The following is a 40,868-nucleotide window of genomic DNA, read 5'->3' on the forward strand; positions in this document are numbered from 1 at the left end:
CACCACACGACCCCCACCACCCCCACCGCCGAACGCCACCCACGGCACCACCGGGACGTGGTCGAGGCCGCCGGTGCGCACGGGCGGCGCTGCACGACGGACGTGGACAGTCGACGAAGGCACGGTCGGACGACTCCGCGACGTCGTCCCACAAGTACCCTTCCGGGCGGATCACCCGGCGACGAGGAGACCCGCCCGATGGGCGTGCTGAAGGGCTTCGAACGGCGGCTCGAAGGGGCCGTCGAGGGCATGTTCGCGCGCATCTTCAAGTCCGGGCTGCAGCCGATCGAGCTTGCCCAGGCGATCCAGCGCTACGCCACCGACCACCGTCATGTCACCAGCGTCGGGGTCGTGGTGTGCAACGACTACCGGATCTCGATCCACCCCGACGACGTCGAGCGCCTGTCGGGCTACGGCTCCTCGTTGGCCCGCGAACTGGCCAACGTGGTCACCGAGACGGCCGCCGACCACGGTTGGCGGGTCCCCGGGGACATCAGGATCACCACGGTCTCCGACGCCGACATCGACGTGGGGCGCTTCGAACTGGTCGGACGGGTGCACACGCCCGACACCGACCCCACGGCCCAGCCGGTCGCGACGCCACGGGCTCGGCAGGCCGCCGCACCCGGCCCGGGGGCCACCACGAACCGTCCCGACGCGACCGCCGCCATGCCGGCCCCGACGGCCGGCGACCCGGGAGCGCCCTCGGCCCCGCCCGTCGCCGACGTGCGGCTGGAGGTCGTGGCCACGGGCCAGGTGCTCGACCTGGTCACCGGGCGCTACACCATCGGCCGGCTCGCCACCTGCGACCTCCCGGTCGACTCCACGACGGTGTCCCGCGAGCACGCCGCACTGCTGAAGCGCAACGACACGTGGTGGGTCGTGGACCTCGGCTCCACCAACGGCACCCGCGTCAACGGCGTCCGGGCGTCCGAGCACCCGGTCCGGCCCGGCGACACGCTCAAGGTCGGCACCATCGAGATCAACGCGCGGAGCATCTAGATGGCCCCACGACGACGTCCGCGCGCCCTCCCGGGACCGGGAGGGCGCTGACATGCCCGTCGCCGTCCTCACCGTCCTCAAGCTGGTCCTGCTGGTCCTGCTGTACGTGTTCCTGCTGCGGGTGACCCGGGTCATCGCGGCCGACCTGTTCGGGCTGGGTCGTCCCAGCCGCCGCACCCAGCGCCCGGCCGTCACCACGGCCCCACCGACCCGCAAGGTGCGCCGGCATCCCCGCGAACTGGTCGTCCACCCGCCCAACGGCGAGTCCGTCGAGGTCGCCATGAACGGCGCGACCATTACGCTCGGGCGTTCGAACACCGCCAGCATCCGGGTCGACGACGTCTACGTCTCCGACGAGCACACCCAGATCGTGTCGACCGACGACGGCTGGATGGTCCGTGACCTCGGCTCGACCAACGGCACCTTCCTCAACGGAGCCAAAGTGACCCAGCCCACCCCGCTCGCCCACGGAGACCACCTCCGCCTGGGAAAGACCCGAGTCGAGGTGAAGCGCTGATGATCCGGGTGCAGGCGATCGGGCGAACGGACGTGGGACGGGTCCGCGACGCCAACGAGGACGCGTTCCTGGTCGGGGACTCGTCGTTCGCCGTCGCGGACGGGATGGGCGGCCACCTCGCCGGCGAGGTCGCCTCGGCCACGGCGCTGGGCCCGGTCAAGGACCTCGACGGTCGCGTCTTCTCCGACTCGGTCGACGCCACCGCGGCGCTGCGCGACGCGGTGCTCATGGCCAACCGGGCCGTCGCCGACAAGTCCGCCGCCGCCCCGTCCTACCGGGGCATGGGCACCACGCTGACGGCGGTGATGATCGAGGGTCGCCGCGCCCACATCGCCCACGTCGGCGACTCGCGCGCCTACCTGCTGCGCGACGGGATGTTCAGCCAGCTGACCACCGACCACACGCTGGTCCAGCGCCTGATCGACGAGGGACGGCTGAGCGAGGAGGAGGCGGCCAACCACCCCCAGCGCTCGGTCATCACCCGCGCCATCGGCGTCGAGTCCGACATCGACGTGGACGCGATGACCCTCGAACTCCTGCCCGACGACCGCCTCCTGCTGTGCTCGGACGGCCTGACCGGCCCCGTCACCGACGAGGCCATCGCCAAGCTGCTCGGCGGCAGCGACCTCGACCGGATCCCCGACGACCTGATCGACGCGGCCAACGACGCCGGCGGCCCCGACAACATCACCACGGTCGTGCTGGCCTTCGACGAGCTGCCGACGGCGCCGTCACCCCGCCGCACCACCGGCCGCGAGCCCGACCCGAACATGGTCGTGGTGCGCACGCGGGACGACGACACCGACAGCGACTGGGCCGGACGTCTCGGCCACATCGGCTCGCTCAACCCCCATCCGGAGTCCTCGGCCTCCACGGGGACCGGGCGCGCCCGGTCGATCCTGGTCTGGGCCGTGGTCGTGGCGGTGCTGCTCGCCGCGCTGGTCGTGGGTGGGCGGGCGCTGCTCGGCCGGTCCTTCTACGTCGGCGTCGACGACGCCGGCCAGGTGGGCATCCACCAGGGCGTGCCGGTGGACATCGGCCCCCTCCCGCTCCACTGGGTCTACCGCACCACCGCGTACACGATCGACGACGTCCCCACGATCGTGCGGGACGAGGTCGAGGCGGGCCTGACCGCACAGGACGCCGCCGACGCCGAACGGATCATCGCCAACTTCGACGAGCTGCGTGACGAGGACGAGACCACGGGCGCGAACTGACGTGGACCTGACGGCAGCCTCATCCGCCTCTGCCGAACGGCGCCTGCTGGTCGGTGCCGTCCTGCTGCCCGCTGCGGCCTTCGGCCTGCTGCACCTCGGACGCGACGTGACCCTGCTGGGGCGCGACACGCTGGTCCGCATGGGCGTGCTCCTGGCCGGCGCGATCGTCCTGCACCTGGTGGTGCGACGCCTGGCCCCACGTGCCGACCCGGTGCTGCTGCCGCTCGCGGTCCTGCTGAACGGGCTCGGGCTGGTCATGGTGCACCGCATCGACCTCGGCCGGACTCCCCCGACCTCGCTGGCGACCTCCCAGGCGACGTGGACCATCGTGGGCATCGTCGTGGCGGTCGCGACCCTGGTGGTCGTGCGCTCCCACCGGGACCTGACCCGCTACCACTACACCATCGGGTTCGTGACGCTGGTGCTGTTGCTGCTGCCGCTGCTGCCGGTGATCGGCCAGCGCATCAACGGCGCCCAGCTGTGGGTCGACTTCTCGCGCCTGGGCGTCCCGGTGGGGTTCCAGCCGGGCGAGCTCGCCAAGATCGGGCTGGTGATCTTCCTGGCCGGCTACCTCGAGCGCAAGCGTGCGCTGCTGTCGGTGGCGACCAACCGCATCGGCCCCCTGATGCTGCCCGAGACCCGTCACCTCGGCCCCGTGCTGCTGGCCAGTGGGCTGTCGTTGGCGATCGTGGTCTTCCAGCGCGACCTCGGGTCCGGGCTGCTCTTCTTCGGCGTGTCGGTCACGATGCTCTACATCGCCACCGGCCGCATCGCCTACGTCCTGATCGGGTCGATGACCTTCCTCCTCGGCGCGGTGCTGGCCTGGTGGCAGTTCGGCCACGTGCGTGACCGCGTGGCCATCTGGCTGGACCCGTGGAGCAGCATCAACGACGCCGGATGGCAGCTCGCGCAGGCCTCGTTCGCGCTCGGCACCGGTGGGCTGACCGGCACCGGGCTCGGGCTGGGGCGGCCCACCGACATCCCGTTCGTCGAGACCGACGCGATCTTCGCCGCGATCGGGGAGGAGCTCGGCCTGCTGGGCGCGACCGCGCTGATCGTGGTCTACGTGCTGATGGTCGCCCGCGGCTACCGGATCGCGCTCAACGCCACCGACCAGGTCGGCTCGCTGCTGGCCGCCGGGCTGACCACCGTGCTGGGCCTGCAGGTCTTCGTGATCATCGGGGGCGTGACACGACTGGTCCCGTTCACCGGGATCACCCTCCCGTTCGTGTCCTACGGCGGGTCGTCACTGGTGGCCAACTACATCCTGCTGGCCCTGTTGCTGCGGGTCTCCGACGACGCGAACACCGAGCGCGGAGCCCGGACGTGAACGGCCAGATCCGGCGGGTCGCCCTGGTCATGATGGTGGTGTTCGCCGCCCTGCTGGTGAACCTCAACATCCTGCAGCTCGTGCGTGGCCCGGACCTGGTCGACAACCCCGCGAACCGGCGGGTGCTCGTCGCCCAGTACGGGATCGAGCGGGGCCCGATGCTGGTCGACGACGCGGAGGTCGCCCGCTCGGTCGAGACCGACGACGACCTCGAGTACCAGCGCGAGTACCCCGAGCCCGAGCTGTACGCCCACGTCACGGGCTACGACTCGTTCGTGCAGGGCCGAACCGGCCTCGAGGAGACCTACAACGACGCGCTGATGGGTGCGCCCAGCGAGATGCTGGCCCAGAACCTCACCGAGCTGCTGATCGGCCGGGACGCCCGGGGCAACACGCTGCGGCTGACCGTCGACCCCCGCGTGCAGGAGGCCGCCCGGACCGCGCTGGCCGACCGCACCGGCGCCGTCGTGGCGATCGAGCCGGGCACGGGGCGGGTGCTGGCCGCCTACGCCAACCCGACCTACGACCCCAACCGCCTGTCGTCGCACGACGGCGGTGCGGTCCAGGACGCGTGGGAGGAGCTGCGCCTGGACCCGGACCTGCCCCTGCTGGACCGCTCCACGCGGGTGCTGTACCCCCCGGGGTCGGTGTTCAAGATCGTCGTCGCCGCCGCGGCGCTCGAGCAGGGCCTGCAACCCGAGACCGCCTTCGACAACATCGAGTCCTACACCCCGCCCGGCACCGAGCGCGCCATCACCAACAGCGGGGGAGGCACCTGCACCGACGACGAGACCATCACCCTGGCCCGTGCCCTCGCGGTGTCCTGCAACACGGTGTTCGCCAAGCTCGCGGTCGACCTGGGCGACGACGTCGTCATCGACACGGCCCAGCGCCTGGGGTTCAACCGGGCCATCCCCTACGACCTCCCGGTCGCCTCGTCGGCCATCCCGACCGAGATGGCCGACCCTGCACTGGCCCAGTCCGCGATCGGGCAGCGCGACGTGCGGATGACGGCCTTCCACGCCGCGATGACGGCCGCCACCATCGCCAACGCCGGTCGGGCCCAGCGCCCCTTCGTGGTCGCCGACGTGCGCAGTCCCAGCGGCCGGCTGGTGCAGGGCCCCGCCGACGGGGTGTGGCGGGAGGCGGGGTTCTCCGAGCAGGCCATCAGCGCCCGGACCGCCAGCCAGCTGCGCGACATGATGATCGGCGTGGTCGACCAGGGCACCGGTGGTCCGGCCCAGATCGGCGGCAGCGAGGTGGGGGGCAAGACCGGGACGGCCGACGACCCCAACCTCGAGGGCTCGATCGCGTGGTTCGCCGGCTTCGCGGGCAACGACATCGCGGTGGCGGTGGTGCTGCCCGACGTCGAGGGTGGCGGTGGTTCACTGGCCGCACCGGTCGCGCGGGAGGTGATGCTGGCATGGCTCGAGCAGTGAGGCGGGCACGTCCCGTCACCCAGGGCCTGCGGCCACGTCCCGACGTGTCCGTGGGGGGACGACCGTGAGCGGCGACCGGGTGCTGGCCGGCCGGTTCCACCTGCGTCGGCCGCTGGGCAAGGGTGGCATGGCCGAGGTCTGGGAGGCCTACGACGCCAACCTCGACCGGGCCGTGGCGATCAAGGTGCTGCTGGGCCGCTACCAGGAGGACGAGGAGTTCCAGGAGCGCTTCGCCGAGGAGGGTCGCCGGGCCGCCGGCCTGAACCATCCCAACATCGTGACCGTGCTGGACACCGGCACCGACCGCCAGACCGGGCTGCGCTTCATCGTGATGGAGCTGATCCGGGGTCGCTCGCTGGCCGAGGCGATCGCCGCCGGCGGGCTGACCGAGGACCGTGCCCTGGAGGTCACCGCCGACGTGGCCGCCGCGCTGGAGTACGCGCACGGCCAGGGACTGGTCCACCGCGACGTCAAGCCGGGCAACATCCTCGTGGCCGAGGACGGCACCGTCAAGGTGACCGACTTCGGCATCGCCCGGGCGATCGACTCCGACTCCAACGTCACCCAGACCGCGGCCGTCCTGGGGACCGCGGCCTACCTGTCGCCGGAGCAGGCCCAGGCCCGCGCGGTCGATGCCAGGTCCGACGTCTACTCGCTGGGCGTCGTGCTCTACGAGCTGCTGACCGGCGCCCAGCCCTTCCAGGGCGAGACCCCGGTCACGGTCGCCTACCAGCACGTCCAGGAGCCTCCGCGTCCGCCACGCGACCTCGAGACCTCGGTGTCGGCCGCTGGCGAGGCGATCGTGATGCGGGCCATGGCCAAGAACCCGGCCAACCGCTACCAGTCGGCCGCGGCGATGCGCGACGACGTGTTGCGGGCGATGGTCGGCGAGGCGATCGACGCCCCGGCCGTGCTCCGGGCCGAGGACACCGCGCTGCTGGACCCGGTCGGCGGGGCACGGCCGACCGACTCACCACAGCAACGACGCCGACGCGCCCTGGGCTACGTCCTGCTGGGACTGGGCTCGATCGCGGGTGCCGCCCTGCTCGTCTGGCTGCTGCTCCAGCTCGGCGGTGGCCAGGAGGCCGTGCAACGAACCGTGCCCAACGTCATCGGGTCCTCGGTCCCGGACGCCCAGCAGCTGCTGGCGTCCCAGGGCCTCCAGGGTGACCCGATCGACGAGGTGGCCTCCGACGAGATCGAGGCAGGGCTGGTCGCGGGCCAGATCCCGGAGGCCGGCGAGGAGGTTCCCGAGGGGGCGCTGGTACAGCTGTCGGTGTCGTCCGGACCCGAGGTGGTGGCGGTGCCCCAGATCGTCGGGGTGACCGAGCTCGATGCGCTCGAGCTGTTGCGCCGCGCGGGGTTGCGGGTCGGTGGCCGCGAGCCGATCTTCTCGGCGGAGGTGCCGGCGGGCAACGTGATCGAGTCCAACCCGGCGCCCGGGGACGAGGTGGCCGTGGGCACCGCCGTGGACCTGGTGATCAGCGAGGGCGAGCAGCTGATCCGGGTGGCCAACGTCGAACTGCAGTCGGAGGCGTCGGCTCGCCAGGTCCTCACCGGGCAGGGGCTGACGGTGCGGGTCGAGCGGGAGTTCTCCGACTCGGTCGCGCAGGGCGTCGTGATCCGTCAGGACCCGCAGGCGGGCGAGGACCTCCCGGCCGGCTCCGAGGTCCTGATCGTGGTGTCGCGCGGTGCCAGCGGGAGCACCGACGAGCCCGACGACCCCGACCCGACCCCGACCGACGGGAGCAACCCGTTCCCGTCCCCGACGCCCAGCCCGACGCCGCCGCCCCCGCCGCCGCCACCGACGCCGTCGCCCACCCCGTCACCGACGCCGTCGCCGACGCCGCCGGCCAGCCCGACACCCAGCGTGTCGCCCCGTCCCTGACCCGGTCCGATCCTGGCCCGGTCGCCGCGGTCTCAGGTCGTCCCCCGCATGGCCGCGTCGCCCGGTCCGTCCGGTCGCACCGGTCCCGCGTCGGCGACGGCCTGCTCGCCCCCACCCGGCACGAGGGGACGTGAGAAGAGATCCTTGAGCCCGGCCGCGATCGCGCCCAGCCCGGTCCCGACGGCCAGTCCGATCGCGATCCGCACGAAGGACGACGGCAGCACCGCCGGGGGCACGATCGGTGCGGTGACGGCAGCCACCTGGCTGATCCCCCACACGACCAGCGGGATCCCCGCCGCCCCGGCCACGACGCCGCCCGCCGCCGTCCGTCCCCGGACGGCCAGCCCGGCGACGGCGACCAGCAGGGCGACTCCGGTCAGGATCAGCGGGAAGGGCTGGCCCTGCACACCCGGTGGCAGCCCGACCGACCCCGCGATCCCCACCGCGCCGGTCACCACGACCCCGATGCCCACCAGCACGGCGATCGTCGTCGTGGTCGTGGTCGTGACCAGCAGCACGGCGGCCAGCGCAAGTCCGGCCAGGGCTGCCAGCACGGTGGGCAACGGACTGGCGGGCGGGACCCAGGTCAGCGTGCCCACCACCTCGACCGTCTCGCCGTCCACCACCAGGGGCACCGGCCACTCGTAGGCGACCTGCCGGTCGGTCGAGGTCGGGTCGACCTCGCCGGGCAGTGACGACGGCGACATCCAGTGGATGCGGTGGTCGTGCCAGGCGTACGTCCCGTCGTCGGACACCTGCTCCCACCGGGGCGGCTGGCCCGGCCCGGCGTCGGCCGGGACCTCGGAGTCCTGGATCGAGTAGCGGGCACTGTTCTGCCAGTGGGTCGCCGAACGGAGGTTGACCCAGACGGAGCCGTCCGGATCGAACCGCAGGTACTGCTCGCCCTCGGCGTAGCCCGGGACCCCCACCTCGTGGCCGCCGGGATTGCGCACCTGCAGGAACGCGTCACCGCCCAGCACCTGGACCTCCAGGCCGTCGACCTGAGGGGTGATGGCCACGACCTCCGAGTCGTAGTTGGTCGGGCCCGGCGGGTCCGCCGCGGCAGGTCCCGCGGTCACGACCAGCACCAGCAGGGACAGCAGCGCGATCCGACCGACCCGGGTCGGCGTGCGACGGACGGTGGGCCGACGGCTCACGAGCCGGACCCCGGGGTGGCGGGCCCGTCGGCCGGGGGATCACCGGGGCCACTCGACCCGGCGGCGTCCCCTCCACCACGGTCAACCGGACGGCCGGGTCCCCGTCCTCGCCGTCGGCGGCCGCCCAGCGGTAGGACTCGCCGTCGGCGCACTCCTGGTAGACGGCGACGTCGAGCTCCGTGCCGACGGGGGCGCCCACCTCGACCAGCGCCGGCAGCAGCAGCTCGTCGGTCGTCCCCCCGTCCACGGCCTGCCATCCGAACGCGCCGTCCTCCGCCCGGACCTCCCAGCCAGCCGTCGCGGCGGGCGCCAGCACCAGCTCGTCGGACTCCTGGACCAGGACCAGGACGGTCGGGGACGCGTCCTCCGCGCCGTCGTCTCCTCCGCAGCCGTGCGGGACCACCAGCTCGACGGCCACGGGCCCTCCGGCCGGGACCTCGGACGGGCGGAACCCGGGATGTGCGAGGGCCGTGATCGGGTCAGGACGGGTTCACCACGACCTCCACGTCGACCCGTTCCTCGGTGAACCGGTCGAGGGCGACGACCGTCGTGACCTGCCACGTGCCGGGCACGACCAGTTCCGACCCGGTCAGCACCCAGTGGCCGGGTCCGGCCGGCAGCGGCGTGCGTTCGATCGGACCGATGTCCTCGTCGACCTGGGTCAGCTCGAACCGGACCTCCTCGACCGCGTCCAGGGGTCGCCCGGTGTCGTCCAGCACGTAGGCATGGATCTCGTTCGCCCCGGCACGGTTGGGGTCCACCACCACGTTGACGTCGATGTCGTCGGTGAGCGCGACGACGGTGTCGAACGCCCCGCTGATGCCGGCGTCCTCGGCGGCGGGTCGCGTGTTGACCAGCACGGCCGTCACTCCGAGGAGCACGACGAGGAGCACGACCTCCAGGCGGACGGTGGTCCGGAGCTGGCGTCGCGCCGCGGCCTCCTCGGCGCCGGCCGCGGTCACGGCCGGCACGAGCCGGAAGCGGTTGTAGGCGGCCACGAGGACGATCAGGCCGACGACCGTCACCTTGGCGACCAGGATCCAGCCGTAGTCGGTCGTGACCAGGGCCCGGGGCTGGCGGACCAGCGCCCAGGACATGGCACTCCCCGCCACCGCCACCACCAGCATGGCCCACAGGGCACGACTCGAGAAGGTCGCGAGGAAGCGGGCGTTCTCGGCCGCGGTGTCGACCTGCTCGTCGGGCGTGGCGGCGGCGTGGTCGTGCAACGGATCCTGCTCGACCGGCGAGGTCGTGTCGGGATCGCCGTCCGTGCCGACCGGCGCGACCGGCCCGCTGCCGCCGGCGACCGGGACCACGCCACCGTCGCCCGACCGGTCCGACGGCTCGCGCATGTCGGTGCGACGATCGCGACCGGTCAGGACGCGCGCGAGGACGACGAGGCCACCGGCCCACACCGCCGCTGCTCCCACGTGCACCAGGTCGCCGACCAGCATCACCCAGGCCGGTTCGACCGTGCGCGTGTGGCCGTCCAGTGCGAGCGAGCCCAGGGCCAGCACGGCACCACCGACCAGCCCGGCGGCGGGTGGGACCGGGCGGCGCTCCGGCGGACGCTCCAGCGTCACCACGGTCGCCACGACCAGCGCCAGGCCGGCCAACCGCGTGAAGGCCGCGATCCCGACACTGGAGGTGACCGCGTCACCCATGACCGACATCGAGCCGAACACCCCCAGGCCGAGACCCGAGGTCTCCATCGCCTGCAACGGGACGGTGAGGATCGTGGCCACGACCGCGGTCCAGGCCGCGATCTCGGCCGTCTGGGTCGCCAGGCGGCGCTGTCGGACGGTCGTGGCGGCACCCAGGGCGGCCAACAGGGCGCCCACGGCCACCAGGGTCGCCCCGAGGTCGATGCCGCGGACCACCGTGGCCACGATCGGGACCGGACCCGAGCCCCCGCCGAAGAGCGCCGCCACGGTGTCGTCGTCCAGCGCAGCGCCGGCACCGACCCGGAAGGTGATCGCACCGCGGATCACGTGGCCGTCGGCGGACGTCACCCGGAAGGTCGCGACGTAGCCGCCGTCCGCCAGGTCCCCCAGCCCGACCTCCACCCGGTCCGGGGCGGGCTGGACCTGGACCCCGTCGTCGACCCGGGCGCCGGCACCGTCGAAGACCCGCAGGGCCCCCGTGGTGGCCTGGACCTCCTCGTTGAAGGTGAACGACACCCGGTCGGGCGCGGACGCCAGCGACTCGCCGTCGGACGGCGAGGACGCGCGCAGCGAGGCGTGCGACCATCCCGGCGCCTGGACCGCGACCACCAGCACGGCGACCGCGGCGAGCAGCGCCAGGACCAGCCGCACGCGGCGGTCCGGGGCCGTCCGGGTGGTCGGGACGAGGGCGGGCCTCACGCAGCACCCGGGTGCATGTGCAGCCGTCCGACCGGCGACCGGTCGAGCCACCACAGCACGGCAGCACCGATGGCGGGCACGACGTGGGAGAACTCCGCCACGAGGTTGGTGGCACCGTCCGCGACGTCGATGACGGCGGCTCCCAGCACGATGCCCGCGGCGAGCGTCACCAGCGGGAGCATCCCGTGGGCGAGGCGGTCCGGACGCCATGCCGCCATGACCAGCGCGATCCCCAGCGCGATCTCGAACGCGGCGACCTCGCGCACGGCGTGGACCGGTTGTGGGCCCATCGCTCCGGCCAGGGCCACCAGGACCTGGACCAGGCCGGCCAGCCCCAGCACCAGCCGGGCCTCGCGACGCCGGGACAGCGGTCCGGCCGGCTCGGGGACGTCGACGTTGGCCACGATCCGGTCCCGCAGGTCGGGCACCGCGGGCGCGGGGGCCACCCGCAGGCGCCGATGCAGCTCGTGGGACCGCCCGGCGAACGAGGTGCAGGCCGCGCACCCGGCGAAGTGGTCGTCGACGTCGAACGACACGACACCCTCGACCTCGCCATCGAGCCGTGCCGACACCACGTCCCGGGCCGCTCGGCACGTCTCGTCCACCTGGCGATCATGACGCCACGGGCGGTGGGGCGAGGTCACGATGGATCTCCTGGGTGAGTCAGGGGAGCGAGTCAGGGGGGCGAGTCAGGGAGCGTGTCACGGGGGAGTTCGTCGGTCGGGCGTGGCCGGATGGGCTGCCGGGCGGGCCGGTCTGCCCGACCCGTCCGTCCCAGCAGTCGTCCGACGGCCGGGTGGAGTTCCCGGCTCCACGGAATTGTACGCTGACCGCGCATCCAGCCGTCCCGCCGTGGCGACCGGTGCCTCCCGCCCGTCCCGACCACGCCACGATGCCTCGCGCCCCTCCTGATCGGTCCCCGGAATCGACGACGCCACGGCCTCGCTGCTCGCTGCCGCCCGGGGTGATCGTGCGGCGCTGGGCGAGCTCGTGGCGCAGACCCAGGCGGACGTGTGGCGGTTCTGCGCCCACCTCGTCGACGTCGCGAGCGCGGACGACCTGGCCCAGGACACCTACCTGCGGGCGATGGGCTCAATGCACCGGTTCCGCGGGGACGCCAGCGCCCGGACCTGGCTGCTGGCGATCGCACGCCACGCCTGCGCCGACGAGCTGCGCCGACGAACCCGGCGCCGACGTCGCGAGCACCGGCTCGACCCGACCGACCTCGAGGGATCGGTCGCGGACGACGCGCACCGGGAGCCGTCCTCGCTCGGGATCCCGGACGACCTGGCCGCGGCCGTGGACGCACTCGACGTCGACCGCCGCGAGGCGTTCGTGCTGACGCAGGTGCTCGGTCTGTCCTACCGCGAGGCCGCCGAGGCCGCCGAGGTCCCGCTCGGCACGATCCGTTCGCGGGTGGCACGGGCCCGTGGCGACCTGGTGGCGCGGCTGGCGCCCGAGACGGACGTGCACGATGCCGACGGTCGGGAGGCTCCGGACGTCAGCGGCGGTCACGTCACCAGCGCAGGAGCGCACCGACCCCCTGGTACGCCGCGAACTCCCGACCGGCGTCCTCGTCGTCGAGGCGCGTGACCCGACCGCCGGTCGACAACACTCGCTCGACCACGCGCTCGACCAGGAACGGCTCGGGCTCCATGGCGAGGTCGGCCTGGGCACCGGTCCCACCGACCGAGGCGTGCAGGGACCCGTCCTCGGCGACGTAGCCGTCGACCTCGGCGCCGCGGACGAAGACCAGGTGGTCGACCCGGCCGAGGTTGGACGCGGGTGTCACCCGGTGGATCCCCATGACGGCCGGCCCACCCGACATCGCGACGTCGCGGACCCGCTCGGCCAACCGCTGCTCCCGGCGGGCGTGGCCCGAGCGGAGCACCGGCCAGACCTTCTGCGCGACCTGTCCCGGGCTCGCGTCCTCCCAGGCCTCGTCGACGGTGTGGATCTCGACGCCCCCACCGTCCAACAGGTCCTCGACCCGGCCACCGATCCGGTTCGACCCCGACACCACGACCCGGTCCCACGACCGACGCCGCGCGAGGTCGCCGACGACGGCCGTGACCTCCTTGAGGAAGCGCTCCCGGTTCGCGTCCACCCGGTCGGCGAACGCCTCGCGGTGGCTCGACGACTGCTGGCCGCGGGCCGGGTTCACCGCCGCGGGACCGCCCTTCTCGCCCGCGAGGACCTCCGGGTCCAGCTCGAAGGACAGTTCCGACAGCACCCGCACGCCCCCGGCCGACCACTCCAGCACGCGCGCCCCGGCCTTCGTCGCGACCACGATGCCGGCCGGGCGGCCCTCGTCCAGGGCCGCGATGAGCGGTCGCAGGTAGGGCCGGGGCCGCAGCACCACGCGATCGGCGAACGGCGTGGCGACGTCGAAGCGGAGCAGGTCACCGGACGCGACCCCGACCACCAGCGCCCGGCCACCGGCGGGTCCACGCGGGTCGAGCAGCGACTCGATGTCGTCGTCGATCGCGGCGACCCGTTCCTCCAGGGCCTCGAGGTCGCCTCCCTCGACGGTCTTGCGGACCTCGCGGAACCGGTTCTTCCACTCGATGCGGGCGGCCTGGCCAGCGTCACCGGTGGGCGTGAAGCCGGTCGTGACGGTCAACACCCCCACCTCGTCGGTCAGGTCCAGCAGGTGGGCGATGGCGCGATCGTCGAGCTCCAAAGTGCGGCCCTTGTCGTGGGGGCCTTCAACCGTAGATGGGCCGCATGCGGCCTGTCTGCCGATCCGACGGCCCGATCGGCCACCAGCCGTGCCCGAGACCACGTGGCGATACCGTCGCGCGCGTGATTCCTCGTGACGTGACCCTCGCCCGGGTCGGCGGCGTGCCCGTCCGACTGCACGTGTCATGGCTCGTGGTGGCCGTCGCGGTCGTGTGGAGCCTGTCCACGACGATGGACCTCCCCGACGGCCCGGTCGTGCGCTGGACGGCGGCCGTTGCCGGCGCGATCGGCTTCTTCGCGTCCATCCTGGCCCATGAGGTCGGACACGCGATCGCGGCGCGCCGTCGGGGACACCACGTCCACGCCGTGACCCTGTTCGTCTTCGGCGGCGTGACCGAGATCGACGACGACGCCCGCCGGTGGCAGGACGAGTTCGCCATCGCGGCCGTGGGTCCGTGGGTGTCGCTGAACCTCGCCGCACTGCTCGGGCTGGTGACGGCCGGGCTGGACTGGTACCAGTTGCTGCCCACGGTGGCGACGGTCCTGGGCATGCTCGGCTGGCTCAACCTCGCGCTGGCGCTGTTCAACCTCGTGCCGGGCGCGCCGCTGGACGGCGGGCGGGTCCTGCGCGCGCTGCTGTGGCCGGTCCTTGGCAGCCGGCGTCGTGCCAGCCGGGTCGCCGCCGCGATGGGCATCCTGGTCGGGATCGGGTTGTGGGCGCTCGCCGGGCTGTTCGCGGTGACCCAGCAGGGCGCCCTGCTGTCCGCGCTGTGGCTGACCCTCGTGGCCGCGTTCATCGTCGCGATCGCGTTCGGTCAGTGGCGCGCTGCCCGCCCCGCCGCCGCGACCGCCGACACGTCCCGGGATCCGACCGCGGCCACGGGAGACGACGTCACCACCGATCGGGCCGCCGGCAGGGGCGTGGTCGTGGGGAGGTGGGTGCGCTCGGGGCTGTCGGTCGCGCTGGTGGTGCTCGCCCTGCTGGTCGTGCCGATGCCGCTGATCGAGGAGTCGCCGGGGCCGACCTTCGACGTCGGGCCCACGATCGAGCTGTCCGGGGACACCACGCCCCTGGACGGCGAGTTCGTGATGCTGACCGTGTTCGTCCGCCAGCCGGGGATCGCCGAGGTCGTGCGGGCCCGCTTCAGCGAGGGACGGACCCTGCGCCCGATCGGCGAGGTCGTCGCGCCCGACCAGGGCACCCGGGACTTCTTCTCCGAGCAGGGCGAGCTGTTCGCCACCTCGTTCGAGCAGGCGGCGGCCGCCGCGCTGGAGGCCGCTGGCGAGGACGTCGTCGTCGACGAGGACGTCGTGGTGGCACACGTGCTCCCGGACGGGCCGGCAGCCGACGTGCTGCGGGCCGGCGACGTCCTGGTCGAGGCGGACGGCAGCCCGGTGGGCAGCGCCGAGGACCTCGCCGCACGCACCGCCACGATGGAGGCCGGCACCAGCCTGCCGCTGGTCGTCCGGCGTGACGACCGCGAGGTCGACCTGGACGTCGTGGTGGGCGAGCTGCCCGGAGGTGAGCGGGTCGGCCTCGGCGTGACGGTCGGCATGCAGTTGGGTGACCTGGGCCTGCCCCGGGAGGTCACCCAGGGCGACCTGCGCATCGGTGGCCCCAGTGCCGGCCTCGTCACGGCCCTGACGATCTACGACCGGGTCGCCGAGGAGGACCTGTTGGCCGGTCGCACGATCGCGGTCACCGGCACGATGGGTGTCGACGGCACCGTCGGGGCGATCGGGGGCATCGACGAGAAGGTCGAGGGGGCGGTGGCCTCGGGGGCGGAGCTGCTGCTGGTCCCGCTGGCCCAAGTCGCGGAGTTCGAGGCAGCCAGTGACGGGCGCGTCCCGGTCATCGGCGTGGCCACCCTCGACGGCGCGATCAGCGCCCTGCGCGGCACCTGACCGCTCGCACCGGTCAGGCCGAGGCGGCCGCCGGCGTCGGGCTGGCCGCCCGGACCATGGCGAGGAAGTTGGCGAGCAGGTCACGCCCGGACCCGGTCAGGATCGACTCCGGGTGGAACTGCACACCGTGCACCTCGACCTCGCGGTGCGAGACCCCCATGACCACGCCGTCCGACGTCTCGGCGGTGACCCGCAGCACGCTGGGGAGGTCGTCCCGGCGGGCGACCAGCGAGTGGTAGCGCGTGGCGTCGAACGGACTCGAGATCCCGGCGAAGACGCTGCCACCACGGTGGTAGACCAGGCTGGTCTTGCCGTGCACCAGCTCGGGAGCGTGCACGACGGCGCCGCCGTAGTGGGCCACGATGCACTGGTGACCCAGGCAGACCCCCAGCAACGGGACGCGCCCCGCCGCCATGGCCAGCACGTCCATCGACTGCCCGGAGTCGTCGGGTGTCCCGGGGCCGGGCGAGATGACGACCCCGTCCGGGAGGTCGGCGTCCAGCGCGGCCAGGTCGACCTGGTCGTTGCGGACCACCTCGACGTCCGCCCCGAGCACCCCCAGCTCCTGGACCAGGTTGAAGGTGAACGAGTCGTAGTTGTCCACCACCAGCAGGCGGGGTCGGGCACCGTCGCTGCTCATCGCGACTCCTGTCGTGGCTCCGGACGTGCGGGCCCGGGCGGCTGGTCAGGCTGCCAGGTCGTGCCGATCGGGCGGTCGGCGGGCGACCCGGGTCGGGCGACGTCGCCGGTGACCACGCCCAGCGGCAGGTCGTCGTCGAGCGGCGCCCAGCCGTCGTCGGTGACCGGCGGGACCTGTGGCCCGTGGGCCCACGTCCCGTCGTCGTGGACCGCCAGCACCGTATCGACCAGGGGCACGGCGCCGGGGTCGCCGGCCAGGCGACCGTAGACCGGCTGGGCCAGCACCGGGCCGACGGTGGTGTCCGGCTGCCAGAAGTGGCGCACCCGGGCTCCCTCGGTCGCCGTGACCAGGCCGGCCGTGGCCGTGTCGTCCAGTGCCCGGGTCCCGGGCCGGACCACCACGCCGGCCAGTCGCAGCTCGGTCCCGGTGGCCTCGCCGCGTCGTCGCCGCACGATCCCCCGCCAGCCACCACCGGAGGCGAGCCCACGCCACGTGGCCGGCTCCGCGAACGCCAGGGTCGCCCCCGGGATGCTCGCCACCAGGTCGTCGGCGTCCGCGACCCGGCAGGTCCCCGCGCTGAGCGCCGCCAGCAGGAAGCCCATCACCAGGCCACCGGGGCGCCACCAGCCGGTCGACGTGGCCACGACCTCCGAGCCGGTCGCGACGTCCGGCACCCACAGCCGGACCTGGAACGTGGCCGCGACCAGCTGGCGCTGGGTCGCCGTGACCATGCCACCATCCAGGGGCAGCTCCAGGGCGGGTGCGTCGGGATCGACCGGTCGCAGGCCGGCCTGGCCCGCCTCGTCCACCAGGGTGCTGAGCACCGAGCGGTCGTGTCGGCGCAGCCGGCGACGCACGGCGTGCACGGCACGGCCCAGAGTGGACCGCCCGGTGCGTCGTCGGACCAGCCGCTCGACGTCGGCGCGGACGACGTCCGCCGCGGGCACGCCCGTCCGCGCCCGTCGCCGGTCGACGACCACGAGCACCACCTCGTCGCCGTCGGGGATCGCCGCCCCGTCGAACTCCGCGTCACGGCCGGGGATCACCTCGCCGTCGGACGTGGCGTGGTGGTCGAGGTCCCCGGTGCGCCCGACGTGCGGATCGCGGACCTCCAGCAGGACCCCGGCACGCCAGGTGGCCAGCGCGACCACGAGGGCGGCCAGGCCACCCTCGCAGTCCAGGACGACGCGATCGGGGTGGCGACTCGCCAGCCCACGCGCGACGTCGTCCACGACGGCACCCAACTGGACCCAGGTCAGCGCGTGGCGGTCGTCGACCAGCGCGATGCCCTCCGGGACGTCGCGGATGGCGTCGGTGACCAGTCGCCACGCCCCGACGGCCGGGTACTGCCAGCCGGTGGGCACGCCCGGCGGCCACGAGGCGAGCCAGGGTCGCGGCGCCGCGTCCGGCGAAAACGTCGGCGGACCGTGCCCATCGACGTCGGCCTCGGAGTTGGAGGTGGGGTCGGGGTCGGGCGTGGGGTCGGGCGTGGGGTCGGGCGTGGGGTCGGGCGTGGGAGCGTCCGCCGGCTCGACGTCCGCATCGGGCGTCGAGCGGGCGTCCCGGACGGGTGGGTCGTCCCCACCAGGTGCGGATGCGGCGGCGGCAGGCAGGACGATCTCGCTTGGACGGAACGACGCGGCGGAGTCTACCGTCGGGGGCTGACGGGCCGACCGCTGGTTGCAAGGGACCCGGCCCCCCACGCCCGGCACCGCCCGTGCCGGTGACCTCGTCGACAGGCATCGCCCGTGGCCGCTGCACCCTCGACACCGTCTTCCCGCGCCCCCCACGAACCGCCTCCCGGTGCGTCCTGGGGCGAACTGGTGGGCGACCGCCTGGACCGCGTCGAGACCTCCCTCCACCAGACCGTCGAGGAGGCTGCCGCACGCTTCGGGGCCATCGATCCGGACCTCGCGGCGGTCGCCGACGAGGTCGTGGCCTTCGTCGCGACCGGCGGCAAGCGGCTGCGTCCCCTGCTGGTGCTGCTGGGCCACGAGCTGACCGGGGCCGACGGCGACGTCGTGCCGGCGGCGGTCGCCGTCGAGCTGGTCCACACGTGGGCGCTGGTGCACGACGACGTCATCGACGGCGACGCGACCCGACGGGGACGGGCGACGACCCATCGTGGGTTCGCCGAGCGCCACGCCGCGCGTGGCTGGGCCGGCGACACCGATCACTACGGCATCGCGATGGCGATCCTGGTGGGGGACCTGGTCGCCGTGCTCGCCGACCAGTCCTTCGAGCAGACCGCGGCCGATCCGGCCCATCTCGCCGTCGCGCGGGCCGAGTTCACCGCGATGCGGCTGGAGGTGATGGCCGGCCAGGTGCTGGACGTCCAGGTCGCGGCCGAGCGCACCACCGACCTGGACCGGTCCCTGCGTGTCGCGACCCTCAAGTCGGGGCGCTACTCGGTCACGCGCCCCCTGCAGCTCGGTGCACGGCTCGGTGGGGCGTCCCCGGGGTTGATGGACCACCTCGCGCGGGTCGGGGACGCGCTGGGGGTGGCCTTCCAGCTGCGCGACGACCTGCTCGGCGTGCTCGGCGACCCCGCGCGCACCGGCAAGCCGGTGGGTGGCGACCTCCGGGAGGGCAAGCGCACCGTGCTGGTGGCCGAGGCGGCGACGCGGCTGGACCCGGCGTCACTCGCCCGGCTGGAGACGACCCTGGGCGACCAGGCGGCCGACGACGAGACCGTCCGGCGCTGCATCGCCGACCTGGTCGACAGCGGGGCGGTCGACGCCGTCCAGGCCCGGGTGGACGACCTCCTGGCCACGGCGTCCGCCGAGCTGGACGACCTGGCAGGTGGCTCGGCGGCCAGTGCCCTGCACGCACTGGCCGCCGAGTTGGGGTCCCGGACGCACTAGGCGTCTCGGGGCCCTGGCCGGGTCCTCAGATCCACCAGGTCACGACTCCCACCGCCGGGTTGTACCACCGGGATTCCACCCAGGGGAAGACGAACTCGAACAGCAGCCAGACCACGACGATCGTCACCACGACGCCCACCAGCAGGCGGACGAGACGGGTGGGCCGGCGGGCAGGACGGGTCTCGCTCATTCGTCCGCCCCGGCCGCGGTCGCCGCGTCGCCGACCCGCAGCTCGCCGAAGGCCACCAGTCGCTGCGCGGCCGAGTACTTCGGGTGGCACGTGGTCAGCGTGATGCCGTGGGTGATCTCGCGGTTGAGCGGATCGGGGTCGACGACCCACACGTCGGTCGGGGCCACGGCGCGCAGCTCGACGAAGTCGTAGATCCAGTGGCGCCCGTCGAGGTCGACCACGTGGATCTCGTCACCCGGTTCGAGCAGGTCGAGGTTGTGGAACGGGTGGCCGTAGGTCGTCCGGTGACCGGCGACCGCGAAGGTGCCCTCCCCGCCGGGCGGGGACGTCTCGGGGTAGTGCCCCGGTCCGCGGGCGAGGAAGTCCAGCGTGACGCCCTCGACGACGGCGTTGATCTCGTCGTCCACCACGAACTGCCCGTCTCGCTCGAACCACAGCAGGGCGTAGGAGCCACCGGGGTCCCCGGGCACCGCGATCCCGGTGCCGGTGTCGGAGGTGTCGGACGTGGCCGTTGCGTCCCCGGACGACCCCGTGGAAGCCGGGAGCGCCTCGGTCTGGGGCGGGATGTTGGCCACGTCACTGGTCGAGGTCGGGCCGGACTCGACCGCGGCCTCGGGCAGGATCACCTCGTCCCACTGCCGGGTCAGGACCGCCTGGTCCGCCGCGTACTCACGATCGGTCCAGAACAGGAGGTAGACGATGAACAGGACGATGACCACGCCGACAGCAACCAGGACCATGCCCAAGATCCGCAGTGCCGTGGTCCAGGCAGGCGGACTCGGGGGGTCCTCCGGGGCACGCTCGGGTGCCAACACGCTGGTCGCCACGTGCGTCCCTCCCTCCCGGACCCGGTGATGGTCCACGACTGCGGCGCCCTGCGTACTCGCGGGGCCGCCGTCCTCGCCCGTGTCGAGCGATCAACGTATCACCGGGTGGGGTGGCGTCCACGGGCGCACGGTGGGACCGCACGGGTCGCGGCGAGGGCCGTGTGCTCGCCGACGACCTAGACTGGAGGGGCACCGGCGCCCCCACCCCTCCGTGGGTCGGCAGGGCCGGGGGCGGGAGCCACACGGTCCCGTCACGCCGCACGCCACACCCGCCAGTCGTTCGAGGCCGTCATGCCCGAGTCCACGCACAACCGCAAGGGGAAGAAGCGTCCCCGCCCGACCCGCGAGGCGCCCCCTCCGGTCAACCCGAAGCCGAGCCCGGACTGGGTTCCGCGACTGGGTGTCGGGCTGCTGGTGTTCGGCCTGCTGATCATCATCGCGGGCTACGTGGGACTGGGGGACGTGACCGCCTCGTGGCCGATCCTGGGGCCCAACTGGCCGCTCGCGCTGGGCTTCGTCGCCCTCCTCGGCGGGTTCTGGACGCTCACCAAGTGGCAGTGATCCCGTAACCACACAGGTGTCACTTCTCCCCATGTTTGTCCACAGCCTGTGGGCAAACTCGTGGCTTCCACTCCCACATCGCCAACATTTCCCCCAGATTCCGCAGCGCTGTCCCCAGAAACTGTGGACAACCTGCGGATGAGTTGCGGACGACCGCGCGACGGTTGTGGAAAACACGGAATCCGCAGCAGCCTGTGGACAACGCCCGGGGCGGCGTGTTCACCTCGCCGCAACCCGCTCTCGCGGTCGTCGAGGGCCCCTGGGGCGCTAGTTGCGGGGCACCTCGTCGCGGGCGTGCATGGCCGTCGCACAGTGGCGCGGGGCCTTGCCCGTCCCGCGGGTCATGAGCAGCAACTCGGTGCCACAGTCCTCGCACCAGTAGAGGGTGCGCTCGGCCGGTTCCACGACGACCGGCTGCGGCTGGTCGAGGGCTGCCTGGGTGCGCTCGCCCACGGCCATGGAGCGCAGCGACCCGATCGCCCAGCGGATGAACAGCCAGCCCAGCAGCGGTGCGAGGACCCAGCGCCAGCCCCAGGTCGACCCGATCACGACGGCGCCGCCAGCGGCGGCGAGCAACAGCAGGATCCGCACGCGCCACCTCCTCGACACCGGGTCGCGACTGGTCCGTTCGATGGTCCGCACGGTACCGTTCGGGTCCACGAGCCCGGCCGTGCCGCGCTCGTCCTCCCCACCCCCGGGCCCGTAGCTCAGTTGGCAGAGCGCCGCCTTTGCAAGGCGGATGTCGTCGGTTCGACTCCGATCGGGTCCACGTGCATCCGTCGATGGCGAAGTGCTGCGGACCCGTCGACATCCGGATGCAATGGAGTCTTGCTCGCAGGCTCGCAAACTCCAGCGCTCCCGGCCGACCGACTCCAGGTGCCGATCGACTTCAGGTGTCGGGTCGGTGGCCCTCTCCACATGCATCCGCCGATGGCCGGTTCCTTCTCCGGACGCGTTCGCTCCTCGCGGATCGGCACCGTCCGTTGTAGGCGGCTGGGTCCTGATGTGAGTTCGCTGCAGCGATGTGGATTCGACGCGAATGGGCGCGCAACTCACATCGGGATCGACAACTCACATCGCGTCGGGGGGATCTCGCGGGGTCGGGCCATCGGCGAGGACACAGGGACGCGGGGGCGACCAGTGGTCGCCCCCGCGGGTGGTGCCCCCAGGTCGGGGACGGGTGTCGGTCAGCGCAGTGCGTGGAAGCGCGAACCGACGCGGTCCTCCCACCAGCCACCGAACCCCCAGGTCCGGTCGGCTGCGGCCCATGCGAGCCCGAGGAGGACCACCGAGTAGATGACGTGGTCGTCGAGGAAGGGGTGGTGCTCCGGCAGCAGCGCCGCAGCCCACATCAGCATCAGCATCGTGGCGCCGGCGTACGCCGACAGGCGCATCGCGAGGCCGAAGGTCAGGCCGACACCGATGCCGAGCAGGCCCACCATGAACAGCCAGTCGGCCCAGCCGGCCCCGGCGAAGGACTGGAAGAACCCGGCGAACGGGCCGGTGGTCCCGAAGGCGAGGAAGCCCTCGGTCGGGCTGCCGCCGTTGAGCCAGGCGGCGTCACCCATGACGTCGATGGTGCCGTCCTCGAGACGGCCGGTCGTGAAGCCCAGCGCGAACAGCTTGTCCACGAAGGCCCACAGGAAGATCAAGCCGATGCCGATGCGGGTCGCGGCGAAGGCCTTGGCGGCACGCGAAGGGTTGCCGGCGATCGGCGCGACGCCCTCGGCGTCGATGAGGTGGTCGTCGTGGACCACGTGGCGGGTGAGGGTGGCCATGGTGGGACCTCGCTTCCTGGGTCTGGTGCGTGGTCCGGCGTCGAGTCTGTGCTCGGCGTCCGACCGGGTGACCGAGTCACGATCACCGTGGTCACAGTGTGGCCCCGGGACGTTGGATCGGCCCCGGAGACCGGCCCCGCCTGCTGGTGCCCGAGGTCCCCGGTTCGGACCCGTCGGACCGGGACCATCGACCCCGTCGAGCCGGGACCTCGGGAGCTACCAGGGGCGTTCGGCCTGCTCCTCGGTGAGGTGGCCGGTGGGCAGTTGCGAGGCGTCGTCGTCGACCAGGTCGGCGAGGCGGTCGATCAGGACACGCAACTGGCCGAAGCTGCGACGATCGAAGTGCAACCGGAGCCGCTCGAGGTCGACGCAGTCGTCGTCGGCCACCTCGGCCGGGGTCGCCTCGACCCGCCGGATCTCGCCGCTGGCCAGGATGCCGGCGAACTCGCGGTTGTAGGCCGCCAGTTGGTCGTCGTCGGGGGCGTGGCGCATCCGCATGACCAGCTCACCGTCGACGAACCGCTGCGAGTGGTAGTTGGCGTAGAAGCGCTTGATCTCGTGGACCGCGGCGTCGGCGTCGGTGCACAGCTGGACGAGGTTGGTGTCGTCCGGACCGATCAGGCCCTTGCCACCCAGCACCGCGCTGACGCCGTCGAACACCGACGCCCAGTAGTCGGTGCCCGGGGCCTCGACCAGCACGATCGGGTGCATGTCGGACTTGCCGGTCTGGATCAGGGTGATGAGCTCGAAGAACTCGTCCAGGGTCCCGAAGCCACCCGGGAAGATGGCGAACGCCTGGGACTCCTTGACGAACGCCAGCTTGCGGGTGAAGAAGTACTTGAAGTTGACCGTGCGCTCGGGGGCGAGGTAGTCGTTGGACGACGACTCGAACGGCAGCCGGATCGCGACCCCGTAGCCGTGCTCGACCCCGGCACCCCGGTTGCCGGCCTCCATGATCCCGGGGCCTGCGCCGGTCAGCGTCGCCCACCCCTGCTCGGCCATCTTCGCCGCGAACTCCATCGCCAGCCGGTAGTTCGGGTCGTCCTCGTGCAACCGGGCCGAGCCGAAGATCGTCACCTTGGGCTCCTCGCTGCGCGAGAACACCAGGTCGGAGTAGCGCATCTCCTTCAGGGCGGTGTTGATCAGCTTGAGGTCACCCCGGGCCGGGGCGTCGCGGTGCAGCTTGAGGGCGGTGGTGATCAGCTCGCCGACCAGGTCCGCGTCGTCACCGCCGCCGGCATCCGCCACCAGTTCCGCGATGCGTCGGTCGAGGTCGTCGTTGCCGAGTGAGTAGGCCATGGCCCCGGAGGCTATCGAGTGGGCCGCTCGCTCCCGCCGGTCGGCCGGTGAGGTCGTCGCGTGGTGGTCCGGTCGTCACCACCCGTTGACCAGCACGGTCGCGAGGCGTCATACTCAGGACCTCGACGCCGTGTCGAGGAGGACCCGCCGGCACCCCGGCGGACGACATGCCCGCGAGGCCCACCGTGGACGACGACCGTGCACGGATCATCGAGGCCTCGGACCTCCTGGCGGCGGCCGCGGGTCCCCTGCGGGTGCTGACCCACCTGGCGTGGCCCGCCGAGGTCCGCGAGACCTTCCTGTCGAGCGGAGCCAGCCACCTTCCCGCGGTGACCTACCCCTCGATCGACGTGGCGCCGACCATGGACCTGGTGGCCCGGGCTCGCGCGCTGGTCCCGGGCGACGACCCGATCGACCGGTGGCTGCGCGAGACCGCCGGCCAGGTCGAGACGACCGTGCACATGATGGCCGCGGCCGGCACGCCCACGTTCCACCAGCACGCCGTGAGCCTGTACGGCGCGCCGACCTCGCCGCTGCCACGCGCGACGGTGACGCCGCTGGACCTCGCCGAGGACGTCCACGAGGTGCTGGGCCACCTGGCCGCGTTCGAGATGGGGCTGACCGAACCGCCGTCGCACACCGCCGACGAGGTGGCGACCACCGTGCGCGCGGGCCTGGCGGTGGTGTTCGGCGCCGACGCCCCACCGGTCACGATCGTCGACCAGTTGTCGGCCAACGCCGCCGCGTCGGCACGCGGCATCCGGATCCGGCGAGACGCCCTGTTCACCGACCGCGACGCCGCCCAGTTGCTCCAGCACGAGGCCTACATCCACGTCGCCACGTCGCTGAACGGTCGCCGCCAGCCGCTGAAGCTCCTCGCGGTCAGCCGACCCGGAACGGCCCGCGCCCAGGAAGGCCTCGCCGTGTTCGCGGAGCTGGCCAGCGGCACCGCCGAGCTCGACCGCATGCGACGCCTCGCCGACCGGGTGCTGGGCATCCAGGCGGTGGTCGACGGGGCCGACTTCGTCGAGCTGTTCCGCTGGTTCCGCGAGCGGACGCCCGACGACGTCCAGGCCTACGAGTCGGCCCGCCGGATCTTTCGGGGCAGCCCCGTCACCGGGGGCCACCCCTTCACCAAGGACGTGGTCTACCTCTACGGCCTGCTCGAGATCGCCAGCACGGTCCGGACGGCGTTCGCGGCCGGGCGGATGGACCTGCTGCGCCTGCTGATGGTCGGCAAGCTGCCGGTCCGGGCGCTGCCGGCGCTGGCCCACTGCGCACGGATGGGGCTGGTCGAGCGCCCGGCCTTCCTGCCGCCGTGGGTGGCCGACCCACGCGGGATCCTCGCCCTGCTCACGCTGAGCACCTTCCTGGCCCGCATCGACCTGCCGGAGATGGTGGCCGAGCTCGGCGACATCCTCGACGCCTCGCCCGTGGTGAGCTGGGACTGACCCGGTGGGGCCACCACCGGGGCGGACGGACAGCGGATCGGCCGGGAACCGCCGAGTACGGTGGACTGCGACGACTTTCCCACCGACGAAGGCACGACCTGATGGCCCGCAACGTCGCCACGAAGATCCTCGAGGACCACCTCGTCGAGGGTGAGCTCACCCCCGGGACGCCGATCGCGCTGCGCATCGACCAGACCCTGACCCAGGACGCCACGGGCACCCTGGTCATGCTCGAGCTCGAGGCGATGGGGCTCGACCGGATCAAGACCGAGGTCTCGACCCAGTACGTCGACCACAACCTGATCCAGGAGGACCACAAGAACCCCGACGACCACAAGTTCCTGCAGTCGGCGTCGGCCCGGTTCGGCCTGCACTTCTCGCGTCCCGGCAACGGCGTGTCCCACCCGGTCCACCAGCAGCGCTTCGGCCGGCCCGGCGCGACCCTGGCCGGCTCGGACTCCCACTCCCCCGCCGCGGGCGCGATCGGGATGATCGCGATCGGCTCGGGCGGGCTGGACGTGGCGATGGCGATGGCCGGCGAGCCCCTGCGGATCAAGGCGCCCGAGATCTGGGGCATCGAGCTGACCGGTGAGCTGCCCGACTGGGTGTCGGCCAAGGACGTCATCCTCGAGATGCTGCGACGCCACGGGGTCGACGGCGGGGTCGGTCGGATCATCGAGTACCACGGCCCGGGCCTGGACGGCCTGTCGGCGATGGACCGCCACGTCATCGCGAACATGGGTGCCGAGCTGGGCGCCACCACGACGGTCTTCCCGGCCGACGAGACCGTGCGCCAGTACCTCGCCAGCTACGGCCGCGAGGACGACTTCACCGAGATCGTGGTGGACGACCCCACCTACGACGTCACCGACGCGATCGACCTGTCGACCCTGGTGCCGCTGATCGCCGAGCCGACCTCGCCGGGCAACGTCGTCGAGGTCGAGTCGATCGCGGGCAAGCCCATCAGCCAGTCCTACATCGGGTCGTCGGCCAACCCGGGCTACCGGGACGTCGCGATCGTCGCCCAGGTGCTCAAGGACGCCGACGCCAAGGCCCACCCGGACGTGTCGCTGGACATCAACCCGTCCTCGCGCTCGATCCTGGCCGACCTGATCCGCGACGGCCACCTCTACGAGCTGGTCTCGCGTGGTGCCCGCATCCACCAGGCCGGCTGCAACGGCTGCATCGGCATGGGCCAGGCCCCGGCGACCGACACGATCTCGCTGCGCACCACGCCACGCAACTTCCCGAACCGGTCGGGCACCAAGGAGGACCGCGTCCACCTCTGCTCGCCCGAGACGGCCGTCGCCTCGGCCATCACCGGCGTCATCACCGACCCGCGCACGCTCGCCGACAGCCAGGGGATCTCGTACCCATCGGTCAGCGAGCCCACGAACCCGACGATCGACGACGACCTGCTCCAGGCCCCGCCGTCGCCGGAGGAGTCGGCGGCGACCGAGATCGTCAAGGGCCCCAACATCGACTCGCTGCCCGAGCTCGAGTCCCTGCCGGACAGCCTCGACGTCCCGGTGCTGCTGAAGGTCGGCGACGACATCTCGACCGACGAGATCCTGCGCGCGGGCACCGAGGTGCTGCCCTACCGGTCCAACATCCCCAAGATCGCCCAGTTCACCTACGACGTCGTCGACGAGACCTACCCGTCGCGCGCCGAGGCGCAGCGGGACGCCCCGGACGACGGCCACGACTCGGGCCACGCGATCGTCGGGGGCACCAACTACGGCCAGGGATCGTCGCGGGAGCACGCCGCGATCGCCCCGCGCTACCTCGGCCTGCGGGTCGTCGTCGTGAAGGACTACGCCCGGATCCACTGGCAGAACCTGGCCAACTTCGGGGTGCTGGCCCTGGAGTACGCCGACCCGTCCGACCACGACCGGCTCGAGCAGGGCGACGTGCTGCACCTGGCCGGCCTGCGCGAGCTGGTGGAGTCCGGCAACGAGGTCGAGGTGTCGATCACCGGTGCCGACGGCGCCGACAAGGGCAGCTTCACGGCCCGCCACACGCTGTCGGACCGCCAGCGTGCCTACGTCGCTGCCGGCGGCACCACCAACTGGATGCGCGACCGCATCTAGCGCTCGCCTCCCGGGGATCCCACGACGCATGTGGCCTCGTGGGACCCCTGCGCCACGGTGGTCGACGCCGGCGTGGTCCAGCAACCTCCCGCCACGTCCTCCACGGACCCGCCACGAACGCACACGGCGGCACCGCAGCGGGCAGCGTGACGCACCCGCCACGGGCGACCGGGCGTGGTCGTGCGCTGGGCGGGGAGCGTGGGCCGATCCGTCGCCAACCGTGGACCCTCGTCGACGTGCTGGGCACACTCGTCGACTCCCCGGGCCGGGCCGGCCGACGGGTGTCGAGCAGCGAGGAGCACCCGACCGTGCCGTGGACCACGACCCTCGCCCAGGCCCTCGACGACGTCCGGGTGCACACCGAGGGCCTGCCCGAGCGCGGGTGGGAGCGCGACGGCCTCGCCACTGGCTTCGAGTCCCTGGACCGGGTGCTGACGGGGCTGCGGCCGGGCGAGGTGACCGTCGTGGCCGGACTGCCCGCGGTCGGGACGACGTCGTTCGCGGTCTCGATCGCGCGCCACGTGGTCGGACACGGTCGGCGTGACGTCGTGTGGGCGTCGGTGGACGAGGACGTCCCCGCCGTGGCACGCAACTTCCTGTCCGCCCAGGCCCTGGTCACCACGGAGCAGCTCCGCCTCGGGGCACTGTCGGCCACCGAGCGCGCCCGGTGCGAGGCGGCCATCGCCCACCTGACCCGCTCGAGCCGGCCCGGCCAGCCCGCGCTGCACGGGTTCGAGGCAGACTGCAACCCGCTCGACATCGTGGCCGGGCGAGACACCACCACCGCCGACATCGCCCGGGCCGTCGAGGCGCTGCCCGGCACGGACCTGCTGGTGGTGGACGACCTCAAGCGGCTGCTCTACAACGACCACGCCGCGCACCCCGACCGGGACCTCGACCACGTCGACGCCCTGGTCATGCGCGAGCTCGGGCGGCTGGCCACCACGCACCGGCTGCACGTGCTGGCGACCGCCCGGCTGTACCGCACCCACCAGCGGTCGGGCGAGCCCGGACCCAACGACTTCCGCCCGTTCTCGGCGTTCCACGACCAGGCCGACAACGTCGTGGGGGTGTGGCGCGACGACCTGCGCGACGACGACAGCCCCGAGTGCGGCATCATGCGCGTGGGCCTGCTCCGCAGCCCCGGTGCCGGCCGCTGGGAGGGCCGCCTGGCCCACGTGCTGGACCGCCGGCTGGTCGCGAACCTCGCCCGGGGCTGACACCGGCGGCACCACCATCACCCACCCCCGCGACACGGGAACCACGTCATGCAGGGACCGTCCACCACCGACACGGCACGCCTCCTCGACCTGCTCGGGGACGCCGATGCCGACGTGCGCCTGCAGGCGGTCCTCGACCTGGGGCAGGCACGGCACGGACCGGCCGCCCCCGCACTGGTCGAGCGCTTCGCCCGGGAGTGGGACTTCCAGGTCCGCGAGGCCCTGACCTGGGCGACCCTGCGGATGGACGACACTGCCCTGTCGATGGTTCGCACCGCGCTGGGCGATCCCCGGTGGCCAGCCCGTCTCCAGGCCACCCACACCCTCAGCAAGGTCGGCGCCCCCAAGGACACCGTTCGACTGCTGCCGGTCGTCGACGACCCGGTGGACTGCGTCGCCGCACGGGCGTACTGGGCCGTGGCGCAGTGCGGTGACCCGGTCGCGGTCCCGGCACTGGTGGACCAGCTCGCGCGGGGCACGTCCGAGCATCGCAACAGCCTGCTGGTCGCCCTCGACGCGTTCGGCGGGGAGGCCGTCCCGGCGCTGGTCACGGCCCTGCGACATGCCCCGGCAGGCGGGGCGCGGCGTCATGCCGCCGACGTCCTGGCGTTCATGGGTGCGCCCGTGGCCGACCCGGCCGAGCCGGCCCTGGTGGCTGCGCTCGACGATCCCGACGAGTGGGTCCGGATCGCGGCGCTCAACGGCCTCGGCCAGCTGCGGACCACGACCGCCTGGGAGACCGTGGAGTCCCGGACCGGGTCGGACGGCCGCCCCGGCCTGCTGGCCCGTCGGCTGGTGGAGCGCCGACCGCCCGACCGCGTGCTGGCCCGTCACCGGGTGCGCACGGACCCACGGGTCGACGACGCGGTCGGTCCGCCCCCGACCGCCGACCCGGGACGCTGGCCGGAACCCGACCACGACCTGGTCACCCACTCCGGTGGCCCGCTGGCCGACCGGCTCGGCCCCATGCTGGCCCTCCAGGTCGCGGTCGCCCGCCCGGCGTACCTGTCCCGTGCCGAGGTCCCCGTCGCCGTCCTGGGGGCGGTCCACGACGACGCCCACCGCGCGGCGATCGACGACGGGCGTGACGCCGTCGCCGCGGGTCGCGTCGCCGCCGGAGCCGTGGAGCAGTACGTCCACGACCACGTCTTCGAGGAACAGATGTCCGTGGCAGACCCGGGCAAGCTCGTGAAGGACCTGCTCCGGGGCACGGAGGTCGCGATCCTCGACTTCGTCCGGGCACCGGCCCCACGCACTCCCCCCGGGCCCACGACGTGGTGACGCCGGTGCCGACGGGCCGGACCACGCTGCTGACAGCCGGACTCACCGGCCTGGGCGGCCTGGGCTGGGCGACGAGCCGAGCGCGGGGCCGCACCCGGCGCACCGCGGCCGACATCGCCGAACTCGACCCGCAGACGCAGGCCCGGGAGATCGTCTGGCTGCTGTCGACCCACGAGTTCCCATGGGACCTCGAGACGGCGCTGTCGTTCGCCCTGTTCCGGACCTACGCGTCGCCCGACATCGCGGTCGTGCTGGACGCCACCGGCGAGTTCGGGCACCGGGCCAGAAAGCGCTACGACGACACCGAGCTGGTCATGGCGTGGATGGCACGCGACGGCCTGGACGGCCGGCTCGGACGCACTGCCCTGCGACGGATGAACGCGATGCACGCCGCGTTCGAGCTCGACCCGGTCGACCTGCACTACGTGCTGACGACGTTCATCTGCGAGCCGCTGCGGTGGATCGAGCGCTGGGGCTGGCGACCGCTGACCGATGCCGAGGTGGCCGCGAGCCTGCGCTGGTACCTGGACCTGGGACGTCACATGGGCCTGCGTGACCTGTCCGAGGACCTCGCCGACCATGATGCGTTCAACCGGGCCTACGAGGCCGAGCGCTTCCGGTACCACCCCGCGAACCGCCGGGTCGCCCAGGCCTCGGTGGACATGTTCCTGCAGGCGCACCTTCCCGCGCCCGTGCACCCTGCAGGCGAGGTGGCGATCCGCGCCCTGCTGGATCCGCCGCTGCTGGCCGCGTTCGGGTGGGAGCCGGCCCCGCCGGCCGTCGTGACCGCGGTCCACGCGGCCCTGCGTGCACGAGCGTGGGTGCAGCGCACCCTCGTGCCGGAGCGGCGAACGCCCCACGACTTGACCCGGGTCGATCGGCCGACCTACCCCACCGGCCACCGGGTGGAGCAGCTCGGCACGTTCCCGACCGAGGCGGACCGTGCCCGGGTGGCCTCCGCCCGCGAGGACCTCGACGGCCACCGCACCTGATCGACCGGGTGCCGGTGGACGGGCGGGTGACGGGTGGCGGGCCGATGCGGATCGTCAGCTGGCGGGCTCGATCACGGCCAGGCCGGCCGTGCGGGTCCCGACGGCGCCGACCATCGCCACCGCGCCCTCCTCCAGGGTGAGCCGATCCCCGGCCAGGTGCTGGGGGACCAGCGCACCCTCCGCGACCGCGTCCAGCACGTCGGCGACCCGGGCGGCGGTCACGCCGTGGGTGCCGAGGATCCGCAGTTCGCGACCGATCACCTCGTCCATCGGGACGTGGCTGCCCGCCGGCAACAGCCCGACCTGGGCATGGCGGCCGCCCTCGGCCAGGCCATGCAGGGCGTTGGCGACGGCCTCCTCGCTGCCGACCGCGTCGATCGACACGCTCGTGCCACCCCCCGACACCTCGCGGAGTAGCTCGACGAGGTCCTCGGCGTCGGCCGCCAGCACGACCTCGGCACCGGCGGCGCGGGCCTGCTCGAGCCGCGCCGGATCGAGGTCGACCGCCACGATCCGCGCGCCACGGGCGCGGGCCACGAGGATCGCGGACAACCCGAGTCCCCCGCAGCCGTGCACCGCGACCCACTCACCCTGGGCGACCGCGGCCTGGTCCACGACCGCGCGCCAGGCCGTCGTGACCCGGCAGCCCAGCCCGGCCGCGACGGCCAGGTCGAGCTCGTCGGGCACGTGCACCAGGTTGCGGTCGGCCCGCGGGATCGCGACCAGCTCGGCGTGGCTGCCCCACCCGTCGAACCCGGGCTGCCACTGGTCCAGACAGACCTGCGGGCTGCCGTCACGACATGCACGGCAGGTCCCGCACGCCACGACGAACGGCACGGTCACCCGGGCCCCGACCGACCACTGGGTCACGCCCGGCCCGACCGCCACGATCGTGCCCGCCAGCTCGTGGCCGGGGACGTGGGGCAGCGTGGTGATGGCCGGGTCGTGGCCCATCCACCCGTGCCAGTCGCTGCGGCACAGGCCACTGGCCGCGACCTCGACGACCACGCCGTCGACGGGGACGGCCGGGTCGGGCACGTCGGCCACCTCGACCGTGCCGGAGAACTGCTCGTAGCGGATCGCGCGCACCGTCTGCCTCGTCGGTCGGTGCGTCCAGTGTGCTCGTCGCGTGGGCGGGCTGCTCCGACATGCCCCGGATCCGTCCGGACCAGCGGGTCGTGGCGGAGTCCGGCGGAACCGGGTGCTCAGCGCAGCCGGAAGCGGGCGGTGATCGTCTGGCCACCGACGAGGTGCGCCGTGACCTCGCGACACTGGCCCGAGGTCCGCGGGGTCTGCCAGTTGAAGACGAACTGCTCGTCCTCGTCGTCGTAGCGCAGGCCCGTGCCACCGGTCGCCGCGGCGTCGCCCAGGTCGGCGCCGCCGCCGTCACCGGCGTCACACGCCACCAGGGACAGCGTGATCGCCTCGACCACCGCGACGTCGGTCACCGGCTCGTCACCGGCCAGCACCCGGAACTTCAGCGGCACGGTGCGGCCACCCTTCACGGTGTTGAGCGTGTCCGGGTCGACCGGTCGCAGGAAGCCCTCGAGGGTGTAGCCGACGACCTCGTAGGTCGCGGTCGCCGTGCCGACGTTGCCCGCGAGGTCGGTCGCGGTCGCCACGATCGTGTGGGTGCCGACCTGGTCGGACCAGCCGTCGTCGACCGTGCATGGACCGTCCAGCCCGGACAGGGCGTCACTGGCCGTGCAGGTCGGGGCGGCCGGCACCTCGTGGGGGAAGTAGGTCGCGCCGTCCTGCGGGCCTCCCACCAGGACCACCTCGGGGGCGGTCAGGTCGATGTCGATGTCGTCGACGGTGAACTCGGCGGTGTTGTCGGCCAGGTCGACCGCGGTCCCGGTGACGGACTGGTCCGCGCCCTCGGTGTCCAGCACGACGTCGGGGCCACAGGTGCGGATGCCGGACAGGGCATCGGCGCAGGTGAAGGCCACGGTGACCGGCGTGTTGTTCCACCCGTTGGCGTTGGGTGCGGGGCTGGCCGTGCCGGTGATCGTCGGCGCGGTCAGGTCGATGTCGACGTCGTCGACGGTGACCTCGGCGGTGTTGCCGGCCGCGTCGACGGCCGTGCCGGTGGCGGACTGGTCGACGCCCTCGGTGGCGAGCACGACCGGGTCGGTGCACGACACGATCCCGGACAGCGCGTCGTCGCAGGCGAAGGTGACCGTGACGGCCTCGTTGTTCCAGCCGTCGTCGTTGGCAGCGGGGTCGACGGTGGCGGAGATGGTCGGGGCGGTGGCGTCCCGCGAGATGGTCACGCTGGTGCTGGAGGTCCCACCTGCCGAGGTCACCGTGCAGGTGAAGGTGGTGACCTGGTCGGTGGTCAGCACCTGGTCGACGCAGCCCTCGTCGACCACCCAGTCGGACTCGGGGTCGGTGACGATCCAGGTCAGCGACACGTCCGACACGTACCACCCGTTGGTCCCGTCCGGCACGGTCGGGGCGAGCACGACCTCGATGACTGGCGAGGTCGGGTCGTCCGGGATGCAGTCCTCCACGGTTCCGGTGATGGCGACGCTGTCGGAGGCCGTGACCGTCGGCGACGACCCCCCGCCGGAGCCGGGCTGGCGTGGCCCGGTGGCCTGGATCGTCACCGTGCCGTCGACGATGCGGGGGACCGACGTGTCGAGGGTGACCGCCACGGGGACGGGCCCGGCGAGCTTGCCGTTGTCGGTCGGCGCCGGGCCGGTGAACCAGTTCGACGGGATCGGGATGGCCGCCGTCCCGACGCTGACCCCGGCCGGGCCCACCCCGCTGACGGCGGCGCTCGAGGAGTTGGCGAAGACCAGTCCGTTGCCGGCACGCCGCAGTCGGACCTCGACCGTGCTCGACGCGGGATCACCGACGCAGACCGTGCCGAAGTCGACGCTGGACAACGCGTCGAGGTCGTCGTCGAGCAGCTCGACCTCGTCGGCGAGGGCGGCCGTGCCGGTCAGCACGAGCAGCGCGGCGGCGAGGGCGGCGGTCGGCCGGAGGGCACGACGCAGGAACGAGGGGACGGGGGGACGCATGGGGTGCTCCACGGGGGGTCGGGGGGACCGCGTCGGGTCGTTGGACCGGGGCCTCCCACGGGCCCCCGGATGCGACGCCGGCGTGATGTCGGCCGGAACGCTAGCCAGCCATCGGCCCGCGCCGGCGACGCGCCGACGAGTCGGGACGCGCGTCCGCCATGATCGCGACCATGGTCCCCCACGGGTGGTCGTGCCAGCACGGTGGGCCCCGGGTGCTGCCTCCCGGTCCGGACCAGCTCAGGGGGTGACGGGTCGGGCGACGTGCCCGAAGCGGTGGACGTCGTGGCTGATCGCCTGCTCGCGCAGCAGTCGTGGCAGGACCACGCGTCCCGACGCCACCAGCGGGCGGTGCTCGACGTGCACGCCGACCGGCAGCGCCCCCAGGTCCCGCTCGCCGACCAGTTGGACCCGGGCGTGCGAGCCGGCCCGCTCGGTCGCCGCGACGGTGTCCTCGACCACGACGGTGAACCGTGGGCCGGCCTGGTCGACCGCGCGGCGCACCACCTCGGCGACGCCCGGGCCGTCCCGGTCGTCCGCCTCGGCCACGCTGACGACGGTCGGCACGTCCGCCAGGACGGCCGCACACAGGGCGCGGACCACGGCGACGTCGGCACCGCCGGCACCCACGCGGACCATCCACGACGGCAGGGGTCGGTAGCGCAGGACGTTGGACTGGGTCGCCAGCCCGGTCGGGTCGTGGGCGACCCCGAACTCGTGGGCCCACCACCACGCGTCGGAGCCGGTCGCCGCCGTGAGCCAGGCGGCATCGTGGTCGGTCGCACCGTCGCCCGACTTGGCGTGGTCGCGCAGCACGCCGGCGATGCGGTCGACCGCCGCCGACACGTCGTGCAGCCGCGACGGCAGCCCGTCGTCGTGCCACGCCCCCAGCGACGGGACCATCTGGGGGCCACCGGCCTTGGCGCCCGGCCCGACCACCGAGGCCTTCCAGCCCCCGAACGGCTGGCGACGCACGATCGCCCCCGTGATGTGACGGTTGACGTACGCGTTGCCCACCTCGACGCCGTCCAGCCAGCGGGTGACCTCGTCGCGGTCGAGGCTGTGGATCCCACCGGTCAACCCGAACGCGACCGCGTTCTGGACCGCGATCGCCTCGTCGAGGTCCGACACGGCGATGATCCCGAGCACCGGGCCGAAGCACTCGGTCTCGTGGAACCACGAGCCGGGCTCGACCCGGTCGCGGATCCCGGGCGACCACAGGTGGCCCGAGTCGTCGAGCTGGCGGGGCTCGACCAGCCACCGCTCGCCCGGCTCGAGCCGCGTCAGGCCACGCAGCAGCTTGTCCGACGGCGCCGGCGTGGTCGGGGTCATGTCGGTCGCGACGTCGTCGGCGGGGCCGACCGTGAGCGAGTTCGTGGCGTCGACCAGCTGGCGGCGGAACCGCGACGAGGTGGCGACGTCCCCCACCAGGATCGCCAGCGACGCGGCCGAGCACTTCTGGCCGGCGTGGCCGAAGGCCGAGGTGACCAGGTCGTGGACGGCGGCGTCGAAGTCCGCGTTCGGGGTGACCACCAGCGCGTTCTTGCCCGAGGTCTCGGCATGGAGGTGGAGGTCGTCGCGCCACGAACGGAACAGCTCGGCGGTCTCGGTCGCCCCGGTCAGCACGACCGCGTCGACGTGGTCATGGGTGACCAGCCGCCGGCCGGCCTCGTCGTCGTCGGTCGGCAGGAACACCACGGCGTCGTCGGGCACGCCGGCGTCGACCATGATGCGGTGGGCCAGGGCGGCCACGGCGCGGGTCTCGGGCGCCGGCTTGAACGCGACCGTCGCGCCGGCGGCGAGGCTGGCGAGCACGCCGCCGACCGGGATCGCCAAGGGGAAGTTCCACGGGGGCGTGACCGCGACGACCCGGTAGGGGGTGAACGTCGCACCGTCGACGTCACCGAGCCGCCGGGCGCAATCGGCGTAGTAGCGCGCGAAGTCGGCGGCCTCCGAGACCTCGGGGTCGGACTGCTCGATGGTCTTGGCACCGTCGGCGGCCATCACCCCGACCAGGTCGGCCCGGTGGGCGTCCAGCGCGTCCGCCACGGCCTCCAGCACGTCGGCCCGGGCGTCGGGGTCCCGGTCGTGCCAGTCGGCGGCGGCGAGGCGTTCGACGGCGGCGTCCACGTCGGCGACGGTCGGTGGAGCGGCCACCTCGACCGTCGGCGGGTCGGTGATCGCCGCGACCAGGGCCGCCCGAACGTCGGGATCGGTCGGGTCGGCATCGGGACGGTTGACGAACCCCGGGTCGTCCACGCCCGAGGAGGTGGGGGCGATCGGATGGGCGATGGGCGTCAGCGTCGCGGCCGGCTCCGACTCGCCCTCGCGCAGGGGCAGGGTGGGGAACTCGGGGGTGTCGGGCCGCCCCGTCCAGCGGCGTGAACCCTGCGCCACCTCGCCACGGTCGGCGACGGCCGTGCGGAACCGGTCCGCCTGGGCGAGGAACTCGTCACTGCCCGAGGTGATCGAGAAGGCCTTGGTCAGGAAGTTCTCCGGGGCCGTGTTCTCCTCGAGCCGGCGGAACAGGTAGGCCACGGCCGCGTCGAAGTCGTCGGAGCCGACCACCGGGAGGTACAGACGCACCGGTCGGTGACGCACGATCACCGCGGCCTGGGCCGAGGCCATGCCCGACAGCATCTCGAAGACCACGTCGTCGGACACGCCCCGCTCCGCGGCCAGCAGGTCGGCCAGCGCGAGGTCGAACAGGTTGTGGGAGGCCACCCCGATCCAGGCCGGGCCGAGCCGGTCGGGTCGCAGGGCCAGGTCGAGCAGGTGCTTGTAGTTGGCGTCGACGACGGCCTTGGACGGCAACGGCGCCGGTGTCCAGCCGTGCGTGGCCGCCTCGAGGTGCTCCATGGCGAGGTTGGCGCCCTTCACCAGTCGGATCTTGGTACGACCGCCGGCCGCGGCGTGGCGCTCCGCGGCCCAGTCCAGCAGGTCGTCCAGGACCGGGCCGGCGTCGGGCAGGTAGGCCTGCAGGACGATCCCGGCGTCGAGGTGGGCGAACTCGTCACGTTCGAGCACCCGCTTGAACGCCGCGACGGTCAGGTCGAGGTCGCGGTACTCCTCCATGTCGAGGTTGACGAACACCGGGTCCGGCCGGTCGATCGAGGCCGCGAACATCGCCACCAGGCGGTCGGTGATGCGGTCGAGGTTGGCGTCGAAGGCCCAGTGGTGCAGCTGGCTGGCCACCGCCGAGATCTTCACCGAGACGTAGTCGACCTCCGGACGGCCCAGCAGCTCGACCAGCGACGCGAGCCGGCGCTGGGCCTCGTCCTCGCCCAGGACGGCCTCGCCCAGCAGGTTGACGTTGACGCGGAAGTTGCGGTCGCGCAGTCCCTGGAGCTGGCGCTTGAGCGGGGCGGGCTCGGCCCGCCCGATCAGGTCGCTGAGCATGGCCCGCACCCGGCGCTGGGCCAACGGCATCACGACCCGGGGGAGCCACGGCGCGACCGTTGCCCCGGCGCGGACCAGCGCCTTGTCGGTCGGGGCGAGGAAGTCCGGCAGTCCCCGGGTGGCCACGAGGTCGTGGAAGACCTCGGCGGCGAGGTCGTCGTCCTCGACCCGCATGACCCGGTCGACGAACACGCGGGTGAACGCCACGCCCTCGTGGGACCCGATCAGCCGTTGGAACTGCTCGCGCTGGCGACGTTGCGACGCCGTCTCGGACGCGTCGGCGGCGTCCAACCAGCGGCCGGCCAGCGCGACCGCGTCGTCGACCAGGGCCTCGGGCTCACGAGCTGGTGGCACGCACGTCCTCCATCAGGCGTTCGGGTGCCCGCGACCGTAGCCCCCACCGCCACCCCCCAACCATCGCGGGCACCCATAGGCTTGGTGGCATGATGATGGACCTGACTGCGACCGACCCATCCGCTCCGGCTGCCGGCGTTCCCCCCAGCCGGCCACGCCGCGGACGGGGAGGCGACGTGGTCCGGTCCCCCGGGGCCGCACGCATCGGCGGGCTCGACGAGACGATCTTCGACGAGATGTCGGCCCTGGCGGTCCGCCACGACGCGGTCAACCTCGGCCAGGGGTTCCCCGACGTCGACGGGCCCGACGAGGTGGTCGAGGCCGCCGTCGACGCACTGCGGTCGGGACGCCACAACCAGTACGCGCCGGGCGGTGGGATCCCGTCCCTGCGGATGGCCATCGCCGGGCACCAACGACGCTTCCACGGCCAGGAGGTCGACCCCGACACCGAGGTGCTGGTGACCACGGGCGCCACCGAGGCCGTCGCGGCCGCGCTGCTGGCCATGGTCGACCCCGGTGACGAGGTGGTGGCGCTGGACCCCTACTACGACTCCTACACCGCCGGGATCGCCCTGGCCGGTGGCATCCGGGTCCCGGTGACCCTCCCGCCGCCGGACTTCGCCTTCGACGTCGACCGGTTGGTGGCAGCGATCACGCCACGCACCCGCCTGCTGTTGCTCAACTCGCCCCACAACCCGACCGGCATCGTGCTGTCACGCGACGACCTGGCCGCGATCGCCGAGGTCGTCGTGGAGCACGACCTGCTGGTCGTGACCGACGAGGTCTACGAGCACCTGGTCTACGACGACCACGAGCACGTCCCCATCGCCACCCTGCCCGGGATGGCGGAGCGCACCCTGACGATCTCGTCGGCCGGCAAGACCTTCGCCCTGACCGGCTGGAAGGTGGGCTGGGCGGTCGGTCCCCCGCCACTGGTGAAGGCGACCCGGGCGGTCAAGCAGTTCCTGACGTATTCGTCCGGGGCTCCGCTGCAGCCGGCCATCGCGGGAGCCCTGGACCTCCCCGACAGCTACTTCGCCGGGCTGTCCGCGACCATGGAGCGCCGACGCGACCTGCTGGTCGACGGACTGGTCGGACTGGGCATGGAGGTGACCGTGCCGGCCGGGGGCTACTTCGTGTCGGGCGACATCCGACCCCTGGGGTTCGACGACGGGCTGGCGTTCTGTCGCATGCTGCCCGAGCAGGTGGGGGTCGCCGCGATCCCCCACCAGGTGTTCTGGGACGACCCGGCGACCGGCCGACACCTGGTCCGGTGGTCGTTCGCCAAGCGGTCCTCGGTGCTGGAGGCCGGCCTCGACCGCCTGGCCGCGCTGGCGGGCTGACGAGCCCCGGTTCCGACATGGAACACCCCGGTCGCCGAGGTCATGGCGACCTCGGCGACCGGGCGATGCGTGTGCGTCCCCTCGCGGGGCGAGTGGCGCACACAGACCCCTGCGTCACCGGGGCGGGCCGACCGACGTGGTCGTCACGCCCCGACGACGCGATGGGGCGGGGTCAGGGAAGGAGCACGAAGTCGATGACGTGGATGCCACCGTCAGCGGTCTTGATGTCGGGGGCGACGATCGTCGCGTCCGAGTTGTTGCCGTCGATCATGCCAGCGCTGCTCACGCTGATGGTGCCGCCGTTGGCCATCTCGACGACCCGGTCACCCTTGCCGTTCAGCAGGCTCGGGGACGGACGCCAGCCCTCGGTCACGTGGTAGAGCAGGATGTCGGTCACGCCGTCGACGCCGAAGGCGGCGACCGCGGTGTTGAAGGCCTCCTCCTCGTCGGTGATGTCGACCCCGGCGACGGCGCTCACGGCGTCGAGGAAGGCCTGGTCGGTGGGCGCGAAGACGGTGTAGTCGCTGCTGCCGTCCAGGATCGCGTCGGCGCCGGTGGCGACCACGGCCGCGACGAGGATGTCGAAGTCACCAGCGTCGTCGTCGAAGTCGAAGGGCGTGCCGGACAGGGCGACGGCGGTCTCGACGGTCGTCGTGTCGAGGCCTGGTCCGGCGAAGCCGGGCTTCTCGGCCGAGGCCGTGCCGGCCAGGGACAGGGTCAGGGCTGCTGCGGCAGCCAGGGTGATCATCTTGCGCATGGAGTTCCCCTTGCATCGTTGGTCGGTCAGTTGCGCATGCCCCCGCAGCGCCACGCTCCGCGGACCGTCCGCCTCACGTGATTGCATGTGCAACCAATACTGCCGTCCCGTGGACTGGGGTGTCAACGGCATCCGGGGCCCGGCCACCGGCCGAACGGACAGGGAACAGGGTGCATCCACGCGACGGTCTGCGGGCAACGCGAGCCGCTGGTCGGACACCGTCGTCGGGGGGAGCGGGAACGGGGTCGCGCGCGCCTACGCGCGCGGGCGGCGGACCGGCTTCTGCTCGGCACCGGGGACCACGACGACGGGCTCGCGGCCACGCACGTCCAGGGACTCCAGCAGGTCGGTGGTGGCCTCGGTGATCCGCGCGATCGCGTCGTCGAACACGTCGCGGTTGGCATCGGAGGGATCGCGGAAGCCCGACACCTTGCGGACGTACTGGCGGGCGGCCGCGACGACGTCGCCGTCGTGGACCTCCTCGAGGTGCGGGGGGCGGAGCGTGCGGATGCTGCGACACATGGAGGTCTCGCGGGGTCGACGTCGAACAGGTGCCACGAGTGTGCCCTGCACCGAATCCTCGCGGAAGCGCCACCGCGACGACGTCCGGCAACTAGCGTCGGGGGTGGCCCTGTCCCCGCTCCCACGGAGGCTCCCATGGCGATCACCGTTTCCAGCATCCTCGCCGCGAAGGGCAGCGACGTGGCCACGATCGGCCCGGACGCGACCCTGGCCGAGGCGTCCGCCCGGCTCGCCGAGCGCAACATCGGCGCGCTCGTGGTCTCGACCGGCGACCAGTCCGTCGACGGGATCCTGTCCGAGCGCGACATCGTGCGACGACTCGACAGCCACGGCGAGGGCTGCCTCGGCCACGCGGTCCGCGACGTCATGACGGCGCCGGTCACCACCTGTCACGGGCCCGACACCGCGGACCAGCTGATGGCGAGGATGACCGAGGAACGGTTCCGCCACCTGCCGGTGGTGGACGACGCCGGGCTGCTGGCCGGGATCATCTCGATCGGCGACGTCGTGCGCTCGCGCATCGACGAGCTCGAAACCCAGGCCCAGAGCCTGCGCGACTACGTCACCGGCTCCTCCTACTAGACACGCCTGGCCGTCGGTCAGTTCGGAGTTCGCAGGCCGGCACACTCCAGCTCTCTCCGGAGGAGGCGCTGGACGTTCCGAGTTGCCCTGTGTCAAGCTGCGGTGGTGAGGTGGGCTTTCGCGTTGCCGTGGCGGGTGGGGTCGTAGGCGGTGTGGTCTTGCCAGCAGCGCCAGATGACGCGGAGCCAGGCACGG

General features: G+C 73.1%; 33 protein-coding genes and 1 tRNA gene. 18 read left to right on the top strand and 16 right to left on the bottom strand.

Features of this window, described 5'->3' with window-relative positions:
* Window positions 1-198: 198 nt before the first annotated feature.
* The 6 genes from KR546_RS16075 to KR546_RS16100 all read left to right on the top strand — a co-directional run bounded on the left by KR546_RS16075 (window position 199) and on the right by KR546_RS16100 (window position 7,393).
* The gene (locus KR546_RS16075) at window positions 199-1,002 is read left to right on the top strand and encodes an FhaA domain-containing protein (RefSeq protein ID WP_238445739.1); all 804 of its coding nucleotides are present in this window, start codon (window positions 199-201) and stop codon (window positions 1,000-1,002) included.
* A gap of 52 nt (window positions 1,003-1,054) precedes the next feature.
* Complete coding sequence (locus KR546_RS16080; RefSeq protein WP_238445740.1) at window positions 1,055-1,519, top strand: FHA domain-containing protein; 465 nt, start codon at window positions 1,055-1,057, stop codon at window positions 1,517-1,519.
* The gene (locus KR546_RS16085) at window positions 1,519-2,736 is read left to right on the top strand and encodes a Stp1/IreP family PP2C-type Ser/Thr phosphatase (RefSeq protein WP_238445741.1); all 1,218 of its coding nucleotides are present in this window, start codon (window positions 1,519-1,521) and stop codon (window positions 2,734-2,736) included. Before KR546_RS16080 ends, KR546_RS16085 begins: the two co-directional genes overlap by 1 nt.
* A 1-nt stretch (window position 2,737) precedes the next feature.
* Complete coding sequence (locus KR546_RS16090) at window positions 2,738-4,066, top strand: FtsW/RodA/SpoVE family cell cycle protein (RefSeq protein ID WP_238445742.1); 1,329 nt, start codon at window positions 2,738-2,740, stop codon at window positions 4,064-4,066.
* Window positions 4,063-5,505 (top strand): peptidoglycan D,D-transpeptidase FtsI family protein, encoded by a 1,443-nt coding sequence (locus tag KR546_RS16095; RefSeq protein WP_238445743.1) that lies wholly within the window; start codon window positions 4,063-4,065, stop codon window positions 5,503-5,505. Before KR546_RS16090 ends, KR546_RS16095 begins: the two co-directional genes overlap by 4 nt.
* 64 nt (window positions 5,506-5,569) lie before the next feature.
* Window positions 5,570-7,393, top strand: a complete 1,824-nt coding sequence (locus KR546_RS16100) for a protein kinase domain-containing protein (RefSeq protein WP_238445744.1) — start codon at window positions 5,570-5,572, stop codon at window positions 7,391-7,393.
* A gap of 32 nt (window positions 7,394-7,425) precedes the next feature.
* On the opposite strand, the gene KR546_RS16105 is transcribed toward KR546_RS16100, so the two are convergent.
* The 3 genes from KR546_RS16105 to KR546_RS16115 form a co-directional block, all read right to left on the bottom strand.
* Window positions 7,426-8,550 carry a hypothetical protein gene (locus tag KR546_RS16105; protein WP_238445745.1) on the bottom strand — a complete coding sequence of 375 codons (1,125 nt, stop codon included), beginning with the start codon at window positions 8,548-8,550 and terminating at the stop codon, window positions 7,426-7,428.
* Between the two features lie 479 nt (window positions 8,551-9,029).
* A complete protein-coding gene (locus KR546_RS16110; RefSeq protein ID WP_238445746.1) occupies window positions 9,030-10,865 on the bottom strand; it encodes a copper resistance CopC/CopD family protein in 1,836 nt (611 codons plus the stop codon).
* Between the two features lie 44 nt (window positions 10,866-10,909).
* Entirely contained in the window at window positions 10,910-11,557 is a 648-nt protein-coding gene (locus KR546_RS16115) for a zf-HC2 domain-containing protein (protein ID WP_238445747.1), read from the bottom strand.
* A 346-nt stretch (window positions 11,558-11,903) separates the two neighbouring features.
* Between KR546_RS16115 and KR546_RS16120 the strand changes: the two genes are divergently transcribed.
* The gene (locus KR546_RS16120) at window positions 11,904-12,506 is read left to right on the top strand and encodes a sigma-70 family RNA polymerase sigma factor (protein WP_238445748.1); all 603 of its coding nucleotides are present in this window, start codon (window positions 11,904-11,906) and stop codon (window positions 12,504-12,506) included.
* Here the strand turns inward: KR546_RS16120 and KR546_RS16125 are convergent.
* Window positions 12,430-13,596, bottom strand: coding sequence for a VLRF1 family aeRF1-type release factor (locus tag KR546_RS16125; RefSeq protein WP_238445749.1), 1,167 nt, complete (start codon window positions 13,594-13,596; stop codon window positions 12,430-12,432). The two genes, KR546_RS16120 and KR546_RS16125, sit on opposite strands and share 77 nt — an antisense overlap.
* 122 nt (window positions 13,597-13,718) lie before the next feature.
* On the opposite strand from KR546_RS16125, the gene KR546_RS16130 reads away from it, so the two are divergent.
* Window positions 13,719-15,500: a site-2 protease family protein gene (locus KR546_RS16130; protein WP_238445750.1), complete on the top strand. Its 1,782-nt coding sequence runs from the start codon at window positions 13,719-13,721 to the stop codon at window positions 15,498-15,500.
* A gap of 13 nt (window positions 15,501-15,513) precedes the next feature.
* Here the strand turns inward: KR546_RS16130 and KR546_RS16135 are convergent, their stop codons facing one another.
* Together KR546_RS16135 and KR546_RS16140 are read right to left on the bottom strand one after the other, a co-directional pair.
* The gene (locus KR546_RS16135; protein ID WP_238445751.1) at window positions 15,514-16,140 is read right to left on the bottom strand and encodes an anthranilate synthase component II; all 627 of its coding nucleotides are present in this window, start codon (window positions 16,138-16,140) and stop codon (window positions 15,514-15,516) included.
* The gene (locus tag KR546_RS16140; protein WP_238445752.1) at window positions 16,137-17,504 is read right to left on the bottom strand and encodes an acyl-CoA synthetase family protein; all 1,368 of its coding nucleotides are present in this window, start codon (window positions 17,502-17,504) and stop codon (window positions 16,137-16,139) included. The genes KR546_RS16135 and KR546_RS16140 overlap by 4 nt, the downstream gene beginning before the upstream one ends.
* A gap of 459 nt (window positions 17,505-17,963) precedes the next feature.
* Between KR546_RS16140 and KR546_RS16145 the strand changes: the two genes are divergently transcribed.
* Window positions 17,964-19,004, top strand: a complete 1,041-nt coding sequence (locus KR546_RS16145; protein WP_238445753.1) for a polyprenyl synthetase family protein — start codon at window positions 17,964-17,966, stop codon at window positions 19,002-19,004.
* A 25-nt stretch (window positions 19,005-19,029) separates the two neighbouring features.
* Here KR546_RS16145 and KR546_RS16150 read toward each other — a convergent pair whose 3' ends face one another.
* Together KR546_RS16150 and KR546_RS16155 are read right to left on the bottom strand one after the other, a co-directional pair.
* Window positions 19,030-19,194, bottom strand: a complete 165-nt coding sequence (locus KR546_RS16150; RefSeq protein ID WP_238445754.1) for a hypothetical protein — start codon at window positions 19,192-19,194, stop codon at window positions 19,030-19,032.
* Complete coding sequence (locus KR546_RS16155; protein WP_238445755.1) at window positions 19,191-20,021, bottom strand: sortase; 831 nt, start codon at window positions 20,019-20,021, stop codon at window positions 19,191-19,193. The genes KR546_RS16150 and KR546_RS16155 overlap by 4 nt, the downstream gene beginning before the upstream one ends.
* A 291-nt stretch (window positions 20,022-20,312) precedes the next feature.
* Between KR546_RS16155 and KR546_RS16160 the strand changes: the two genes are divergently transcribed.
* Window positions 20,313-20,582 carry a cell division protein CrgA gene (locus KR546_RS16160; protein WP_238445756.1) on the top strand — a complete coding sequence of 90 codons (270 nt, stop codon included), beginning with the start codon at window positions 20,313-20,315 and terminating at the stop codon, window positions 20,580-20,582.
* A 267-nt stretch (window positions 20,583-20,849) separates the two neighbouring features.
* Here KR546_RS16160 and KR546_RS16165 read toward each other — a convergent pair whose 3' ends face one another.
* The gene (locus tag KR546_RS16165) at window positions 20,850-21,173 is read right to left on the bottom strand and encodes a hypothetical protein (protein WP_238445757.1); all 324 of its coding nucleotides are present in this window, start codon (window positions 21,171-21,173) and stop codon (window positions 20,850-20,852) included.
* Between the two features lie 105 nt (window positions 21,174-21,278).
* On the opposite strand from KR546_RS16165, the gene KR546_RS16170 reads away from it, so the two are divergent.
* Window positions 21,279-21,351 (top strand) — tRNA-Ala (locus tag KR546_RS16170).
* A 418-nt stretch (window positions 21,352-21,769) separates the two neighbouring features.
* Here the strand turns inward: KR546_RS16170 and KR546_RS16175 are convergent.
* Both KR546_RS16175 and KR546_RS16180 read right to left on the bottom strand, forming a co-directional pair.
* The gene (locus KR546_RS16175) at window positions 21,770-22,360 is read right to left on the bottom strand and encodes a hypothetical protein (protein ID WP_238445758.1); all 591 of its coding nucleotides are present in this window, start codon (window positions 22,358-22,360) and stop codon (window positions 21,770-21,772) included.
* Window positions 22,361-22,576: 216 nt separating this feature from the next.
* Window positions 22,577-23,659 (bottom strand): LOG family protein, encoded by a 1,083-nt coding sequence (locus KR546_RS16180; protein WP_238445759.1) that lies wholly within the window; start codon window positions 23,657-23,659, stop codon window positions 22,577-22,579.
* Between the two features lie 167 nt (window positions 23,660-23,826).
* On the opposite strand from KR546_RS16180, the gene KR546_RS16185 reads away from it, so the two are divergent.
* From KR546_RS16185 to KR546_RS16205, 5 genes are all read left to right on the top strand, one after another.
* Window positions 23,827-25,110 (top strand): peptidase MATCAP family protein, encoded by a 1,284-nt coding sequence (locus KR546_RS16185; RefSeq protein ID WP_238445760.1) that lies wholly within the window; start codon window positions 23,827-23,829, stop codon window positions 25,108-25,110.
* Window positions 25,111-25,211: 101 nt separating this feature from the next.
* Window positions 25,212-27,200, top strand: a complete 1,989-nt coding sequence (locus KR546_RS16190) for an aconitate hydratase (RefSeq protein ID WP_238445761.1) — start codon at window positions 25,212-25,214, stop codon at window positions 27,198-27,200.
* A 236-nt stretch (window positions 27,201-27,436) separates the two neighbouring features.
* Entirely contained in the window at window positions 27,437-28,420 is a 984-nt protein-coding gene (locus KR546_RS16195; protein WP_238445762.1) for a DnaB-like helicase C-terminal domain-containing protein, read from the top strand.
* A 48-nt stretch (window positions 28,421-28,468) separates the two neighbouring features.
* Window positions 28,469-29,701 carry a HEAT repeat domain-containing protein gene (locus KR546_RS16200; protein ID WP_238445763.1) on the top strand — a complete coding sequence of 411 codons (1,233 nt, stop codon included), beginning with the start codon at window positions 28,469-28,471 and terminating at the stop codon, window positions 29,699-29,701.
* Window positions 29,702-29,706: 5 nt separating this feature from the next.
* Window positions 29,707-30,693 (top strand): oxygenase MpaB family protein, encoded by a 987-nt coding sequence (locus tag KR546_RS16205; protein WP_238445764.1) that lies wholly within the window; start codon window positions 29,707-29,709, stop codon window positions 30,691-30,693.
* A 54-nt stretch (window positions 30,694-30,747) separates the two neighbouring features.
* Here the strand turns inward: KR546_RS16205 and KR546_RS16210 are convergent, their stop codons facing one another.
* The 3 genes from KR546_RS16210 to KR546_RS16220 form a co-directional block, all read right to left on the bottom strand.
* Complete coding sequence (locus tag KR546_RS16210; RefSeq protein WP_238445765.1) at window positions 30,748-31,782, bottom strand: alcohol dehydrogenase catalytic domain-containing protein; 1,035 nt, start codon at window positions 31,780-31,782, stop codon at window positions 30,748-30,750.
* Between the two features lie 116 nt (window positions 31,783-31,898).
* A complete protein-coding gene (locus tag KR546_RS16215; RefSeq protein WP_238445766.1) occupies window positions 31,899-33,719 on the bottom strand; it encodes a PxKF domain-containing protein in 1,821 nt (606 codons plus the stop codon).
* Between the two features lie 237 nt (window positions 33,720-33,956).
* Window positions 33,957-37,469, bottom strand: a complete 3,513-nt coding sequence (locus KR546_RS16220; RefSeq protein WP_238445767.1) for a proline dehydrogenase family protein — start codon at window positions 37,467-37,469, stop codon at window positions 33,957-33,959.
* A 236-nt stretch (window positions 37,470-37,705) separates the two neighbouring features.
* Between KR546_RS16220 and KR546_RS16225 the strand changes: the two genes are divergently transcribed.
* Window positions 37,706-38,812, top strand: coding sequence for a pyridoxal phosphate-dependent aminotransferase (locus KR546_RS16225; protein ID WP_238445770.1), 1,107 nt, complete (start codon window positions 37,706-37,708; stop codon window positions 38,810-38,812).
* A gap of 172 nt (window positions 38,813-38,984) precedes the next feature.
* Here KR546_RS16225 and KR546_RS16230 read toward each other — a convergent pair whose 3' ends face one another.
* Window positions 38,985-39,569, bottom strand: coding sequence for a fasciclin domain-containing protein (locus KR546_RS16230; protein WP_238445768.1), 585 nt, complete (start codon window positions 39,567-39,569; stop codon window positions 38,985-38,987).
* Between the two features lie 255 nt (window positions 39,570-39,824).
* On the bottom strand, window positions 39,825-40,091 hold the full coding sequence (locus KR546_RS16235; RefSeq protein WP_238445769.1) for a DUF2277 domain-containing protein: 267 nt from the start codon (window positions 40,089-40,091) through the stop codon (window positions 39,825-39,827).
* A gap of 135 nt (window positions 40,092-40,226) precedes the next feature.
* Between KR546_RS16235 and KR546_RS16240 the strand changes: the two genes are divergently transcribed.
* Window positions 40,227-40,673, top strand: coding sequence for a CBS domain-containing protein (locus tag KR546_RS16240; RefSeq protein ID WP_274388224.1), 447 nt, complete (start codon window positions 40,227-40,229; stop codon window positions 40,671-40,673).
* Window positions 40,674-40,868 lie beyond the last annotated feature (195 nt).

This window comes from Salsipaludibacter albus, from assembly GCF_019798055.1.
Classification (GTDB): domain Bacteria; phylum Actinomycetota; class Nitriliruptoria; order Nitriliruptorales; family Nitriliruptoraceae; genus Salsipaludibacter; species Salsipaludibacter albus.

What these genes read in the sequence shown, in the direction of transcription:
- KR546_RS16075 (WP_238445739.1), top strand. Translation starts at nt 199, where the DNA reads ATGGGCGTGCTGAAGGGCTTCGAACGGCGGCTCGAAGGGGCCGTCGAG.
- KR546_RS16080 (WP_238445740.1), top strand. Translation starts at nt 1,055, where the DNA reads ATGCCCGTCGCCGTCCTCACCGTCCTCAAGCTGGTCCTGCTGGTCCTG.
- KR546_RS16085 (WP_238445741.1), top strand. Translation starts at nt 1,519, where the DNA reads ATGATCCGGGTGCAGGCGATCGGGCGAACGGACGTGGGACGGGTCCGC.
- KR546_RS16135 (WP_238445751.1), bottom strand. Translation starts at nt 16,140, where the DNA reads ATGAGCAGCGACGGTGCCCGACCCCGCCTGCTGGTGGTGGACAACTAC.
- KR546_RS16150 (WP_238445754.1), bottom strand. Translation starts at nt 19,194, where the DNA reads ATGAGCGAGACCCGTCCTGCCCGCCGGCCCACCCGTCTCGTCCGCCTG.
- KR546_RS16160 (WP_238445756.1), top strand. Translation starts at nt 20,313, where the DNA reads ATGCCCGAGTCCACGCACAACCGCAAGGGGAAGAAGCGTCCCCGCCCG.
- KR546_RS16175 (WP_238445758.1), bottom strand. Translation starts at nt 22,360, where the DNA reads ATGGCCACCCTCACCCGCCACGTGGTCCACGACGACCACCTCATCGAC.
- KR546_RS16180 (WP_238445759.1), bottom strand. Translation starts at nt 23,659, where the DNA reads ATGGCCTACTCACTCGGCAACGACGACCTCGACCGACGCATCGCGGAA.
- KR546_RS16185 (WP_238445760.1), top strand. Translation starts at nt 23,827, where the DNA reads ATGCCCGCGAGGCCCACCGTGGACGACGACCGTGCACGGATCATCGAG.
- KR546_RS16190 (WP_238445761.1), top strand. Translation starts at nt 25,212, where the DNA reads ATGGCCCGCAACGTCGCCACGAAGATCCTCGAGGACCACCTCGTCGAG.
- KR546_RS16200 (WP_238445763.1), top strand. Translation starts at nt 28,469, where the DNA reads ATGCAGGGACCGTCCACCACCGACACGGCACGCCTCCTCGACCTGCTC.
- KR546_RS16215 (WP_238445766.1), bottom strand. Translation starts at nt 33,719, where the DNA reads ATGCGTCCCCCCGTCCCCTCGTTCCTGCGTCGTGCCCTCCGGCCGACC.
- KR546_RS16225 (WP_238445770.1), top strand. Translation starts at nt 37,706, where the DNA reads ATGTCGGCCCTGGCGGTCCGCCACGACGCGGTCAACCTCGGCCAGGGG.
- KR546_RS16230 (WP_238445768.1), bottom strand. Translation starts at nt 39,569, where the DNA reads ATGCGCAAGATGATCACCCTGGCTGCCGCAGCAGCCCTGACCCTGTCC.
- KR546_RS16235 (WP_238445769.1), bottom strand. Translation starts at nt 40,091, where the DNA reads ATGTGTCGCAGCATCCGCACGCTCCGCCCCCCGCACCTCGAGGAGGTC.
- KR546_RS16240 (WP_274388224.1), top strand. Translation starts at nt 40,227, where the DNA reads ATGGCGATCACCGTTTCCAGCATCCTCGCCGCGAAGGGCAGCGACGTG.